Below are 56840 nucleotides of genomic sequence, written 5' to 3' on the forward strand. Positions count from 1 at the left end.
TATCGATGGCATGGTTTGTCTAACAAGCTTGAAGGATGTCAGAAAAGTTGATGAATCTTGTACATCGATTCGTTTTTTATGCCTGATTTTTTTAGTTTTGTGTCCAATTTTTGTTGACAAGTGCACTCCCTGCTATGGTGTACAGACCCTATTATAGCAAAAAAAGGGGGGTGTGAAAAAATGAAGAATCATTTTTTCACACCCCCTGGTCTCAGGCCGTTGACCCTTGACCTTGTTTACTTCAACAGCCCGCTTTCTTTCCAGGCCCGGGTGACCTTTTCTCTTTCTTCGTCGGTCATGGGGCACAGGGGCAGACGGTAGGGCCCCGGGTTGAAGGGTGTCATCAGTCCTACGGCTTCTTTGATGGGGATGGGGTTGCTCACCAGGAACATGCTCCGGGACTGGAGGACCATGGTCTTGTTCAAGTCCCGGGCCTTCTGGACTTTACCCTGTTCGAAGCTCTGCATCATCTCCTGGATCAGTTCTCCGTTCACATTGCTCAGGACGGAAATCAGCCCTACGGCGCCTACGCTCATAAAAGGCAGGATCAGGGCATCGTCCCCGCTGTAAATGGAGAAATCTTCCGGCACCAGACGGTACAGGTCTTCCACCTGGCTTACATTGCCGGCAGCTTCTTTAATGGCCACAATGTTTTTGCATTCATGGGCCAGACGGGCAACGGTGGCAGGCAAAATATTGCTGCCGGTCCGTCCGGGCACGTTGTAGATCACAATGGGCAGGCTGGTATTGTCTGCAATGGTCTTGAAATGACGGTAGAAACCTTCCTGGGAGGGCTTGTTGTAATAGGGCCCCACCACCAGGACTCCATCGGCGCCCACTTTTTCTGCCAGTTTGTTCATTTCCAGTACATCCGCCGTGTTGTTGGAGCCGGTGCCTACGATCACCTGGCCTTTGCCTTTGGCTCTTACCTTGGCGATGACTTTGGTAAACAGTTCTTCTTTTTCTGCATAGGTCATGGTGGGGGCTTCCCCGCTGGTGCCGCTGACCAGGATGGAATCAGAGCCGTGGTCCAGCAGCCAGGAGGCGAATTCCGCCGTCCCGTCCGCGTTCAGGGAGCCGTCTTCGTTGAAGAAGGTCACCATTGCTGTAATCAGTCTTCCGAAATAAGGTTTCTTGTTCATGCTAACCACCTTTTATTGTTGGAAAGCAGCGTGCAGGGCATTGACTGCTTCTTTTACCTGGGATTCCCGTACAATGGCGGAAATCAGGTTGTCAGAATCTGTAGTTTGAAGGATCTCGATGCCGGCTTTGGCCAGAGCGTTGATGAACCGGGCCATGATGCCAGGCACACCGCCCATATGGGAGCCCACCACGGTCACTTTGGCGCAGTCTTCCACTTTGGTGTACTTGCAGTTTTCCGCTTTCAGCACTTTTTCCGCATCAGCGGCAGCAGCACTGTACACGGCGAACATCAGGGAATGGGGCTGGAGGCTCATGGTACCGATGCTCACTCCGTTTTTGGCCAGGGTGTCGAACAGTTCAGCCCCGTCATTGGTTTCCAGGTTCACGGAGAAGAAGGCGATGTTGTTCTTGCTGGCCACCCCGCAGGCATGTTTTTCTTCCAGGGAATCGGTTTCTTCCATTTCCTTGGGCTGGTCTTCCTTGCTGATCAGGGTACCAGGGGCTTCGGAGAAGGTGCTCTTTACCACCATGGGGACCCCGTAACGCATAACGATTTCCACCGCCCGGGGATGGATGACCTTGGCGCCCTGGTGGGCCATTTCACGGATTTCATCATAAGAGATCTGTTTGATGATGTGGGCATCCTTTACAATCCGGGGATCGGCGGTCATGACCCCGTCCACGTCGGTGTAGATTTCCACCTTGTCCGCATGGACGGCTACCCCGAAGGCGGCGGCAGAGGTATCGCTGCCCCCACGGCCCAGGGTGGTCACGTTCTTGTGATCGGCGGTTACCCCCTGGAACCCGCAGATTACAGGGATGATCCCCTGTTCCACCAGTTCCAGCAGGTTGTCCGGTTCCACCGTGCGGATTTTGGCATTGCCGTATTCATCATCGGTGATCATGCCGGCCTGGCCCCCGGTAAGGGCTTTAGCCTTCAGGCCTTTTTCCTGGAGGGTGGCGGCCATTACCGTGGAGGAGATGATTTCTCCGCAGGCCATCAGAAGATCCAGTTCATGAGGAGCCGGGTTGGGGTTCACACTTTTCAGCATATCGATCATGGTATCCGTAGCAAAGGGATCTCCCCGGCGTCCCATGGCGGACACCACCACAATGGGAGAATATCCCTGGGCAATGGCTTCCTGGACTTTGCCCACCACTTTTTCACGGGTGGCAGGCGTAGCAACGGACGTTCCACCGAATTTTTGTACAATGATTTTCATTTTAAACTCAGGCTCCCCTCGAATATCTCGTTTGGTTTTCTCTTACAGCCAGCCGTTCTTCACCATGGTTTCCGCAATCTGCAGGGTGTTCAGGGCAGCCCCTTTGCGGATCTGGTCCCCTACGCACCAGAAGTTGAAGCTGTTGGCCGCGGATTCATCCCGTCTCAGACGGCCCACATACACATCGTTCTTGCCGGAGGTGTACAGAGGCATGGGATAGATCTGCTGGGAAGGATCGTCCTGGAGCACCACGCCGGGGAAGCCGGCCAGAGCCTTGCGGATGTCTTCCAGTTCCACGTCATGTTCCAGTTCCACGTTGACGGATTCGCTGTGGCTCCGGTATACGGGAACACGGACGGTGGTGGCAGTAATGCGCATTTCCGGATCGGAGAAGATTTTCTTGGTTTCGTTGACCATCTTCATTTCTTCCTTGGTGTACAGGTTGTCCAGGAAGATATCGATCTGGGGCACCAGGTTCAGAGCCAGCGGGAAATGTTTCTTGGCGCTGGCGCTGGGGAAGATCTTGGCGGTCATTTCTTCGCCCCGGGCAGCCTGTTTGATCTGGTTTTCCAGTTCGTCCAGCCCGTCTTTGCCGGCGCCGGAAGCAGCCTGGTAAGTGGAGACGATGATCCGTTTGATCCGGGCCAGATCGTAGATGGGTTTCAGGGCCATGACCATGATGATGGTGGAACAGTTGGGGTTGGCAATGATCCCGTGATGTTTGGTAATGTCCTGAGGGTTCACTTCAGGGACGATCAGAGGCACATCCGGATCCATCCGGTAGGTGCTGGAGTTGTCGATCACCACGGCACCGGCCTTTACGGCAATGGGAGCAAAGGTCTTGGAGATGCTGCCGCCGGCGAACAGGGCCACATCCACCCCATTAAAGGAGTCGGCTTTGGCTTCTTCCACTTTATATGTCTTGCCCCGGACGGTGAGTTCCTTGCCGGCGCTGCGGGCAGAAGCCAGCAGTTTCAGGTTTTTGAAGGGGAAGTCCCGTTCGTTCAGCAGATTGATGAATTCCTGTCCAACGGCGCCCGTAGCACCCAGAATTGCCAAGTTGTATTCTTTCATGATTTTCGTCTCCTCTTATCCTTAATCCAGAATCTGATCCAGTCCGTACACCAGGCCCTTGCGGTTTACCATGGTCCGGCAGCCCAGCATCACACCGGGCATGTAGCATTCCCGGCTCACCGGGTCGTTGCGCACCGTAAGGGTTTCGCCCATGCTGCCGAAGATGATTTCCTGGCTGGCCACGAACCCGGGCAGCCGTACGCTGTGGATCCGCATCCCTTCATATTCGCTGCCTCTGGCATGGGGCAGTTTCTCCACTTCATCGGGATTCCCCTGCTGGACAAAGCCGCCCCGGACTTCCGCCAGTTTCTGGGCGGTAAGGATGGCCGTGCCGCTGGGAGCGTCCAGCTTTTTGTCATGATGCATTTCGATGATCTCCACCTGGGGGAAGTATTTGGCCACTTCTGCGGCGATTTTCATCATCAGCACCGCCCCCATGGCAAAGTTGGGACAAACCAGGATGCCCACGTTGTTCTTTTCCGCCAGGCCCTTCAGTTCACCCAGGTTTTCCTGGGTGAAGCCGGTGGTGCCTACTACGGCGTTGACCCCGGCGTTCAGGATGATCCGCAGGTTCCCCATGACCACATCCGGCCGGGTGAAGTCCACCACCACATCGGGCTTATGGGCTTCCAGGGCCTGTACCAGGTCCGTATCCACCGGGCAGCCTTCCACGGTTTTGTCCTTGCCGAACACGTCCACGGCGCCCACCAGTTCCATATCCTTCTGCTGCAGGACCGTTTGTACCACTGTATGCCCCATTCTGCCCAGGGCACCGTTTACCATCACTTTGATCATTCTGTGCATCTCTCCTTTGTTGATCCTTTGGGAGACAAAAAAGCAGGTCATCGAGGCGAGCCCAATGACCTGCAAGAAAAGAAGCCGCTCCTGCCGTGGCAGGGGACTTGGTTCCGTTCCCATTGATAGCTCTCCACCCAAAGGCGACAGTCTGCAGATTGTTCACCTGCATCCCAGCATAAGCGCGCACCCGCAGCTTTGCTTCGGCGGTTCCCCTTTCATTCCCCTCAACGGTGTCCCTCAGAGAATTACTGATGTTTTCCGCGCCTCTATCTTTTGTTTAGTTATGGTAACAGTATAGGAGTTTATCTTCAACTTGTCAACCTTTATTCACTACCGAAGACAACTTTTTTCAGTCCCGGAGCCCTTTCCGCAGTTCCGCCTGGGTCCGGCTGAAGAAATTTGTTAAATCTTTTACAAACTGCTGGGAATATACCGTGCTGTCAATGGTGCTCCGTTTGGCAAAGATGGCTTTCTGCTGGGCCAGGTTCTGGCCTTCGTAGCCCCGGAGAGCTTCCACCAGCCCATCATAGGTGGCTCCGTAGCTGTAATCCGGAGTGGCTTCCATCTGTTTGCCCAGGGCCAGGTAGAATTCATTCCATTCTTCTTTGGAAAGGTCCTTTTTCAGGGCCGTCAGGCAGCCCCGGATCAGGTGAGCCTTCAAATAAATATATTCCCGGAGGGCCGTTTCCCGCTGTTCCGGGAACAGTTTGAACCATTCATACAGCTGGTAGCCGCCCCAGTCTCCCATGGTGTCCACCAGGCCGATCATTTTCTTCCATTTATTGTCCGTCATGGTCATCCCTCATTTCGTGGTGCTGCCGAAGCCGCCGCTCCGCTCCTGTTTGGGAGCCCTGGCGTCATCATCGGCCAGCAGATACGTATAGAAAATCCCCTGGGCCACCCGTTCCCCTTTTTCCAGGGTCACGTCCTGGCTGCTGTCATTGGCCAGGGCCAGCAGCAAATGGCCTTCGTTGTCTGGATTGTTGTAGTAATCCGCATCCACAATGCCTTCGTTGTTCACCAGGCGCAGGTGGCGTTTCACCGCCATGCTGGACCGGATGTGGATGCCCAGGTATTCGTTGTCCTGCATGTAGGCCTTTACTCCGGTGGGGACCATTTTCTGGCTGTGGGCCGGAATGGTCACGGTTTCCGGCAGATAAATGTCGTACCCGGCACTCCGGGCGGTCTGCCGGCTGGGCAGGGGGAAATCCACCTCTTTATAGGAAGAGATTTTTTCAAATCCGCGGATTTTCATGTTTCACAGGCTCCTTTTTGTTCTCCAGATTCCAGGCCTGGATCTCTTTTTCCAGGGCGGCCACAAAGGTCCGCTGAGGAATGGGGAGAAATTCTTCTTTGATCTTTTTCTTTTCCAGGCTCTTCCCTTTCCGGGTCAGCACCTGGATCTGGTTGATCCGGTAGGTGTGGTCAGCTTGGTTGATTTCCACATCCATAATGCATTCTTTGGCCGAATCATCCTCTTTCAGATCCTTGGCATACAGGTGATCCAGCAGCCGGATGAACGAGGGATTCTTCAGCACTGCCCGGGCTGTGGCCTGGGTCAGGGACGGGGTCCTGGATTCCTGGCGGAACGAGGCAAGGTCCGTATAGTAGGCTCCGGAAGTATTTTCTCCCAGAAGGCTCCAATCAGTGGGTTTGGCCGCCAGGGCATCCCCGCTGCCCCAAAGGACAAAGCAGGAAAACGCCAGGGCCAGCAGTTGTTTTTTCATAGGCCCACTCCTTCACAGTTGGTTTTATTCCTTCATATTATAGGATACCAGGTTGCAAGTCAAGGGGTTGGACTGGCAACAGTTCCCCACCACCCCATCATCACCGCCCCGGCGGCTCCGGCTTCTTTCAGTTCCGGGACCTTTTCCGGGGTGATGCCTCCCAGGGCGTAGACGGGGATGGGGCTTTGGGCGCACACCTGCCGGAGCTGTTCAAGGCCCCGGGGCGCCAGACCCGGCTTGCACCGGGTGGGATAAATATGGCTGAAGGTGCAGCAGTCCGCCCCCAGCCAGGCTGCCTCCAGCACCTCTTCCAGACTGTGGCAGGAGGCCCCCACTTGCCCTGGGAATTTCTGCCGCCACCTGTGAGGCAAGGCCCGGAGCACCGGCATGGGCAGCTGGATTCCCTCCGGCTCCAGTTCCAGCGCCGCTTCCACAAAAGTATGGAACCAGCAGGGAACCCCCGCCCGGCGGCATTTTTCCAGCACCTGCCGGCCCAGGGAAACATATTCCTCCAAAGAAAGGTCCTTTTCCCGCAAAATCACTCCCGCCGGACGAAGGGTCAGGATCCGGTCCAGCTGGTCCAGAAAGGGCATGGAGTACAAATGCCGGTTGGTGATGCAGAAAAGGGGAAACGACATGGGAAAGGCCTCCTTGACAGGGATTTTATGTTGATTATAGCATAAAAAAGGGCCTGCCGGATGTTCGGCAGGTCCTTTTTATCCATTCAAAGCCAGCTGTGCTGGCATCCAACGGCCATTGACTATTAACCGTTAACAACCAAATTCACTTTTTCCACAGCCCATGGAGGTTGCAGTAAGCGTAAGCGGATTCCACTTCATCCCCATCCACCAGGGCGAACACGGCCTTGGGAGCATCCCCCGGCTTCAGTTCTTTTCTCTGGTTCCCCTGTTTGGTGTGCAGGGAGATCCATTCAATGTAATGTTCCGGCTGCATGGGATGGAGCACGGAACCAACGGTCACCGTTACGATATTGCCGGAAACTTCCACTACCGGCACATGTTTTTCCTGAGCGGCGTCCGTGGTATTGGGCACCAGTTCATCCATCTTCTGGCCGCAGCACATTACCGGCACGCCGGTTTCTTTCACAACAGCGATGATCTTCCCACAATGAGCGCATTTGTAGAATTTCTGTTCCATAAAAAATTCCTCCTCACAAGCAAATGGTATGGTTGTCAGCCTTCGTCGACAATCTTTTCTGACAAGTCCATGATACCATAAAAACAGGAGGAAAGAAAGGGGATAATGTGATATAATAGTAAATAAATAATAATTCTTTGCTTAAAATATTATCTGCTATTTGAAAGGAGGCCCCTTATGGGATTTTTCACCAAAAAGATCACTGTTTATAAGGAAAAAGGCTGCAAAGCCCACTGGCAAACTGCCAAAGAAGCCCTGAAAAACGCCGGCATTTCCTTTTCCTCCACCTCCCTTCCCAGCGAAGCCCCCGCCTGCGGCTGCGGTGCCAAGCTGGATATCCGGGATTTTGGCCCTAAAGGAAAAATCGACCGGGATATGTACTACATCGATGTGGAAGAAAAAGATGTGGACCGGGCCCGGGAAATCCTGGCCTCCCTTGACGGAGCCACATGGGCATGATAAAATACAATGTACACACTATACCTGGGGATGTACCGGTTTCGACGGGGGTAGATGGTGTGCGATAAGCGAGCTGGGATTCCGCCAACCCCATTAAACGGTGGAAACGCGTTATAAACGCAGACGATTCTTACGCTTTAGCAGCTTAAATTGCTAACGTCTTTCCTCTTCATTCCTGCTGAAGAAGAATAGACGACACTTGCAGGATACCTGCCATCCAATTCTCGGAGGATGACAGGGAAACCCATCGAGATAGCAGGTCGACTGGCCCGTCTGCAGGCAAGCCGGCTGCGAAACAAAATATGCAGTCTGCGCTCGGAGAAGTTCGCATGGCAATGCTTTCGGACAGGGGTTCGACTCCCCTCATCTCCACCAATGCTTATTACGGGAACGGGTTAGCGTCACATACTGTTAAAAACCTTGTAAACATGCGGGTTTTGGGGTTTTTAAACCAGTTTGGACGTTTCACACCGTTCCTTTTTTCATGCCTGTTTTGCCAACTTTTTGCCAACTTTTCAAAAATCAGCAGAGCAAAATTTGCGCACTTTTTCAAAGTCTGGAAAGCCGCGTTCCACACCGGCTGCCAGAGCCAGGGCCATAGTTTTCACATTCTTCATCTTGCATCTCTCCTTTTTGTGCATAAAAATAGGGCAGCCGGTTTCCCGGTGCCCTTGTATAACACTATGAAATTCAGGCAGAAGAAAAGCCCGCTGCCGGAGCAGGGGGATTTTCTTCGATAAAAATCAGTTTGGATTTGCCCATTTTTTTGCTTCGTCAAAAGCTTTTTTTAACGTACCATTTTCATCATCTTCAACAATTTCAAACTTACCAGATACCTCACTATCCAGCAAACGAGGTTCGTTAATCAAATAAACATAGTCTTCTCCCGAATCATCTATGATTTTTATCCAAGGAACCTTGACCCCAACAACTGCATAAATTTTATTACTTGTAAACGCATCTACCCCTTGATTGGGGCCAATATACCTAACTTTCATCTTATTTTCTCCTCTCAACAGGCCATCCTTTTACTTTAAAGTCAATACTTTTTATCGTTTTTACATTAGCCAGGCATTGCCGTTTTTCTCAACCTGGCATGATGCGTTTGGCCACATACCGGCTTTTCTCCTGTATGGCGTTCTGGAGGGCTCTCTGGGCGGTTTTTTCTCTGCCGCCGCTCCATCATTCGTCCGTGCATACGGGATGACCGGGCGGGATTGCTTCGCAGCCCTTGGTCATCCCCCTACGGATTTCTACCGGCCAATCGGTTAGGCTCCGCAGGGCCGGTCGCAGCGGTTCGGTCTCGAGTCTCGAGACAAAAAAGGGATGTTGCCCGTGCAACATCCCTTTTTCTTTTACATCCCCTGCTTCTTGATGAAGGCCCGGATGGGTCCGAACCCTTCGATTTTGTTCAGGGTGTCTCCCTGGGTTACCAGCAGGGTGGGTGCGCTCTGCACCTGGTATTTTTCCGCCAGTTCCGGATGTTCTTCGGCGAAGATCTCTGTAAAGGCGGCTCCGTGTTTTTCCAGTTCTTTCACAGCCATTTTGCAGTTGGGGCAGGTGTGGGTCCCGAACAGGATCCAGCCTTTGTCCCTGCCGGCGCTGACCACCTGTTTGGCTTCAGTGGGAGCCGGTTTCACCACCGGTTTGCGGAACTGGGGCCGCTGGCCTTTGGCTTCTTCTTTGTTCAGATGGGATTGGCCCAGGTCATAGACTTTCCGGTCCTTGAATTCCTGGATCTTCCCGTCGTTCCAGTTCTGCACCGGCCGATAATATCCGGTGATCCGGCTGTAGACTTCGGTCTTCTTGCCGCAGTAGGGGCAGGTGTACTGTTCCCCGTTCAGATACCCGTGTTCCCGGCAGATGCTGTAGGTGGGAGACAAGGTAAAATAGGGCAGCTTGTAGTTGTTGGCAATCTTCCGCACCAGACCGGCGGCAGAGTTCCAATCCGGCAGTTTTTCGCCCAGGAAGGCATGGAATACGGTACCGGAGGTGTACAGGGTCTGGAGATCATCTTCCATATCCAGGGCGGTGAACAGGTCTTCCGTATACCCCACCGGCAGATGGGAGGAGTTGGTGTAATACGGGGTTCCGTGTTCGTTGGCGGTGATGATGTCCGGATACTGTTCCTTGTCGTGCTTGGCCAGCCGGTAGGTGGTGGATTCCGCCGGAGTGGCTTCCAGGTTGTACAGGTCTCCGTACTGTTCCTGGTAATCCTTCAGCCGTTCCCGCATATGGGTCAGCACTTCCTTGGTGAATTCCAGGGTTTCCGGATGGGTCAGGTCCTTCTGGAGCCAGTTGGCGTTGAGCCCCACTTCGTTCATGCCAATGAGCCCGATGGTACTGAAGTGGTTCTTGAAGGTGCCCAGGTACCGTTTGGTGTAGGGATAGAGCCCGGCATCCAGCAGCTTAGTGATTACGGTCCGTTTGGTCTTCAGGCTCCGGGCGGCAATGTCCATCATATGGTCCAGTCGGCGGTAAAAATCATCTTTGTCCTTGGCCAGGTAGGCAATCCGGGGCATGTTGATGGTGACCACCCCTACGGACCCGGTGGATTCCCCGGACCCGAAGAAGCCCCCGGATTTCTTCCGCAGCTCCCGGAGATCCAGCCGCAGCCGGCAGCACATGCTCCGGACATCGCTGGGTTTCATGTCGGAATTGATGTAGTTGGAGAAGTAAGGAGTGCCATATTTGGCGGTCATTTCAAAGAGCAGCCGGTTGTTTTCCGTATCGCTCCAGTCGAAATCCTTGGTAATGGAATAGGTGGGAATGGGATACTGGAAGCCTCTCCCGTTGGCGTCCCCTTCGATCATGTTTTCGATGAAGGCCTTGTTCACCATATCCATTTCCTTCTTGCAGTCCCCATAGGTGAAGTCCTGTTCCTTACCCCCCACAATGGCAGGCACGTCTTTCAGGTCGTCGGGGACGGTCCAGTCCAGGGTGATGTTGGAAAACGGTGCCTGGGTACCCCACCGGCTGGGAGTGTTCACCCCGTAGATGAAGGACTGGACGCACTGCTTCACTTCCTTATAGCTCAGGTTGTCCTTTTTCACAAAAGGCGCCAGATAGGTATCAAAAGAAGAGAAAGCCTGGGCTCCGGCCCATTCGTTCTGCATGATGCCCAGGAAGTTCACCATCTGGTTGCACAGGGTGGACAGGTGGCTCGCGGGAGAAGAAGTGATCTTCCCGGGGATGCCACCCAGTCCTTCCTGGATCAGCTGTTTCAGGCTCCAGCCGGCGCAGTAGCCGGTGAGCATGCTCAGATCGTGGATATGCATGGCAGCGCTTTTGTGGGCGTCAGCCACTTCCTTGTCGTAGATTTCATTCAGCCAGTAGTTAGCGGTAATGGCTCCGCTGTTGGACAGGATCAGGCCCCCTACGGAATAGGTGACCGTGGAATTTTCCTTTACCCGCCAGTCGTTGACATGGAGGTAGTTGTCCACCAGTTCCTTGTAGTTCAGCAGGGAGGAATTCACGTTCCGGATCTGCTCCCGCTGTTTCCGGTACAGGATATAGGCCTTTGCCACATCGGCATAGCCGGAATCGGACAGTACCTTTTCCACACTGTCCTGGATGCTTTCCACGCTGATCAGATTGTCCTTAATCTTGGGATCGAAGTCGGCAGTGACTTGCAGAGCCAGCATGTTGATGATGCTGGGATGGTAGTTTTTGTGAAGTGCTTCGAATGCTTTGGTAATGGCACTGCTGATCTTGGTCACGTCAAAATCAACGATCTGGCCATCGCGTTTTACCACTGAATACATGGCTCCATTCCCTCTTTCTCTTGATTGCTCTTCCAAAATGCTCTTTCATTGTAGCCCGTATTGGAACGCTTGTCAATATATGGTGGTAATATACAACGTTGTATACTAGATGTTGTGTCATACGCCCCGCAGTCCAACCTTGTCCGCCAGGGGCTCCAGCAAGGCTGCATACCGTTCCAGGGATTTTTTATCCGGAGCAGTGAAGCCGGCAAAGGGGACGGTGTCCCGGTCCTTGAAAGCCTGGAGATAAAAAGCCGGGATCTTTTTCCCTTTTTTGGCAAGGAGCGGCTCCAGGTAATCCCGGATTTTTTCAAACGAACGTTCGGTGTGGAGCTGTTCCACAACGGTTGTACGAAGCTCGAAGGGGACGGATCCGGAAAGGAGCTTATCCAGGCTCCCGGTCACCTGTTCCAGAGGGGATACCTCCCGGCCCACAGTAAGGGCGTAGTCTTCCGGAGCGTTTTTCCAGTCCATGGCCACGTAATCCACCAGGTGCCGGTTCAGGATCTCTCCCAGAAGGTCCGGATAACACCCGTTGGTATCCAGCTTCACCAAAAGATCTTTTTCCTTCAGCCGTGCCAGGAAGGCTGCCAGATCAGGCTGGAGACAGGGCTCTCCTCCGCTGACCACCACACCGTCCAGGATGCCTTTCCGGGCGTCCAGATAAGCCAGGACTTCCTGGATATCCTGGGCAGGCAGCGGGCCTTCCAGAAGCTCGCTGTTGTGGCAGTAGGGGCACCGGAGATTGCATCCCCCGGTAAACAAAGTGCAGGCCACTTTCCCCGGATAATCCACCAGAGAAACTTTCTGCCAGCCGGCAATGTGCATGGTTCTCCCTCCCCTCTTTGGCAAATCGGTATCATTATATCACGGAAGAAAAAATAATAAAGACTTGACAAAAACGTGTGTTCATGGGAAGCAAGGCAGGATGCGGCTGGGGAAATTTTCTCAAATACGGGAAAAGAGGACCCCTGGAGCAGGATCCTCTTTTGGATGGAATGGATATTCTGTTGCCAATCTTTTGCTTACAGCCCCATGGCCATCTGCATGGTATGTGCAATGTCCAGGAACTTACTGATGATAATGGCGTTGGTGATGTTGCTCAGGAACCCGCCGATCACCGGTACCACGAAGAAGGCCAGTTTGGAGTACCGGTACTTCTTGCAGACGGCGGTCATGGTCACCATGGAAACGGGCACAGCCCCCAGGCCGAACCCGGTGTGGCCAACGGCAATCACAGCGGCGTCGTAGTTCTTGCCCATTCCAAAGAAGTCCACGAAGTAAGCATAGAAGATGATGAACACGGCCTGTACCATGCACAGGATGAACAGCTGGAGCCCCATGCCGGCCAGGGTCCACAGTTTCATGGAAATGATGGACATAGATACGAACAGCCCCAGGGAGAAATCCCCAACGGTGTCGATGCCTTCATACAGGGCGGTATGATCTTCCCCTTTCTTGGCGTCAAAGAACAGACGGATCAGGATGCCGGCAAACATGCAGCATACGTGGATGGGGAAGGAAATGTGCAGGGCTTTCAGTACGGTGAAGAACGCACCGCCGACCCCCAGTGCGAAGCACATCAGGTACATGGCCTGGACAATATCCCCTTTGTGCATCAGATTGCCCATGGTGGATTTTCCGGATTCTTCTTCCATTTCACCTTTTCCATCCAGGGCAGGATCTTCCAGGTGATGTCTCCGGACAATGAACCGGCCAAAAGGCCCGCCGATGATGGCCCCGGAAATCAGACCGAAGGTAGCAGCTGCAATGGCCGCTTCCAGAGCATTGCTCTGACCGAACTGTACGGCAATGGGTGCAAAGGCGGCAGCGTTGCCGTGGCCCCCGGTCATGGGAATGGAACCGGTCATCATGGACAGCAGAGGCGGAACCTTCAGCACCGTGCCCAGGCCCAGAGCGATGGCATTCTGGATGGCTGCCAGGACGGCAGCGGAAATGCAGAACAGCACCACATATTTGCCCCCGGTCTTCAGCAGGCTCAGGCTGGCGGCAGCACCGCTGGCAGCAAAGAAGATGCAGTAGAACAGGCTGTTGGCCACTTTGTAATCAAACTGCAGCTCGCAGATCCCGGCGTTGTAAAGGCACAAACTGATAATGGCAAAAATCGTACCGCCGACAACTGCACCAGGCAGACAGTACTTTTTCAGGAACGGGAATTTGGCTCTCAGCCAGTCGCCGAACCAGATAGAAAGTACTCCCAATGCCAGTGTGTGGAACATGGATAATTTGATAATCATCCTCTCCATAATGAACCCCCCTTAAAGATATAAAGTATGATTCCAGATTGGCTGTCCCGCTCCAGAAGGGACAGCCGGTTTACATGTTCAATTTTAGCAAAGAAACTGTGAAATCTCAAGGATATTTTCCGAATATTGTTAACTGTAACTGTATTTTTATTATTTCCAATAGTCGTTTGTGTGTATTCTGTATACATATAAAAAAGGGGTGTTGCACCTTCCGTGCAGCATCCCCTTTTCTGTCAGCGGTCTTTTCATATACAAAAAAGCGGTCCCCTGGAGTGGGACCACTTTTTGTTTCGCTGGATTTCCTGCTTCGATCAGAGAACGAAGTTGGAGAAAATGGACAGGAAAATCGGGTTGTAGATATCGTCGCAGATAACGGACCAGGACGGATACAGAACCCAGGCAACGGTGTGCCAGCCGTATTCTTCCATAACGGCTTTTTCGTTGGCCACAGCGTTGGGGCCGGAGCCGCAGCCCCAGCCGCAGTTCCCTGCGGTCATAACAGCAGCACCGTAATCCCGGCCGAACACGTTGTAGGAAACCAGGATGCCGAACAGAGCCATGAAGATGGCCTGTGCCAGGAGAACCACACCCATCTGGCCGGCTACAGGAGCCAGGGCGGTGATGTCGATGGTCATCAGCACCAGAGCCAGGTACAGTTCCAGGAACATATCCTGGATGGCGTTGAATTCAGGCACATAGGTGTCTTTGCCCATGGCTTCCAGGATGTTCCGGCAGATGGCGCCGGCAAACAGGCACCCAATGAATTTCGGCATGGAAATCATGGGGATGTTGTCCAGCAGGCAGTAGATGGGCATACCGATGGCAGCGAACAGCAGGGAGTAAGCAAAAGCAACTACCATTCTCTGGTTGTCCAGTTTGTTGATGGTTTCCTTGGTTTCTGCCTGAGGCTGATCGTTGGGGTCAGCTTTCAGGTGATGCCGGTGGATCAGGAAGGCAGCTACAGGGCCGCCGATCAGGGAGCCCATGATGTTGCCCATGGTCCCGGCTGCCACCCCTACGGTCGTGGCATCAGCTGCGCCTCTGGCTTCAAAGATCGGCCCGAAAGCGGAAGCGGTACCAACACCGCCGGACATGGAAGCGGAAGAGCACTGGAGAGCCAGCAGCGGATGCAGGCCAACCAGATTGCCCACCACAACCCCAAGGATATCCTGGAGCGTGATCAGCAGGCAGGCAGCCACAGCAATGGCGACCACCAGCTTGCCACCGGCTTTCTTGATCAGCTGAGTGCTGAACCCGTAGCCCACACACAGGAAGAACAGGTTCTGGCACAGGTCTTTCATGATTTTGGTATCAAATTTAAAAGCAATGATACCGGATCCTTTGATGATGGCAATAATAATGGAAATGATAATACCGGAAACAACAGGTGCCGGGATGGCATATTTTCTCAGTACCTTGCTGTGGGCCACCAGGAACCGGCCCAGGAAAATCACGATGGCCGCAATGCCCAAGGTAGTCAGATACTCGAACTTGAACGTTGCGACGCTCCCTGCTTTGGTTGTCAAAGTACCGAAGTACTTCATAATTGCAGGCGACATACAAAAGACCCCCTCTGAAATAATAAAAAATTATGAAACCTTTCGCAACAATGCTGTCCCCTCCAGAAGGACAACCCCTCGTTACGGCTATCATTGTAGCATACTTCCGATTAAATAACAAGAGAATAATCAGAATATTACCAACTATAATTTTGACCTTATTCGTCGTTTAACGAAATCGTGTGTGCACTGGATATACAGTATACAGTATTTTCCTATAAATAAAAGTGATTGGCCTGCAAGTATGATGACAAAAAAAATTGGGGCTGCTGCTTCGGCAGCAGCCCCAATTTTAGACCACCGGATCGATCAATCCCCGGTTCCTCATTTCATTGGCTTCTTCCCGCAGCCGCTCAATCCGCTTTTCTGTAGGCGGATGGGTGCTGAAAATGGCCTGGGCATCTTTGGCGGAAAACGGGGAAATGATGAACATGTGGGCAGTGGCTTCCGTGGCCCTGGGCATGGTCCGGGTACGGGCGTACCCTTCGATCTTTTCCAGAGCGTCCGCCAGGGCATCCGGGTCCCCGCTGAGCTGTCCCCCGGTAAAGTCAGCCATGTATTCCCGGGTACGGGAAATGGCCAGCTGGATAATGGCCGCCGCCAGAGGGGTCAGCACCAGCATCAGCACCCCGGCAATGGGGTTGTTCCGCCGGTCATCCCGGTCTCCCCCGAACCAGAAGGCAAACCGGGCCATGACGGAAATGATCCCGGCCATGCCGGCGGCAATGGTGCTGATCAAAATGTCATTGTGCTTCACATGGCTCATTTCGTGTCCCAGGACCCCGGCCACTTCCCGGGGGGTAAGCATTTCCATGAGCCCTGTAGTAACGCACACCGCCGCATGTTCCGGATTCCGTCCGGTAGCAAAGGCATTGGGCAGCATGGTATCCACCACATACACCCGGGGCATGGGCAGCTGGGCCCGACGGGCCAGGCTTTCCACAATGCCGTACAGCTGGGGAGCGCTCTGAGCGTCCACCGGCTGGGCCCCGTACTGGGCAATGACCAGTTTGTCACTGTACCAGTACAGCAGCACATTGGAAATCAAAGAAAAGGCCAGCATCACGGTCATGCCGCTGCTGCCGCCGATATAGTCGCCGATCAGCAGCAGGAGACCGGTCATCAGGCCCATTAAGAGTGTGGTTTTCATCATGTTTTTTCACCTCGTTACGCTCTGGGATGGGTTTTGTCGAAGACTTTTTTCAACCGGTTGTTGGTAAGATGGGTATAGATCTGGGTGGTGGAAATGTCCGCATGGCCCAGAAGCTCCTGGACCGTCCGGAGGTCTGCCCCGTTGTCCAGCATGTGGGTGGCGAAAGAATGCCGGAGGATGTGGGGTGTAAGAGGCTTCTGGATCCCCGCCTTCACTCCGTAGGCCCGGATGATCTGCCAGAACCGCTGACGGGTCATGCCAGTGCCCCGGATGGTCAGGAACAGGCTGTCATCGTCCTTCCCGTTCTTCACAAAAAGAGGCCGCACTTCCGCCAGGTACTTTTTCAGGAACTGGATGGCGTACTGTCCCAGAGGGATCAGCCGCTCCTTGGATCCTTTCCCGTAGGCGATCACATACCGGGTCTCCAGGTTCACACTGGCCCGTTTCAGGTTCAGCAGTTCGGAAACCCGCATGCCCGTAGCGTACATCACTTCCAGCATGGTCCGGTCCCGGAACCCTTCCGGCTGGGTCAGGTCGGGAGCGGAAAACAGCTGCTTCACTTCCTCCAGGCTCATGACCTTGGGAAGCACCACTCCCCGGCTCCCTGCTTCCACCACTTCCGAAGGATCCTCTTCCAGGAACCCTTCAGCGGTCATAAAGCGGAAAAAGGCCTTGAGGGCCGCCAGCTTCCGGGAAGCAGAGGTGGGGGCGTACTGGTGCTGCTTCAGCATCCGCATGTACCCCAGGATATCTTCCCGCTGGACTTCTTCCAGGGGCTTTTTGATCCAGCCTGCAAACAGACGGAGATCCCGGCCATAGGATTCCCGGGTGTTGTAGGCCAGCCCCAGTTCCACTGTCAGATATTCCAAAAACAGATTGATTTCTTTTTCCAGTTTATTCCTTAGTGACACCCTGATCATTCCCTTTTTTCAGCACTAGAATTGCCTCGTTTTCCAAGGGAGCGATGGTGGAGATGGCATGTTTGTAGATCAGCTGCTGCTTCCCTTCACTTTCCATGATGACAGTGAAGTTGTCGAAGCCCCAGACCCTGCCACGGACCTGGAAGCCATTAAGGAGATACACCACAATGGTCTTTTTTTCGCTGCGTACTTTGTTCAGAAAGCTGTCCTGTAAATTCAATGGTTTATTGTTACCTGTTGTCATAGGTATTCCTTCTCTCTTGTTGGGATTTGGCACGGAGTCTGCCTGGGCAGCATCCGCCTTGAGCTTCAGTGGCCGAAGGGCCGCTTAACGCCTCAGGGTTCCTGTTGCGGAATAAACTTCTGTTCTGCCAGGGCTGCCAGCATGGCTGCGACACATTTCCCGTAATCGGGAGGATCGTCCAGCTGGAACCACTGGATGTAGGGCATTTTCTTGTACCAGGTGATCTGGCGCTTGGCAAAGTTCCGGGTGGCCTGTTTCAGTTTGGCGATGACTTCTTCTTTTGTCCATTCACCATGGAAATACTGAAGCACCTGCCGGTACCCGATGCTCTTCATGGACTGGGCCGTTTCCGGCACCCCCATGGCCACCAGCTTCCTGGTTTCTTCAAAAAGGCCCTGTTCCACCATAAGATCAACCCGCCGGTTGATCCGCTCATACAAAGAATCGCGAGGCATTGTCAACCCGAATACGACCGCCTGGTAGGGACTTTCAGTGGCCTTGGCCGTGGACACCCGGTCCCCGCCCCGGATCGTTTCGATTGCCCTTATTATACGCCTTCTGTCGTTAATCTTCAATTCATTGGCCTTTACCGGGTCTAATACTTTCAGCTTGTCATGAAGGGCCTCATTCCCTTCCCGGTCGGCGAATTCCTCCAGCTGCCGGCGCAGGGCAGAAGACTCGTCCACCCGGGAAAAATCGTAGGCTTCCAGCAGGGCCTTAATGTACAGACCGGTGCCTCCCACCAGGATGGGCACTTTCCCCCGGGCATTGCAGTCCCGGATCAGCCGGTCCGCCTGCTGCTGAAAATCCACCACGGAAAATTTGCCGTCCGGCTCCAGGATGTCCACCAGATGGTGGGGCACCAGGGCCAGTTCTTCCGCCGTAGGTTTGGCGGTGGCAATGTCCATGTGTTTGAACACCAGCATGGAATCTCCGGAAATGATCTCTCCCCCCAGTTTTTGGGCCAGGGCGATGCCGCAGTGGCTTTTGCCGGTGGCAGTGGGGCCGATGATGGCAATGACTCTGGGTTTATTTTCCATCCTGGTCCCCTTCCTCCCGGAGGATGATTCCGTACCGGAGCTTGCTGTATTTGCCTCCCTGGATCTCCCGGGCTCCCAGGCTCCGGAGCAGGTCTTCATCCCGCTCCTTCACCACCACCCGGGGGGCCAGCCGCAGGGCGTCCCGGATCATCCCGGCATCCAGGGGCTTGTGGTAGGAGGCGGGCCGGAGAGGCTGCATGCTGGCAGAATTCCCCACCGGTTTCCGGAACATGGGGTCGAAATAGACCACATCAAAGGAATCGGCAGGAAAAGCAGGCAAAAGGTCCTCCGCCTTCCCCAGCCGGGGTTCAATCCGCCGGAGGCTGGCGGTAATGTCCGGGTCCTCGATCTCGTAGTGCTGCAGTCCCTGGGCCACAGCCCAGTACAGCACCGGGGAGGCTTCCAGCCCCACCACTTTCCCGGCAGGGCCCACCAGGAAGGAGGCCACCACTGCATCTGCCGCCAGGCCCAGGGTGCAGTCCAGTACCCGCATGCCGGGCCGGAAGCCGCAGGCCTGGGCCAGATGGTCCGACCCGCCCCGCTTCAGGTTCCGGATCCGGGGCACCCCCATGGAGGGATGGTATTTCAGGATCCCTTCTTCCGTATACACCTGGGGTCCCTGATGGGTGGCCACCAGCACCGCCTTCAGCCCCCTGTCCCGAAGCAGCTGGTCCAGGGTACCGTGGATGGGCCGGGGAATATAGGGCAGATCCAGGGTGCGGGCCCAGCTTTGGGCTTCGTTGTACAGTTCGGTGCCGCATTTCCGGATGGCCGTCACCGCATAGATGGACATGAATGGATCGCTCCTTCCTCAGGTTCGTTTGAACATATGGTACAGTTCGTCGCTGGTCAGCTGGATCATGCAGGGCCGGCCATGGGGACAGGTAAAGGGATGCTCCGTGTTGAGAAGCTCCAGGATCAGCTGACGCATCTGCCGGATGTTCAGCACTTCCCCGGCCCGGATGGCGCTGTGGCAGGCGGCGTAATGGAGCACGCTTTCCCGCAGGTCGCTGGCCTTGATTTTTTTGTTTTCCGACAGCAGCTTCAGGATGTCTTCAATGAACCCTTCCGCCTGGCTGCTTTCCACATCCGCCGGCAGGGCGGACACCCGGAGGGAGGTTTCTCCCGCCGGTTCCACATCCACCCCCAGCTTCAAAAATTCATCCCGATATTCCTCGATCAGGTCCACATCGGGCCGGGTCACATTGAGGAAGAGAGGGAGCAGCAGCTGCTGGGAGGGGATTTCCTGCTGCTGGCGGATGAATTTGTCGTACATGATCCGCTCGTGGGCGGCATGCTGGTCGATAAGATACAGGGCAGTTTCCGACTGGGCGATGATGAACACCCGGTCCACCTGGCCCAGAGGCCAGATCAGGTCCACACCGCTGGCCAAAGCGCCGTCCCGGGCTTCTTCCGTAAGGGTCTCATCGCTGGGAGAAGCCTCTTCTCCCGGTCGGGATGCCGGCAGGGCCTCCCCTTCAGGAGCCGGATTCCCGGCACCGGCCGTTTCCCCGGAGGCTCCCAGGTCGTCCCGGCGCTGGGCTGCAAAGAATTTCGCCGTGGTGTCTTCGGAAATGGCATCTGGGACCTTCCACACCGGCTGTCCGTAGCTGCCGGAAGGACTGGAGGCATAGCTCCGTCCGAAGGCGCTGGTCCGGGGCTGGTACCCTTTGTCGCCCCCCTGGAACAGGGGCTTCTGTTCCGGTTCAGGGGCTCTCCCGGCCGGAACTCCCGCCAGCGGCGGTTCCATTTTCCGGAACCCGGGCTGGGCCAGGGCCACGGACCCGTCCCCTTCCCTCTTCCCGGCCATGGGCTGGGTAAGAGCCTGGCACAGGCCATGGTACACCGCCCGGTACACGGCACTTTCATCCCCGAATTTGATCTCGCTTTTCTGGGGATGGACGTTGATGTCGATGAGGTGGGTATCGATGCCGATGTTCAGCACCGCAAAGGGGAACCCGGCCTTGGGAATCTGGGACTGGTAGGCATGGTCGATGGCCTTGCTCACCATACGGTTGTTGATGCACCGGCCGTTCACGAACAGGGTCTGCCACTGGCGGGTGCCCTTCAGCAAAGTGGGACGGCTGATGAACCCTTTCAGGGTGATCCCGTCCTGGGCATAATCCACCGTCAAGAGTTCCTTGGTCACTTCTTTCCCGTACAGGGATTCAATGGTATCCACCAGGTCCCCGCTGCCCGGCGTGTTGATGACTTCCTTGTCGTCCCGGGTAAGGACAATGTGCACATCGGGCCGGGACAGGGCGATCTTGGACAGGATGTCGCTGATGTAGCGGCCTTCGGTATTCACCGTCCGGAGAAACTTCCGCCGGGCAGGCACATTGTAGAACAGGTCCTTTACCGTAATGGTGGTGCCCACGTCGCCCCCCATGGTTTCCACGTCCAGGTCCTCTCCTCCGTCAAGGGTGATCCGGGTGGCGAATTCCGCCCCGGTCTCCCGGGTGAGCAGGGTGAAGTGGGATACAGAGGCGATGCTGGGCAGGGCCTCTCCCCGGAATCCCAGGGTATGGAGGGTCAGCAGGTCGTCCGCTTTCACGATCTTGCTGGTGGCATGGCGCAGGATGGCCATCCGGGCGTTGGCTTCGTCCATGCCGGACCCGTTGTCCCGGACCCGGATGAATTCCGTCCCCCCGGCGAAAATGCTCACTTCTATGGTATCGGCGCCGGCATCCAGAGAATTCTCCACCAGTTCCTTCACCACGGAAGCGGGTTTTTCCACCACTTCCCCGGCTGCGATCTGGTTGGAGGTGTTCTGGTCCAGCAGCTGCACTTTGACACTCATCAGCTGCGGCCTCCTTCCCGTTTGGCTTCTTCCTGGAGCTTGTACAGGGTGTTCAGGGCTTCCAGGGGCGTCATGGTCATCACATCCAAGTTCCGGAGGGTGTCTCCGATCACGTCTCCGAAGAGACTGGGCTGGAGATTCTCTTCTTTGGGTGCAGGGGTTTTGGCCGGAGCCGGTGCCGCCGGTTTCACGGCCGTTCCCTGGGCGGTGTATTCTTCCAGCAGTTCATCCGCCCGTTTCACCACTTTTTCCGGCAGCCCTGCCAGCCGGGCCACATGGATCCCGTAACTTTTATCGGTGCCCCCGGGGACGATCCGCCGGAGGAACACCACTTCCTTCCCTTTTTCCTTTACGGCCACGGAATAGTTTTTGATCCCCGGATCCAGCTGTTCCAGTTCGATCAGTTCGTGATAATGGGTGGCAAAAAGGGTCTTGGCCTTGATTCTGTCGTTGATGTACTCCACCACCGCCCGGGCAATGCTCATGCCGTCGTAGGTGCTGGTGCCCCGGCCCACTTCATCCAGGATGATCAGGCTGCGGCTGGTGGCGTATTTCAGGATGTTGGCCACTTCGTTCATTTCCACCATGAATGTGCTCTGGCCGGTGGCCAGGTCGTCGCTGGCCCCCACCCGGGTAAAGATCCGGTCCACCGGGCACACGTCCGCTTCCCGGGCCGGGATGAAGCTGCCCATCTGAGTCATGAGGGTCAAAAGGGCCACCTGGCGCATGTAGGTGGATTTCCCGGCCATGTTGGGGCCGGTAAGGATGATCAGCCGTTCATCGGTGTTGTTCAGATGCACATCGTTGGGCACGAACAGTTCCCGTTCCAGGAGCTTTTCCACCACCGGGTGCCGGCCGTCTTTGATGGTGATTTCCTGCCGGTCATTGAGCCGGGGGCACACATAGTTCCCCTTGAAGGCAGCCATGGCAAGGGAATAGAGCACATCCAGCACCCCCAGGGCCCGGGCGGTTTCCTGGACTTCCACCAGATGGCCCCGGATATCCTGGCGGATCTCGTTGAACAGGTAGTATTCCAGCTGCTGGATCTTTTCCTTGGCGCTGAGGATTTTGTTTTCGAATTCCTTCAGTTCCGGCACAATGTACCGTTCCCCGTTCACCAGGGTCTGCTTCCGGATAAAGGTATCCGGCACCTGGGACACCTGGCCTTTGGACACTTCGATGTAGTAGCCGAAGACCTTGTTGTACCCCACCTTCAGATTCTTGATGCCGGTCTGATCCTTGATTTTCTGTTCGAAGTTCAGCATCCACTGGTTGTTGTTTTCCGCAATATCATGGACTTCGTCCAGTTCGGCGTTGAAGCCTTTCCGGATCATGCCCCCTTCCCGGACGGTAAAGGGCGGGTCGTCCACAATGCCCCGTTCCAGTTCATCCAGCAGGTCCTCATGGAGGCTGATCCGGCTGTCCAGGGTATGGAGCAGACCCTGGGGCACCTGGTCCAGCAGATTTTTCACCTGGGGCAGGGCCCGGAGAGCGGTCCGCAGGGAAGCCAGGTCACGGGCGTTGGCGGAACCCACTTCGATCCGGGACAGGATCCGTTCCAGGTCGGTGATTTCCCCCAGGGCATCCCCCAGGTCCGTCCGGAGCCGGGCATTGTCCACCAGGGTACCGATGGCCTGCTGCCGGAGCCGGATCCGGGCGGTGTCCAGAAGGGGTGCTTCCACCCACTGGCGGAGCTGCCGGGCCCCCATGGCGGTGCGGGTGTAGTCCAGTACATCCAGCAGGGTGCCGTGGCGGGTGCCGTCCTTCATGTTCTTCACCAGTTCCAGGTTCCGGATGGCGGTGGCGTCCAGGTTCATCACCGCATCGGTGGTGATTTCCCGGAGCCGGTTGATCTGGGCCAGGTCACTTTTCACATTTTCGTGGATGTACTGGAGCATGTGCTCCACAGTGCCCCGGACCAGAGGGATTTTTGCCCCCGGGCTGTCACTGCCGAAATGGCGGGTGAAGTAATCCAGTTCCGGGATGGGGTCCCAGTGGTTGATCATGCAGTCCGGCAGCTTCTGGACCATTTTGTCCAGGAGGGTACCGAAAGCTTCGTTGGGTTCGGTAAGCACCAGTTCCGCCGGCTGGATCCGGTACAGCTGGTCCAGCACTGCTTCTTCCCGGTCTTTGCCCCGGGCGGTGTACCAGGCACATTCCCCGGTGGATACGTCGGCGTAGGAAAGGCACAGGGTGTCCTGATTCTGTTCCAGACAGGCCAGGTACTGGTTGTGGCTTTCTTCCAGCACCGCATCGCTGAGCACCGTGCCCGGAGTAAGGATCTTGGTCACCTGCCGCTTTACGATGCCCACGGCCTTTTTGGGGTCTTCCATCTGGTCGCAGATGGCGATTTTGTACCCCTTCCGGATCAGCTTGGCCAGGTACCCGTCCACCGAATGGAAGGGCACCCCGCACATGGGCATGGAACTGGAAGCCCCGGCTTTTCCCCCGGCCCTCTTGGTCAGGGTCAGGTTCAGTTCCCGGGAGGCGGTAAGGGCATCTTCATTGAACAGTTCGTAGAAATCTCCCAGACGGAAGAACAGCAGCTCATCCTTGTGCTGTTCCTTGATTTCCAGATACTGCTGAAGCATGGGAGTCAGGGCGGTCATAAGGCAGCACGACCTTTAAGGAGCCAGGTCTGGGCGGTTTCGATGGTCACCGGGACCACATCTCCCGGGTTGAAGAACCGCTCTCCCACCGGCCACAGCACCAGTTTGTTCCCATCGGTGCGGCCGCTCCACATTTTGCTGTTGTTGTGGCTGAGCCCTTCCACCATCACAGGCAGGGTGCGTCCCACCAGTTTCTGATTGTGTTTCAGGCTGTGCCGGTTCTGAAGTTCCATAAGCCGGTTCAGCCGTTCCTTCTTCACCTTGTCCGGCACCTGATCTGCCATGGTGGCAGCCGGGGTCCCGGACCGTCTGGAATAGATGAAGGTATAGGCGGCGTCGTAGCTGACGGTATCGAACAGGCTCAGGGTCTCTGCAAAATCTTCTTCCGTTTCCCCGGGGAAGCCTACGATGATGTCAGTGGTAAGCACTGCCTCCGGCACATATTTCCGGATGGTGTCCACCAGTTGCAGGTAGGATTCCCGGGTGTAGCCCCGGTTCATGGCCTGCATGATCCGGGTGCTCCCGCTTTGGACAGGGATGTGGAAATGCTTGCACACATGTTTGCTTTCCGCCACAGTGCGGATCAGTTCCTCGCTCATGTCACGGGGATGGCTGGTCATGTACCGAACCCGTTCCACCCCGGGGATGGCGTCCACCTGGCGGAGGAGAGCGGCAAAGGCATCCTTTTCTCCCCGGTCCTTGCCGTAGGAGTTCACGTTCTGGCCCAGAAGGGTGAATTCCCGGTAGCCCTGGTCCACGGCATGCTTGATTTCTTCACAGATGGCATCGGCGCTCCGGCTCCGTTCCCGGCCCCGGACATAGGGGACGATGCAGTAGGTGCAGAAATTGTTGCAGCCGTACATGATGGGTACCCAGGCGGCATAGCTGCTTTTCCGGACGAAATGCCCCTCGAATTCCCTGGGCATTACCGTCAGATCGTTGTACATCCCCGCCTTCCGGTCGTTCTGCTGGAGATAATCCTGCAAAATGGCGCTGAAGTTGTTTACATGGGCAGTGCCGATAAGCAGGTCCACCTGGGGATACTTTTTCAAAAAGTCCTCCCCGTCTTTTTGGGCCATGCAGCCGGTAACGCACAGGACCTTGGAAGGATCTTCCCGTTTGATCTGCTTCATCTCCCCGATTTTTCCCAGGATCTTCTTTTCCGCGCTTTCCCGGACGCAGCAGGTGTTGATGAGGATCACATCCGCATCGTGATAGTCTTCCGTATAATGGTACCCCAGGTCGGACAGCTGCCCGGCATAATGTTCCGAATCACTCTCGTTCATCTGACAGCCGTAATTCAGAATGGTGTAACTTTTGGTCATTGGTTTTCTGTTTCCCTTCTATATAGAGTAACTAATCGGTAGTAAAAAGTCTCAATAGTTTATTATATGATGAAATGAAAAAAAAAGGAAGGGGTGGTTCCCCTTCCCTCTGCACTCTTCACTCTCCACTCACATCAAGGCATCCCCGGGAAACTGGTCACGTACTTGATCCGGATGTCCGGAAAACTGGTGACGAACTGGATGGTAAAGTCTTCGCCGTATTCCACGAACTGCCATTCCCCGATGGCGGACGGAAAATGATCCACCACTTTCACCTTCAGATCCGGAAAACTGGTGACCACTTGGACTTTGATGTCCGGATTGTATTCCACCACCCGTACTTTGCCGGCCATGCGGATACCGTTAAAGGTTCCGTCAGCACTGATGGGAGAAGAAGCCAGGGCTGCAGAAGCCCACAGCAGGCTCAGGAGCACCGTCAGGAGACCCACCAGGTTCCGTGTCATTTTTTTCATCCCAATCCCTCCTCTGGCTGAATATTCTGTATCCATTATACCATAAGAAGGGGCTGTTGCCCATGCAACAGCCCCTTTGTCAACGGTCAGCTTTGCTGCCCCCTATTTCTCCGGCCCCTCCTGGTGCACGTGGGCTATGGGGATCCATTGCTTTTGGGGGAAGAACACGGACCAGACGGCCACCAGGGACAGGAAGATGCAGAAAAAGCCTCCGGTGAGGATGCCGGGCAGCATCCGTTTCACCGGCAGGTCCCCGGCCTTGATGGCGCAGGTGCCCATCACCAGGCTCAGCCCATAGAGCATGGTCCACCACAGCACGTCCTTCAGGGCAAACAGGGGTCTGCCTTCCACCGCATGGTACCCCACCCACAGTACATTGGACAGGAAATAGAAGCCGAACACCACGCACATGAGCATAGGGACGAAATTGTCGATGAGCCGGGCATCGGGCCGGGCCCGGAAATGGGCCAGCCACTCCTTCCGGTACTCCCGGGCAATCTGATAGTTGCCGGTCATCCACCGGCGGAGCTGGCTCACCATCCCCTTCCAGGTCACCGGCTGCTCGTCATAGAACCGGGCATCGTCCTGGTAAACGGAAAACACGCCCTTGAAGTTCTGCTGCATGGAAAATTCCATGTCCTCCACAATGGTCCGGGTATGCCAGCCTTCCGGATCCAGCAGGGAAGCATCGAAGCCGAACCCGGTGCCGGAGATGATCCCCGGCAGGTCCACATTGGCCCGGGGCTTGCTGAACAGGTCCACACTGAGCCAGTACATGCTGTACCATTGGGAAATCAGGTTGTCGAAGGGATTCAGGGGCAGCCGGTTTCCCATCACCAGCCGGGCTCCCCGTCGGAAGCTGCCGTCCAGGGCCGCCAGGAACCCCCGGTCCGCCATATTGTCCGCATCGAAGATCACAATATGGCTGAAGGTCCCGCCATACCGCTGGCGGATGAGAGGGATGCCCCAACTGAGCACCGCCCCTTTTCCGGTACGGGGGCCTTCCTTCCGTTCCAGCACCGTCACATGGGGATACCGCCGGCCCACCTCCGGGGTTCCGTCCTCACAGTGGTCCGCCAGCAGGAACACCCGGTACAGGTCCCCGGGATAGTCCTGGTCTTCCAGGCTCTGGAACAGTTTCCCCACCACATTGGCTTCATTGTGGGCGCAGACCAGGATGGCGAACCGGCTGGGTTCTCCCGTCACCGGTTTCTCTTTCCGCCGGGTCAGAAGGCCCATGAATACCGTGCTGCAGGTCCAGAGAAAGGTCACCACCAGCAGCAGCTGGACGATGAAGGTCAGTCGATACATCATGGAAGGTCCCTCATACAGCGGTCAGGATGAACAGCAGGGCCGCAAAGATCCCCATTACATATTCCACAATGATCAGTTCGAATTCATTGGGGAAGATAAAAGCCAGGCCCAGGCCCAGGAAGCCCCCGGTCAAAGCGATCCGGAGCATGGCCACCGCCATGCTACGGGTGGTTCCCTTGTTGTCCCGGATCCGGTTCCACAGGGCTTCTCCCGCACCCCGGAACATCCGGGGCGCCGCCTGGCTGTACACCAGGAAGCCCCCCACTACGGTGCACACCAGGGAAGCCAGGAAAATCCGGGGATAGGAAGCCGGGAACGGCACCACCTGGTACAGGTCGCCCCCCACTGCCGGGAACACCGCCATGGGTACGGCCCCGATCACACTCAGGACAAAGAACATGGTGGCCGTCCGCTGGTCTTCCACGCACAGATAGGGTTCCCGGGGGCTGCGCATCCCCTGCCAGATCCGGAAGGGCAGATAGGCGGAGAGCAGGGCTCCCAGGAATTCAATGGGGATGAAATTGGAACTGCCGCCGGTGAGGGCCATCCCCGCCGCTGCTCCCAGGGCCGCCGCAATGGCACCCAGACGGCCGAAGATCAGCCCGTAGGGTACGGACAGCATGGCCTGGATCCGCAGCCCGCTAAGGCCGGGCACCACCTGATACAATTGAGAAACCGCAAATAATACCGTATACAGAAGAAACAGGACCACGCCTGTCTTCACTCGTTCACCCATGACTCATTCCTGCTTTCTGGTTTGTTTTTTCTGAAGATCCTGCCACAGTTCCCCGATGGTCCGGTGGAATACCGGATGGACTGCCTGGGGAGCAATGGCGGCCAGGGGCTCCAGCACGAAGCTCCGGTTGGCCATATCCGGATGGGGCAGCACCAGGTCTTCACTGTGGATGCACTGGTCCCCGAAAAGAAGCAGGTCCAGGTCGATGTTCCGCTCTCCCCAGTGCCGCTTCCGCTGCCGGCCCATTTCCTGCTCGATGGCCAGGAGGGTATGGAGCAGGCTTTCCGGATCCCCCGTCCATTCCACTTCCGCCGCCCCGTTGAGGAATTCAGGCTGGTCCGTCACCCCATAGGGCTCCGTGGCCAAAAGAGGCGAAACCTGCCGCACCCGGATGCCGTGTTTCTCCATCAGCTCCAGGGCCCGGCGGATGTTTTCTTCTTTATTCCCCAGGTTGCTGCCCAGGGCCACATAGGCTACTGGCATCTCCGGATCGCCTCCAGCATCCGGATCAGCCGGACATTTTCCTTCACATCATGGACCCGCACCATCTGGGCCCCGGCGTACAGAGCCGCCGCCGACAGGGCCATGGTCCCTTCCAGCCGCTCTTCCGCGGGCAGATCCCCCAGCACCTTGCCAATGAACCCTTTCCGGGAGCCGGCCAGGAGCACCGGGATGCCGTGGCCGGTCATTTCCCCCAGCCCATGGCACAGGGCCAGGTTCCCTTCCAGATCCTTGGCAAAGCCCAGGCCCGGATCCAGGATCACCTTGTCCTTTCCCAGTCCCGCCCGGGCACAGGCTGCCGCCCGTTCCAGCAGGTACTGGGACACTTCTCCCACCACATTGTGGTAGGTCTTCATTTCGTCCCCCATCATGGTCTTGGGCGTCCCCCGCATGTGCATCAGCACCAGGGGTGCCTTGGCCCGGGCGGCCACGTCCAGCATCCGTCCGTCCCCGGTGGCGGCGGTCACGTCGTTGATGATGTCCGCCCCGGCGGCCAGGGCCGCTTCGGCCGTTTCCGCATGATAGGTATCCACACTGAGGATGGCCTCCGGAAACTGCTTCCGCAGGGCGGAAAGGGCCCCGGTGACCCGGCGTTTTTCCTCTTCCGGGGTCACGGGATCCGCCCCCGGCCGGGTGGATTCTCCCCCGATATCCAGCAGATCCGCCCCATCCCGGAGCATGGTTTCCGCCTTTTTCAGCAGGGCTTCCTCCCCGCTGATCCGGGATCCGGCATAGAAGGAATCCGGGGTCACGTTCAGGATCCCCATCACCCGCATTTTTTCATAGGTCAGCTTCCGGCCGTCCGCCAGAAGGGTCACCACAGGTCCCGGTTCCAGGAATTCCCACAGGTCGTCCATAATGGACTGGATGCCGAACCAGTTGGCCATGGTCCCCAGCTTGGTCAAAAGCTTCCGGTACTGCCGCCGGTTCCCCAGGAGAATCACATCCACCCGGTCCAGGCTGCAGTTGATGGTGCCCTTGGGGTTCACACATTCCCCGCCCAGGGCCAGCATTTCCTGTTTCAGGATGTTGGCAGCCGGGGTGCGGATCTGGAGCAGCTTCAGGGGCTCCACCGAAGCTTTGGGAGCCATCAGTTCCATCCCCATGGGATGGACTTCGATTTTTTCCATTTCATAGCGGATCCGTTCAGACGGAATGGTCAGGAACATGTCACACCTCTTTCTCCACCGTGGCAAAGGCATTGTGGTTGTGGATGCTTTCTTCGCTTTCCACCGTTACCGTATACCAGTCGATCCGGGGATCCCCATTGAGCTGGAGGGCGATTTCCCGGACCGCGTCTTCCACGAACCGGGGATTCTCATAAGCCATTTCCGTGACGCATTTTTCGTCCGGCCGCTTCAGCAGGGAATACAGAGGGGTGGACGCCCCTTTTTCCGCCATCTCCACCAGTTCCTCGATCCATACCGGCTGGGTGGAACGGATCCGGATTTTTGCCCAGGCCCGCTGGTTGTGGGCGCCGTATTTGCTGATTTCCTTGGAGCAGGGGCACAGGGTATGGATGGGCACATCCACGCCCACTTCCAGGGAGAAGGTCTCCCCTTTTTCCGCCCGGAAATGGCAGTCCACGTCCAGGTAGCTTTCAATGCCGCTGACCGGGGCCTTCTTGGTGATGAAATAGGGACAGGAAAATTCCAGCAGGGCCTTCCGGGCTTCCAGTTTCTGCCGGAGATGGTCCAGCACTTCTTCCAGTTCGTGGGGACGGATGGCCCCCACCTGTTTCAGACATTCCACAAAACGGCTCATGTGGGTCCCCCGCTGTTCCTGGGGCAGATCCACCGCCAGGGCCACTTCCGCCACCGTGTGCTGGGTTCCCTTTTCCCGGTCCGCCAGGAGGATGGGCCACCGGAGGTTCCGGATTCCCACGTGTTTCAGGGCAATGTGACGCAGATCCTGCTGCGCCTGGACATCTTTCAGCATGATTCACCTCGGTACACAATGCCGCTGGTCCTGGTTTCCCACACCTGGACTTCGTACAGGGTGTAGTTGGCCCCGGTCAGCGGTTCCTTCAGCTTGTTCCAGACCCAGACGGCGATGTTTTCCGCCGAAGGCTGGGGCAGGATGTCGTTGAGGCAGTGGTGGTCCAGCTGGTCCACCACCAGGTCCTTCACCGTATGCTTGAACTGGACAAAATCCAGTACCATCCCCTCCTGGTCCGGATGGCCTTCCACCTTCACCACCAGCTTGTAGGTGTGGCCGTGGAGATGCTCGCATTTGCCGTGGTAGTTGGGCAGATAGTGGGCTGCGTCAAACTCGAATTCCTTGATACAGATCATATGGTTCCCTCCTGGAGATCAAAATCGTTTTGCCGCAAAGCTTCATAAAGCACAATGGAAACCGAATTGGCCAGGTTCAGGGACCGGGCTTCGGAAACCATGGGAATCCGCACACACTCCTCTTCGTGGGCCTGCCGGAAGGCTTCCGGGAGACCGGCACTTTCCTTACCGAAGATCAGCAGGGAATCCGGGCCGTAGTGGACCCGGCTGTAGGATTTGTGGGCATGGGTGGTCAAAAGGAACCGGGGGCTGTCCGGATAGGCAGCCAGTACCTCCTCCACCGAATCATAGTAGTGGATGTCCACCAGGTGCCAGTAATCCAGCCCGGCCCGCTTCAGGTATTTGTCATCCACCGAGAACCCCAGGGGCCGCACCAGATGCAGGCTGGCTCCTGTGGCAGCGCAGAGCCGGGCGATGTTCCCGGTATTCCCGGGGATTTCCGGCTCCACCAGTACAATGTGCATCATTTCAATACGCCTCCATCCCAGTCATTGCCGGAAATGGCGATGATTTTTTTCATTTGTTCGTGGAGATTCAGGATCTTCTCCGCATAATAGCTGCCGGTGGCCCATTTGCCGTTGAGCTGGGACCAGCGGGTGTAGAAGCCGTTCTGGACCTTGCCCTTGTACACCAGATAGTACCGGGGGTCGATCACCGGGGTGGCCGGCAGCCGGTCGGTGGTATAGGCCATAAGATGCTGGACATGGGCCCGGACCCCGTCCCTGGGAGTGGGGAACCAGGCGCCCTGGACCGTAGCGCTGGTGGTCCCCAGACCGCAGAAGTTGTTCTGGGCCGGGACCACCGTGCCCCCGAACCGGAAGAATCCGGTTTCCAGCAGGGCCTGGCAGAACACGATGTCCCACCGGAGCCCTTCCCGGCTGGCTTCCTGGTAGTACAGATCCACGATCTGTTCCGGGGTGGCCTTGATGGGCAGTTTGGGATTGTACCGGCGGAGCAGCACCACCGCCTGGTCCCGGGTGGCTTCGCCGGGTCCGGCAATGGTCACTTCCTGGTAGTTGTCCGGCAGTTCCCAGATCTTCGCCCTGGTGGTCAGATGGTTGATGATGATCTGCAGGCTGGGATCCGTGATCACACGGTCCTGGTTTTCCAGCTTCAGCAGTTTGTCCGGGTCCGGCCACCGGGGCAGGGTAAGCTTTTCTCCCACTACAGCGATCATACCCTTCCGGATCACCAGGCTGTCCTGGTCCGCCGGCCCCAGATCCCGGATCACCGGAGTCCTGGGACGTTCATTTTCTCTGTCCCGGCGTTTTTCCTTTTTGGGAGGTTCCGCCGTATGAGTCTTTTCTTCCCGGGCCGGTTTCTTCTCCTGCAGGTCCCGGGCTTTTTTCTGTTTCCGGTCCTTTTTGTCCTCTTCTTTCCGGTGCCGCCGGATCCGTTCCCGGAAGCTCAGGGGCTTTTTCTCCTGCTCCTCATCTGTTTTCCGGACTTCTTCTTTTCTCTGTACTTTTTCTTTCTTGTCCTGTTTCTTTTTCTGGACATGGGACAGCGGTCCATCAGTTTCGTCCAAAAGAACGGTTTCCGCCGGCTTCACACCCTGTTCCAGGGGAGAGGCCCAGGCGGTGCCGGTCCCCAAAAGGCCGGCCAGTACAAGGCCCAGGGCCAGCCGTTTCTGTTTCTTGTTCAATGGGTCATACCTCGTTACTCAATAGATTTTTGGGAGCCAGGCTCCCCTTCCCCACTGTCTTCCTTATTTTTCCCCAGTTTTTTGCCGGGGGAACACCCACAGGCTCACCAGCATCACCACAGCAGCCACAATGATCCCCAGGCTGGTGGAATTCAGGATGCCGATGCCCTTGCCTCCATTGAAAAACTTCAGCCCCAGCACCACAGCCACCCCCAGCACGGCGGAACAGAAGGCCCCCCGGGTGGAGGCTTTTTCCGTAAACAGGCCGAACAGGAAGGGAGCTGCCAGAGATACGGTCATCAGGGAATAGAAAATGGCCAAAGCGGTAATGATGTTGGCCATGTAGCAGGCAATGAAGATCCCGGCGATGCCGCAGAGCACCGTCAGTTTCCGGCTGACCTTCAGCAGTTCCTCATCGGAAATATCCGGACGGAAGAAGGTTTTGTACAAATCCTTGGATAAAGAAGTGGCCAGCATATACAGCACCGTATCACAGGTGCTCACTTCTGCGGCAAAAATAGCAGAAAGAGCCAGTGCGGATACCCCGAAAGGCATCATTTCCTTCATGGCCTTGGGCAGGGCCAGTTCCTGGTTCCCCAGATCCGGAAAGGCCGCATAGGCGCACATGCCGATAAGCATGGGCAGGAAAGCGAACGCCAGTTGGACGATGCCGTTCCACAGGGTCCCCACCCGGACGGCTTTTTCATCTTTGGCCGCATAGACTTTCCCGATGAGCCCCGGAGAGATGCAGAAAGCCGGGGTCAGCATGAGGAAATACCCCACAATGGCGGTGGTGCCCATGCCATCCCAGGCAAAATACTTCGCCGTCAGGGCCGGATCGGCCATATGGCTGGCCACAGCGGCCTGGAGTCCGCTCCATCCTCCCACATACTGGAGGGCAAAGGGTGTGGCAATGCAGAATCCCAAGAGGATCACGATCAGTTCGATGATATTCACAATGGCGGCACTTTTGATGCCCCCAGCGGAAAAGTACAGAGTCACAACCACCGCGGCGATGATGATGCCGTAGAGTTTTTCAATCCCCGCCACCACATTCAGGATCCAGGCAATGCCCAGCAGCTGGCCGGAAAAAAGAGCCAGGGTGCCGATGGCCATCATGGTGGAGGTGACTCCCCGGAAAGCGTGGGAATAGCGGAAATCCAGATAATCCCCCATGGTGTACAGATTGTACTTCCGGGCCACTTTCCACACAGCCGGCCCTACAATGTAGGCCAGAATCAGAGACCCCAGGCCGCTGCAGCCGATCCACCACCAGCTGGAAACCCCGAATTTGTACGCCAGTCCCGTTACCCCCACTGTGGAACCTGCTCCGATGTTGGCTGCAATCAGGGTTGTGAACAAAAGCCCCGCATTGAAGGAGCGTCCGCCCACAAAGAAGTCCGCTGCACCTTTCACATGTTTCCCCACCAGATGACCCAGGAGGATCAGCAAAAGCGCATAACCTACAATGACCCCAAGATACAAATTCATGAAAATCACTCCAAGCAGTTTATAGTAAGGTGCGACTGGAACTCAACAATCATCATTGTACTTTACTTGAGGCGTATTGTAAAGGAGGGGGTGACGCAATGCGTCACCCCCTCTGGTTGTCACTGGTCACTGGCCGAGAGACCAGTGACCGAGGGTGTGAACCTTTTCACACCCCCTTTTTTTTACAATTCCACCGTCTTCCCCGGTTCCACCACCAGCACTTTGCTTTGGGTGGTGGTTTCCACTTCCTTCTTAAAAGCTGCAGGATCCTGGGCGATGAGAGGCCAGGTGTTGTAGTGGATGGGGATCACCAGGGGCACATTCAGCAGTTCCGCCGCCAGACGGGCGTCTTTGGGGCCCATGGTGAAGTTGTCCCCAATGGGCAGAAGAGCCACATCGATGGTTTCCAGTCGGGGCAGCAGGGCCATATCCCCGAAGACACTGGTGTCCCCGGCAAAATACACGGTCTTTCCCCCGAATTCCACCATGAACCCGCAGGCGTGGCCGCCTGCAATACCGCTGCCGTGGAAGGCGGGGGTCACCCGCACCCGGCCGAAGGGGAACTGATGGGTGCCCCCCAGGTGCATGGCATGGGACCGGAGCCCGTGTTGGGCTGCATCATTGGCGATTTCTGCCGTGGAAATGATCAGGGCATCCTGTTTTTTGGCGATTTCATAGGCAGAACCCAGATGGTCCCCGTGATAATGGGAAATGAAGATCACGTCCGCTGCCACATCCCCCGGCTTCAGGCCTTCCGGATTCCCCTCCAGATAGGGGTCGAACAGCAGGGTGGTCTTCCCGTCAGACAGAGTGAAACAGGCATGATAGATATAATGGAACTGCAGCATGGTGATTCCTCCTTATTGGATATCGATGACTCTGGCTCCCTCCGGATCAATGTCCAGCACATGGAGAGCCGTTTCGATGTTCCGTTTCCGGAAGGGCGCCGCCATGGCTTCTCCCACCTTCCGGGCATCTCCCTCCGCCGGCACATAAGCCAACAGGGTGGAACCGGCGCCGGAAATGATTCCATTGTAGGCTCCCGCCTGCCGGGCCCCTTCCAGGGCTTCTTCCGCTCCCGGGATCAGGGGCAGCCGGTAGGGCTGGTGGAGCCGGTCTTCCAGGGCCGTCCGCAGGAAGTGATAGTCCCCGGTCAAAAGAGACCCTACCAGGAGAGCCGCCCGGCTTACATTGTACACCGCATCTTTGTGGGACACTTCCTGGGGCAGAGCCGCCCGGGCCTTGGAAGTGGGCAGGGGGATGGAGGGCACCAGCACCACCAGCTGAAGGGGTCTGGCCAGGGCAAGCTTCAGGCTTTCCACCTTCCCCTCTTCCATGACATTCACAGTAATGCCCCCCAGAATGGCCGGAGCCACATTGTCCGGGTGGCCTTCGATCCGGGTGGCTTCCGTCACCAGCTCCTCTTTGGAAAGAGGGCTGCCCGCCAGGGCATTGGCCGCTGTAAGCCCGGCCACAATGGCAGTGGAACTGCTGCCCAGGCCCCGGGATACGGGAACTTCGATCCGGGTGGAGATCCGCAGGCCGGTGGCCGGTTTCCCCAGTTTTTCCCAAAGGATGCAGAAAGCTTCCGCCGCCAGGTTGTTCCGGCCCTGGGGCAGGGATTCCCCTCCCTGGCCCTCCGCTTCCACCTGGATGCCTTCTGCTTCCGGCACCCGTTCATAGGTGAACCGGTTGTACAGGGTACAGGCCAGCCCCAGGCAGTCAAACCCGGGTCCGCAGTTGGCGGAGGTGGCAGGGACCTGTACCGTCACTTTTTTCAACATATCTGCCATGGTCAGCGCCTCTTTCCTCAGTCCAGGGTGCTGTCTTCCACCCGGATGATGTTGCAGATCCGGGCTACCACAGCCAGTTTGGACAGGGCGTCGGCGGCTTTCCGCAGGGCGAACTCAGAGACCCCGTAGGTGATCACCACGATTTCCGCCAGGGTGCCCAGGGACCGTTTCTGGACAACGGTCTTCAGGCTGACCTTGTTTTCCCCGAAGGCGGAGGCAATGGTGGCCCAGACACCGGGCTGGTCTTCCACCAGCATCCGGATGTAGCAGGGAGAGATGATTTCTTCCAGGGGCAGCATGGGTTTGGCTTCGTAGCAGGTGCAGCCTACCCGGCCGGTGCAGCCGGCCAGGATGTTCCGGGTGCTTTCGATGATATCCCCGCATACGGCACTGGCCGTAGGCATCCGTCCGGCGCCCCGGCCGAAGAACATGGCTTCCCCTACGGGCTGGCCTTCCACATACACCGCGTTGAACACATCGTTCACCGTAGCCAGGGGATGGTCCTTCCGGAGCATGGTGGGATGGACCCGGGCGCTGACCCCTTTGCCTTCCTTCTGCTTGGCGATCCCCAGGAGCTTGATTACATAGCCCAGTTCGTCAGCGTATTCAATGTCCCGGGAAGAGATCTTGTCGATGCCTTCCACATACACATCGTCCAGGCTCACCCGGCTGTTGAAGGCAATGGAGGCCAGGATGGCAATCTTCCGGGCTGCGTCGAAGCCCCCCACGTCGGCGGTAGGGTCGCTTTCCGCATAGCCCTTGTCCTGGGCTTCCTTCAGCACTTCCGCAAAATCCATATGATCCTGGGTCATTTTGGTAAGCATGTAGTTGGTGGTACCGTTGATGATCCCCATGATCTTGCTGATTTTGTTGGCTGCCAGGCTTTCCTTCAAAGGACGGATAATGGGGATCCCCCCGGCCACCGCCGCTTCGAACAGGAAGTCCACATGGTTGGCCGCCGCCAGTTCGAACAGTTCCTTTCCATGGACGGCCACTACGTCCTTGTTGGCGGTGACCACGTTCTTGCCGGCTTTCAGCGCCGCCTCCATGTATTCCAGGGCCGGGTGTTCCCGTCCCATCAGTTCCACCACAATGTCAATGTCCGGATCGTTGACAATGTCTTCGATTTTGTCTGTGGTGGCCAGGGAGGCATCCAGGGCCCGGACCTTTTCCGGATGACGGGCCAGGACCTTTTTGATGCAGATTTCCGCCCCCACCCGTTCGGTGATCAGCGGCCGGTTCTGGTTCAGCACCAGGATCACACCGCCCCCCACGGTGCCGGCTCCCAGCAGTCCGATGTTGATTTTCTTCTGTTCGTTCTTAGCCAATTCCCCTCATCCTCCTGTTGTAAAGGGGCTGCCGAAAACGACAGCCCTCTGAAAATCCTGCAGATATCCTGTTTTACCCCTTCCGGGAAGCCGGTTCCTCTGTTTTTCTTTCCCGGGTCAGTCCACCTGGCCCAGCACGTCCAGCCGCTTCACTCCGTCAATGAGCCGGAGTTTGTCCATCAGGGCTTCCATATCGATGTTCAGGTACTTGGTCTCCACCGAAATGGTGGTATTGGCCACACCCTGGAGAGGCACACCCTGGTTGATGGTGATGACGCTCCCCCCATCGGCAGCAATCGTGTTCAGCACACTGGAAAGTACCCCAGGCTTGTGTTCCAGCAGCAGAGAAATGGTAATGACCTTTTCCTTGCTGGCATCGTAAAACGGGAAGACATAATCCTTGTATTTGTAGTAAGCACTGCGGCTGAGCCCCACTTTGCTTACGGCCTCGTTGACAGTCTTCATTTTACCCCGCTTCAGGATTTCTTTGACCAGGATGGTCTTTTTGATTGCTTCTGGAAGAATTTCTTCTCTTACCAAATAAAATTCTGATTTCTTCTCGTTGTTCATGTGTTATCTATCCTTTCCATAAGAATGTTAATCCTTCCTAGGAAGACATTATATCATAGTGCGTGGAATAATGCTACTCTTTCTTGGCAGTTCTTTTCATCAAATCCCCGATGGCCTGGCGCACATCCTTTCCCTGGAACAGCACCTGGTACAGCTGTTCGATGATGGGCATTTCCACCTGATGGGCCCGGGCCAGTTCCCGGACCACCGGCGTGGCGTTGATCCCTTCGATGACCATATGGGTGCCGCCGGTGATCTCCTCCAGGGTCTTGCCCTGAGCCAGGGCATAGCCGGCGGACCGGTTCCGGCTGAGAGGGCTGGTGCAGGTGGCAATCAGGTCCCCCACCCCGGCCAGACCAAAGAAAGTGGCCCGCCGGGCTCCCATCTTCACCCCCAGCCGGGTCAGTTCCGCCAGTCCCCGGGTGATCAGTCCCGCCTGGGCATTTTCTCCCAGCCCCAGGCCGGACAGCATCCCTCCCACCAGGGCAATGCAGTTCTTCACACAGCCGCACAGTTCCACCCCCACAAGATCCGTGGAGGTATAGGGACGGAAGTAGGGAGTCAGGAAGCACTGCTGGAGGAACCGGGCCTCTTTCATCTCCCGGCAGGCAATCACCGTGGCAGCCGGCTGCTGCTGGGCGATTTCCCGGGCCAGGTTGGGACCGCTGAGGGCAGCAATGGCCCGGGCCCGGGGGAAAGTTTCCTCCAGGATATCCGTCATCAGTTTATGGGTGGCAAGATCAAATCCCTTGGTGCAGGTAAGGATCACCTGGCTGCGGCAGTCCGTGATGGCCGCCACCTGCCGGGCAATGGACCCCATCCCTTTGGAAGGCACCACGAACACCAGGACTTCCGCTCCCGTGACAGCTTCCTTTAAATCCGCCGTCACCTGGATGGAGGGGGAAAGCCGGAAATCCGGCAGGTAATCCCCGTTGCAGCGGGTTTCCCGGATCTTTGCCGCCTTCTCCGGGTTCCGGGCCCACAGGCACACGTCCCGGCCGTTGTCCGAAAGGATCTGGGCCAGTACCGTTCCCCAGCTCCCGGCCCCAATCACAGCTGCTTTCATGGTTTCAACTCCTTTGCAAATAGAAAGGGCTGTTGCAGGTGCAACAGCCCTTTGGTCGCGGGTCTCGAGTCGCGGGCTTGTTGGTGCAAACCGAAGACCCGTTTTTTGATTCCAACCGATGTTACCTTATCATTCTATAGAAAAAGAACAACCGGATTCAGCGTCCAGGCTCGCGGCCCATGGCCCGCGACCCGTGACCGGGGTGTAAATCCTTTCACACCCCTATCATTTTTTCCAATGTCCCTGCCGGATCTTGCTTTCTGTGCCATTTTTCAGGCGGATCATGTTCTGGTAGTGACGGGCCACCACAACGATGGCACACAGGCCTGCAAAGGCCACCAGTTTCCAGTCATACCCCAGGTACCAGGCGGAAAAAGGAGCCGCCAGAGCCGCCAGGATGGACCCCAGGGACACATAACGGGTAACGAATACCGTTGCCAGCCAGATGGTCAGAGAAAACACCGCCACTTCCGGCATGAAGTACAGCAGGATCCCCAGACCGGTGGCCACCCCTTTGCCTCCCTTGAATCCACACATCCAGGAAAAGCTGTGGCCCAGTATGGCACAGGCGGCGCATACCAGCTGTACCGTCAGATCCGGAGAAACAAACCGGTTCACCAGGTACAGGGCCAGCACCCCTTTCAGCAGATCCCCCAGAAGCACAAAGGATGCCATCCGGGCCCCTACGGTCCGGAACACATTGGTGGCACCGATGTTGTGGCTGCCATAATCCCGGATATCGATGCCGCATACCAGCTTCACCAGCAGCAGCCCGCAGGAAATGGACCCCAGGAGATACCCGATCAGTGCACTGAGAAAGTAATCCATAATCATCAACCGTCCTTATGCCTCGTCCTCGTTCTTGCCCCGGACGATGATGTTGATGGGCGTGCCCTTGAACCCGAAGGCTTCCCGCAGCTGATTTTCCAGATACCGCTGGTAGGAGAAGTGCATGATCTCCGGTTCGTTGCAGAAAATCACGAAAGTGGGCGGTTTTACCTTCACCTGAGTGGTGTAGAGGATCTTCAGCCGTTTGCCTTTTTCCATAGGCGGCTGGTTCATGGCCACCGCATCGGTGACCACCTGGTTCAGCACGCTGGTGGAAATCCGCATGGCGTTGGCTTCCGCCGCATCCTTGATCATTTCCGGCAGCCGGCTGATCCGCTGCTGGGTCAGAGCGGATACGTACACCACATTGGCGTAGGGCATGAAGATCAGTTCGTGGCGGATGTTCTTGGTGAATTCTTCCGTGGACATCACCGTCTTGTTGGGATACAGATCCCATTTGTTCACCACGATTACGATGCCCTTCCCTGCCTCATGGGCATAGCCGGCGATTTTCTTGTCCTGTTCCGTAATTCCTTCCTCGGCGTTGAGTACCAGGAGCACCACGTCGCTCCGGTCCACAGCCCGGAGAGTCCGGATGATGCTGTATTTTTCGATGGGTTCGTCGATTTTCCCTTTCCGGCGCATGCCGGCAGTATCGATGAACAGGTAAGTCTGGCCGTCTTTTTCCACCGGCACGTCGATGGCGTCCCGGGTGGTGCCCGCCACGTCGCTGACAATGGAACGGGTCTGGCCGATAATATCGTTGAAGATGGAGGATTTGCCCACATTGGGCCGGCCGATGATGGCCACCTTGATCACGTCTTCATTGTCCTCGTCATCGTCGGATTCCGGAGGGAATTTCTCCACCACGGCATCCAGCAGGTCCCCCAGATTCAGCCGGTTGGAGGCGGAAATCAGGTAGGGTTCCCCGATGCCCAGGTTGTAGAATTCGTAGGCTTCTGCCTCCTGTTTGGGAGTATCTGCCTTATTCACGGCCAGCACCACCGGTTTTTTGGACTGGCGGAGCATTTTGGCCACTTCCATATCGTCGTTGGTAATCCCGGTACGGGCATCACACACAAACAGGATCACATCCGCTTCCCGCACGGCAATTTCCGCCTGCTGGCGGATGGAAACCGCAATGGAATCAGTATTCTGCATTTCAATGCCCCCGGTATCCACCATGGTGAATTTCCGGTCCAGCCATTCCGCGTCAGCATAGAGACGGTCCCGGGTCACACCGGGGGTATCTTCCACAATGGAGATCCGGCTGTCGGCAAATATGTTAAATAGTGTTGATTTGCCGACATTGGGTCTGCCGACAATGGCAACTATGGGTTTGCTCATGGAAAGAACCTCTTTCAGTTAAATTCATTTTTCCCCGTAGGGAAGAGCGCGGACCGCTGCGGCCAGGTCCCCGGTAACATAATACCGCACCTGCCGCAGGTCCTCCACTCTGGTACACCCGGTGAGGGTGTAAAAATCTTTCACAGCTTCCAGCAGCTGCCGGATCCAGTCTATGGCTCTTTGGGGTCCCCCGCCGTTCCGGACAAAACGGAGGATATTTCCAGCCATCCCCACAGCATTGGCTCCCAGCATCTGGGCCTTGAACACGTCCAGGGCCGTCCGGATGCCTCCCGAAGCGATAATGCCCTTTTGCCAGCCTTTGGCTTCCACCACTTCCAGAAGGGACAGGGCCGAAGGAATGCCCCACTCGATCAGTTCTTTGTTCCCTTCCCGGTTGCGGCAGCATTCAATGGCCGGGAAATTGGTGCCGCCGGCCCCGCCGGTATCCAGGATGGATACCCCGCAGTCCAGCAGCCGTCTGGCGTCTTCCCGTTCCATACCGCAGCCTGTTTCCTTCACGATTACAGGGACTTCCGACTGTTCACAGATAGCGGCGATCTGTTCCAGCCAGCGGGAAAAATCCCGGTCCCCTTCTTCCATGGCCAATTCCTGGGCACTGTTGAGATGGATCTCCAGGGCCTGGGCTTCCACCATGTCCACAGCCCGGCGGGCTTCCTCCGGAGTGGCCAGTGCACTGACGTTGGCAAAGATCACCCCGTCGGGATTCTCCTCCCGGACCACTTTGTAGGTGTCTGCATACTCTCCGGACCGGACGGCTCCGTACTGAGACCCTACGGCCATGGGACACCCGGTTTCCCGGGCGATCAGGGCCAGTTTCCGGTTCAGATGGGTGACTTTCTCCGCCCCTCCCGTTATGGCGTCGATCACCAGAGGGTGGGGCAGAATGCCCACCCCGGGCAGGCTGGTGGAAAGGTCCACTTTCCTCCGGTCCACCTGGGGCAGGCAGCGATGCATCACCTGCACATCAGAAAAGCCGGTGGCCCTTGGACCATCCTCAAGGTGCACGGCATACTTGATGTGATCGATTTTACGGCTCTCCCGGCTTTTCATCTGTATAAACCCCGCTTATTCCGACAGCTTATTTGTGAGCTTCTGCTTCGGCTTCCGCTTCAGCCAGTTTTTCACCCAGGCCCTGGGACAGAGTGCTCTTCTTGCCCAGATACTGACGCATTTCAGCCTTTTCGGCATCTTCCTTGGCTTTGGTGATGCTCAGGGCAATCTTCTTGTGTTCGGTATCCACACGCAGGACTTTCACTTTCACTTCCTGGCCGATTTCCAGAACATCTTCCGGTTTTTCAATCCGCTGTTCAGCGATTTCGGAAATGTGGATCATGCCTTCGTTCTTGTCGTTCAGTTTCACAATGGCACCGAAGGGCAGGAACCGTACCACAGTACCGGTCACTACATCGCCCACATGGAATTCCTTGGCAGCAGCCACCCAGGGATCTTCCTGGAGAGCTTTGATGGACAGGCTGATCCGGCCTTTTTCTTCATCCAGGCCTTTGATGTACACATTGATCTTTTCGCCCACTTTGTACAGGTCAGCCGGTTTCACGCTGCGGTCCCAGGACACTTCAGAGATGTGCACCAGGCCCTGGACCATGGGAGCGATTTCCACGAACATACCGAAATCAACGATGCTCTTGATGGTCCCTTCCACAGTTTCGCCTTCATGGAAGGTCTGGAAAGCCTTTTCCAGGGCTTCTTTCCGTTCTTCTTCCCGTTTGGCTCTTTCTTCTTTATAGGCAGCGTTCTTGGCAGCCCGTTCTTCACGCAGGACGTTTCTCCGGGAGAATACCAGACGTTTCTTTTCCGGGTTGATTTCCAGCAGGGAAACTTCCAGGTCTTTGCCTTCATATTCCTTCACATCATCCACATGCTTCAGATCCAGATGAGAAGCAGGGATGAAGCCAGTCAGTCCATCATAGGAAACAGTCAGGCCGCCTTTTACAGCCCGCAGGCCTTTTACCTGAACAGTCTTCTTGTCAGCCAGTTCTTCCGGCAGTTTCAGCCAAGCCTGGTCAGCTTCAGCCTTGATTTTGCTCAGAACAACCAGACCATCCTGGTTTTCGCTGGCAATAACCTTCAGGGTCACTTTGTCGCCCGGTTTCACAGTGGGGGCTACGGTGTCCTTGGTCCCACCCAAAGTCCATTGGTCGAAGGCCACAGAACCTTCACTCTGATACCCGAAGTCTACCACGACCTCATCATCGGTCACCTCTACCACGGTAGCCTCCACAATCATGCCAATGTGCAATTTCATGCATTCCTGTTCGCCCAACAAACTTTCCATCGTTTCCATAGTTCCAATAGCCTCCTCAATAATTTCCTGCGGCGTCGATGCGCCAGCAGTGATGCCAATTTTTTGTGCTCCGGCCAGCATCGGTCCAGTGATCTCGCTGGCGTCCTGCAAAAGATAGGAACGGGGGTTGATTTCCCTGGCCAGTTCCCACAGGTGTCTCGTGTTGGCACTGTTCTTGCCGCCAAACACGAAGAAAGCATCTGTTTTCCCTGCCAGCTGCCGTGCGGCAGCCTGTCGTTCTGCGGTGGCAGTGCAAATGGTTCGCACGACTTTATAGTCGCCCGGACGTTTCTCCTGAGCCATTCGAAGCAGAAGGTTAAACTTCTCAGCTTCAAAAGTCGTCTGACTGACTACCCCAAACTTATCTTTTTCAGGAAGAGATCCAAGATCATCGGGTGTTTCGATGATCACAGAATCGCTGCCTGCCCAAGCCTTGATACTTTGCACCTCAGGATGACGCTTCTCCCCAATAATGATGACAAAACGGCCTTCGTCCGCCAGTTCGGCAGCCGTTTTCTGTGCTTTCCGCACATGAGGACAAGTGGCATCGATGACTTTCAGTTCCCGCTGGCGGGCCTCCTCATAAAGAGCAGGGCCCACACCGTGGGATCGGAATATGACTGTATCGCCAGCCGCGAATTGCGCCAGCTTCTCCTTGCATTCTACACCTTGCTGTTTCAGTTTTTCGACAACACGGGGATTATGAACCAATTCACCCAGAGTGGCAATACTATCATTATACCCTTTTGCTTGCAGTTCTGCAACGTGTATTGCTCTTTTTACTCCATAACAGAATCCGCAGGGGTCTGCAACATAGATTTTCATCCGTCAATTATCGCTGTGCGCGTCCATAAGAGCCTGGATTTCCTTCATCAGCTCTTCGCTCAGCTCCTCCACTTTCAGTTTGTTTCCCTGTTCGTTTTCCAGCTTCATGGGCTTGCCGAACACCACGGTGATCCTGGGCCAGAAGCTTTTCCGGCGTTTCAGGTCGCTGCCCAGGATGCAGGTGGGCACCACTTCCGCCTTCCCCTTCAGGGCAATGGCCAGAGCCCCGGGCTGGGCTTTGCCCAGTTTCCCGTCCCGGCTCCGGTGGCCTTCCGGGAAGATCCCCAGCACCTCTTTGTGCTTCAGGATGGTAAGAGCTGTCCGGATGGCATGGGCATCCCCTGCTCCCCGGTGGACCGGAAAGGCTCCCAGGCTTTTGTACAGGGTTCCCAGCACCGGTACGAACAGCTCACTTTTGGCCATGAAATGGACTGGCCGGGAAGAGGCCGTGCCCACCATGGGCGGGTCCAGCAGGCTTACGTGGTTGCAGGCGATCACTACCGGTCCCTCTTTGGGGATGTTGTCCCGTCCAATGACCCGGAGCCGGTAAATGATCCGGAACAGGATGGAAAAAATCAGCTGGACAAAGCGGTACCACATGTTACAGCACCTCTCTGGCCATGGCGGCAATCTGTTCCGTCACCTGATCGATGGAAAGATGGGTGGAATCCAGATACCGGGCGTCTTCCGCACACCGGAGGGGAGAAATCTCCCGGTTTTCATCCAGGGCATCCCGCTGGGCGATCCGTTTTTCCAGGTCTTCCAGGGATACCTCCGTACCCTTTTCCTTCAGTTCCAGATACCGGCGCCGGGCCCGTTCCTCCACAGAAGCTGTCAGGAACACCTTCAGCTGGGCCTGAGGGAATACCACGGTGCCGATGTCCCGGCCGTCCATGACCACGCCGCCCTCACAGCCGATCTTCCGCTGGGCCGCCACCATGGCTGTGCGCACCCCGCCTACAGCTGCCACTTTGGACACGTTCCGGGACACTTCCAGGCTGCGGATGGCATCGGTGACTTCCTCCCCGTCCGCAAAGACCCGGTTCACTCCATCAGCGTACCGGAAGGTAATGGCAATCTGGTCCGCGATAGAAGTGACCGTCTCGTCGCTGAAAGGCTTCCCGCTTTCCAAAAACCGCAGGGTCACCGTCCGGTACATGGCTCCCGTATCGATGTAGGCATAGCCCAGAAGGGCCGCCACCTTTTTGGCGATGGTGCTTTTGCCGGCTCCCGCCGGGCCATCAATGGCAATGATGATTTTTTTCACACAGATTCCTCTTTTCCATCCAAAGCGGCGTGAGTCCCTGCCACACAGCCTGACGAAAAGGCTGCCTGGAGGTTGTAGCCGCCGGTATATCCATCCACATCCATCAGTTCTCCGGCAAAGTACAGGTTGGGCACTTTTTTGGAGGCAAAGGTGGAGGGATTGATTTCTTTGGTGCTTACGCCCCCGGCGGTGACAATGGCTTCCGCCAGGGGACGGGTGCCGGTCAGGGGCACCATGAAGTTTTTCAGGGTCTCCACCAGACGCTGCCGCTCCTTCCGGGTGATCTGGTTCACTTCCTGCTCCGGTTTCAGGCAGGCGGCGTCGATGATCACCGGGATCAGGCTCTGGGGCAGCAGATCATGGAGTCCGCTTTTCAGCTGCTTCCGGCTGTATTTGGCAAAATCCCGCTGGACCCGGGCGTCCAGCTGTTCCGGAGCAAGGGCCGGCTTCAGGTCGATGGACAGGTCCAGGAGAGCCTGGGGATCCTTCTTCCAGGCGGTGGAAGCCGCCCGGGACAGGGTCAGCACAATGGGCCCGCTGACCCCGAAATGGGTGAAGAGCATTTCCCCGAATTCCTGGCCCAGCACCTTGTTTCCCTTCAGCAGGGTGGCCCGCACGTTCCGCAGGCTCAGGCCCTGGAGGGACCGGATCTCCGGGTCGTCGCTTTCCAGGGGCACCAGGGCCGGCCGGGGAGGCACAATGGTGTGCCCGGCTTCCCGGGCCAGGGCATACCCGTCCCCGGTGGAACCGGTCCGGGGATAGGAAGCCCCGCCGGTGGTCAGGACCACCGCATCCGCCGGGATCATCTTGCCGTCCCCGCAGACCACCCCTGTGACCCGTCCCTGTTCCAGCACCAGTTCCCGGACCCGGGTGTTGGTCCGCAGTTCCACCTTCTTTTTCCGGAGGATCTTCTCCAGGGTTTCCACCACATCCAGGGCCCGGTCGCTCTGGGGAAACACCCGGCCTCCCCGTTCCACCTTCACCGGCAGTCCGTTTTCTTCCAACAGCTCCATTATATCCCGATTGGTGAAGGTATGAAAAGCCCCAAATAAAAATTTTCCGTTTCCCGGCAGCATGGGGATCATGTCCCTCATGTCACAGGCGTTGGTGATGTTGCACCGTCCCTTGCCCGTGATCATCAGTTTCCGGCCGGGCATGGCCATTTTTTCCAGGAGCAGCACCCGGGCTCCGTTTTCCGCCGCCTTGATGGCCGCCAGGATCCCGGCTGCTCCGGCTCCCACAATCACAACCCGCTTCATTTGTTATCCTGTCCTTCCAGGGAGGCTACTTCTTCGGGAGTCAGTTCCCGGAACTCTCCTTTTTTCATCCCCTCCAGGGTCAGGTCTCCCACCTGGATCCGTTTCAGGGATTTCACCGGGAATCCAATGAAGTCGCACATCCGCCGGACCTGCCGGTTCCGTCCCTCATGGATGGTCACTGTGAACCGGGTCAGGTTTTTGTCCGGATTCCATTCCTTCACATATACCACCGCAGGAGAAGTGAGCCCGTCTTCCAGGGGCACCCCCAGCCGGAGCACGTCCAGTTTTTCTTCCGGCACCCGGCCGTGGACTTCCACTTCGTAGGTCTTGTCCACATGGTGGCTGGGATGGGTAAGATGCTGGGCCAGCTCCCCGTCGTTGGTCATGAGCAGCAGCCCTTCTGTGAGATAATCCAGCCGTCCCACCGGGTACAGCCGCTGGTGGAGCCCCGCCATCAGATCCGCCACCGTCCGCCGGCCCTGGGGATCCTTCATGGTGGTCACCACCCCTTTGGGTTTGTACAGCAGGTAGGTGTGCCGGGCGCTTTTCCGGTGGATGGCCTTCCCGTCCAGGGTGATTCGGTCCGCCTTCCCCACCCGGGTGCCCAGTTCCGTCACCGTTTTTCCGTTCACCTGCACCCGTCCGGCCAGGATGATCTTTTCACATTCCCGGCGTGAAGCCACACCGGCGGCTGCCATGACTTTCTGGAGCCGTTCTTTGGTTTGTTCCATATGGTTGTCTAATCCTTTCACTCAGTCAAATAAAGGTTCCGGTTCTTCCAGCCGGCCTTCCAGCACTTCTTCCGGCAGTTGGGGCAGATCCTCCAGGGAATTGAGGCCGAAGGCCTTGAGGAATTCCTCCGTAGTGCCGTAAAGGATGGGCCGGCCGATTACTTCCTTCCGGCCCACTTCCCCCACCAGGTCCAGTTCCACCAGGGTGCTCAGCACCCCGTCCACCTTCACCCCCCGGATGGCTTCCATTTCGCTTTTGGTCACCGGCTGCTTGAAGGCCACAATGGCCAGGGTCTCCATGGCTGCATTGGACAGCTTCACTTCCTGTTTTTCCTGGAGCCGGCGCACCAGGCCCGCCGCTTCCTTCTTGGTTACCAGCTGCCAGCCTCCCGCCGCCTGGCGCAGTTCGATGCCCCGGCCGGCCTGCTGGTATTCCTGCTGGAGGGTTTCCAGCAGCTGGGCCACTTCTTCGGTGGAACAGAACAGGGCCCCTGCCGCCCGCTCCAGGGTCAGGGGATCCCCGCTGGCAAAGAGCAGGGCTTCCAGCTCAGCGGTTTTCTTCAGTTTCATGGGCCTCCTCCTTCCGGGGTTCCAGGACCATGGGCCCGAAAGGCTCTTCCTGGATCAGATCGATTTCCTTCAGCCGCAGCAGTTCCAGCACGGCCAGGAAGGTGGCGATCACCTCGCTGTGGTTTTTCCGGTCCTGGAGCAGCTGGCGGAAATCCATTTTTTCCTTTCTTTTGCCCAGCGTCTCCCGGATGGCCTCCATCCGTTCCTGGACGGGGAATTCCTGCCGGGGAATCACCGTTTCCTCGTCCTCCTGCCGGGGCATGAGCCCGGCCAGGGCCCGGAGCAGGTCCGCCAGGCCGTACCGCTTCACCTTCTGGAGCACCTTTCCCTGGGGTTCCGGAGACCGGGCGGTCTGGAGGCTGGCCCGCTGGAGACATTCCCGGAGAGCCTGGGCCAGCTTTTTGGTTTTCCGGTATTCCACCAGCATGTCCACCAGCATCTGCCGGGGATCCGGTTCTTCCTCCCCCTCTTCCTCCGGGTCCCGGGGCAGCAGCATCCGGGATTTGATCTGGAGCAGGATGGCCGCCATCAGCAAAAATTCGCTGGCCACGTCCAGGTTGTATTCCTGCATGGCATTGATGTAGGCAATGTACTGCTCCGTAACGGAAACAATGGGAATATCATAAATATCGATTTTGTCTTTTTCAATCAGGTGGATCAGCAGGTCCAACGGGCCCTGGAAATCCGCCAGTTTCACTTGGTACACAGGCCGCCTTCTTCCCGGTCAGAACAGAAACAGGGCCAGGATTCCCCGGCACAGCTGGAGATACAGAGTGGACAGCGGATTGATCACCAGGCCCACGATTCCGGTAAAGCACAGGATGATCAGGATCAGGTTGGTATAGGGCCCCACCATCCGCTCATAGGCCAGGGCCTTGTCCAGAGGCAGCGCCGTCTGGAGCACCTTGTATCCGTCCATGGGGGGAATGGGGATCAGGTTGAAGAAGGCAAACCATACATTGTACAGCATGAGCCAGTTCAAAAACAGCAGCACGCCCCGGCCGGCGTTGAAGTACCGGGCCAGGAACAGCTGGAGGAACATGGCCAGAAAGGTGACGAACAGATTGCTGGCCGGGCCTGCAAAAGCCACTTTCAGCATCCCTTCCCGGGGGTTGGGATAATACCGGGGGTCCACCCGCACCGGTTTGGCCCAGCCAAACCCCACCAGTACCAGCATCAGGGACCCGATCAGGTCCAGATGGGCCAGGGGATTCATGGTAAGCCGTCCGTCCGATTCGGGAGTAGGGTCCCCCAGGCTGGCGGACATGGCCCCGTGGGCATATTCATGGACCGTAATGGTAAACAGCAGCGCCGGGATCCGGTAGATCAGAGACGCATCCAGATTGAGCATAGGGAAAATTTCCTTTCCATTAGGTAGAATTCAAATCAGAGCCGGCGCAGCCGGCCTCCTGCGGCCGCTGACCGTTGACAGCTGACGGGGCAGCAGCCCCATATCCCTATCATACTACCATAAAGCCGAAAAAGGGTCAAACTGCATCCTGCAGCCTGACCCTTTTCCCCATTTCCTTATTTTTTGTGTTCTTTCAGCCCATCCCGCAGGTATTCGTTGAGAATCCGTACATAGGTCCCTTTCATTCCCAGGGATTCGGTTTCCAGCACCCCGGCGCTTTCGAATTTCCGCAGGGCGTTGACGATCACGCTCCGGGTGATCCCGGCCTGGTCGGCGATCTTGCTGGCCACCAGCAGTCCTTCGTCCCCGGGCAGTGCCTTGAGGATTTCAGAAATGGCTTCCAGTTCGCTGTAGCTCAGGTTGGAGAAGGCGATCTGGACCATGGCCTTCTTCCGGCTGGCTTCTTCAATATGCATGGCTTTGTCGTGGAGCAGCTGCATGCCGATGACCGTAGCGGCATATTCGCTGAGCAGCAGGTCGCTGTCCACGAATTCTTTCTTGAATTTCCCCAGGATCAGGGTCCCCAGACGGACACCGTTCCCGAAAATGGGCACCACCGTGGTGTATTTGCTTTCAAACAGGCATTTGGTCCCTTCGCTGAAAGCGCACATGTTCTTCACCAGACGGTAGTTGGAAGACGTTTCCCGGATTCCTTCCAGCCATTTCACATAGTCGGCAGGGAAACGGCCCACATCCAGCACTTTTTTGATCATCAGCTCGCATTCAAAGCCGTCCAGGATGGAGTAGCCCAGCAGCTCTCCGTCGCTGGAGACGATGTAGATGTTCGCCTTGATGACGTCCTTCAGCACTTCCGCCATCTTTTTGTAGCTGACGGTTTCCGTGTTCTGAAGCAGTTTGTTGATCATACGCGTTTTTTCCAGTAAAGCTAACATAGTAAGTCCCTCCTAGGCCCTTGGATGATGTTTCTCATAGACTGCGGTGAGACGTTCCGCCGTCACATGAGTATAAATTTGTGTTGTGGATAAGCTCACATGTCCCAGTAATTCCTGTACAGCCCGCAGATCCGCCCCGTGATCCAGCAGATGGGTGGCAAAGGTGTGCCGTATGGTGTGGGGGCTCACATGTTTCTGCAGGGCACACATGTCCACGTATTTGTCCAGGATCCTCCGTACGCTCCGGCTGCTGAGAGGTGTCCCCCGGCTGTTCACGAACACAGCCTGATGAGGAGCTGCCTGGTACCGGACCATCAGCTGCCTTCGGCTGCGGCGGAGATAGTCTTCCATGGCCGCCACACAGGGATGCCCCAAAGGCACCAGCCGTTCCTTCCGGCCCTTCCCCATCAGGATGGCATACCGGTTGCCCAGATCCACCCGGGTCAGCGTAAGTCCCACCAATTCGGAAACCCGGCAGCCTGTAGAATAGAGGAATTCCAGGATGGCCCTGTCCCGGCGGCCCAGGACAGTGGTACAGTCCGGCATCCGCAGCAGGAGATTAATTTCAAATTCTTCCAAAAATACAGGCAGCTTCTTTTCCAGTTTGGGAGTCCGCACCTGGGTAAAGGGATTGGTCTTCACCCGGTCTTCCCGCCGGAGATACCGGTAGAAAGAACGAAGAGAAGAAATCCTTCGGGCGATGGTCCGCCGGGCCAGTTTATCATCGTGCATCAGCGCCAGATAGGAACGGATGTCCAGGACAGTGACCTGGGGCCAGCTGAAAGATTCCTTCCGCCGGACCATAAAGTCTCTGAAATGCCGGATATCCGCCAGATAATTCTCAATGGTCAGGGGGGAGGCGTCCTTTTCCACCTCCAGATAGGTGGCAAAGTCCTCCGCCCATTTCCCAAGTTTTTCTGAGGAACCCGGAGTATGTGTCAGTTCCATGGCAAGCCTCAAATTGTACGAATTTTATTGAATTCCCGACAATTCATACTACCATATTCAGACTAATCATGCAAGTTATTTTTTACATTTTCGAGAAAGTTTAGACTTCTGGCAGCTATAGCCGCATTTTTCTCTTTTTTCCCCCGGATCCTGGGGCCATCCCAGGGGGCGATCAGCCCGAAATTAATGTTCATAGGCTGGAAATGCTTTACCTCCGGGTTGCTGATGTAGTGGCTCAGGGCTCCCATGGCAGTCTCTTTGGGGAACAGCACCTGTTTTTTCCCGGCTATGGCCCGGGCAGCATAGATTCCCACCGCCAGACCGGAGGCGGCGCTTTCCACATACCCTTCCACCCCGGTCATCTGACCGGCAAAATAGAAATGAGGCCGGTTCCGGAGGGAATAATCCGGGTTCAGCAGCAGTGGACTGTTCAGGTAGGAGTTTTTGTGCATCACCCCGTACCGGACGAATTCCGCATTTTCCAGTCCCGGGATCATCCGGAACACCCGTTTCTGTTCCGGCCATTTCAGATGGGTCTGGAACCCTACGATGTTGTACAGGGTCCCGGCCCCATTGTCCTGGCGGAGCTGGACCACTGCATAGGGGTCCTCCCCGGTCCTGGGATCCGGAAGTCCCACCGGCTTCAGAGGTCCGAACCGCATGGTGTCTTCTCCCCGGAGGGCCATTTCTTCAATGGGCATGCAGGCTTCGAACACATTGTGCTCGAAATCCTTCACCGGAGCCGTTTCTGCATGGCACAGTTCCTGCCAGAACCGGAGGTATTCCTCTTTGGTGAAAGGGCAGTTGTAATAAGCCGCTTCCCCTTTGTCGTACCGGGAAGCCTTGTACACCTTGTCCTGGTCCAGGGAATCCACGGTGACAATGGGGGCCGCCGCATCGAAGAAATGGAAGTAATCCTTTTCCACCAGCTGCTGGATGGCTTCGGAAAGGGCCCCGCTGGTGAGAGGTCCGGAGGCGGTGATTACATAGTCCTCCGGAGCGAACCGGCTGTAATCAGTGACCTCTTCTTCCACCAGGGTCACCAGGGGATTTTCCCGGATGGCGTCAGTGACGGCCTGGGCAAACCCTTCCCGGTCCACTGCCAGGGCTCCCCCGGCAGGCACCTGGTGGGCATCGGCGCAGGCGATGATCAGGGAATCCAGCCGGCGCATTTCCTCCTTCAGCAGGCCCACGGCGTTTTCAATGTTGTTGGCCCGAAGGGAATTGCTGCATACCAGCTCACTGAACAGGGCCGTATGGTGGGCCGGGTCGCTTTTTTTCGGGCGCATTTCGTGGAGCATCACCGGGATCCCCCGGCGGGTCAGCTGCCAGGCCGCTTCACAGCCTGCCAGCCCGGCTCCGATAATATGGACGGTCATGGAAATTTTCCTTTCATTTCTTCTTCAGGGAAGCGTTGGGGCACTTCTCTTTGCTGCAGTGGAGCACGGTCTTTCCGCTGCGCTCCTTGTGTTCCACCATCATGCTGCCGCACTGGGGGCATTTTTCGTTGGTGGGTTTGTCCCAGGAGGTGAACCGGCAGGTGGGATAGTTGGCGCAGCCATAGAACAGCCGTCCCGTCTTGCTGTGCCGTTCGATCAGATCCCCGCCGCACTGGGGGCACTTCACCCCCACTTTCACCAGGATGGGCTTGGTGTTCCGGCATTCCGGGAATCCGGGGCAGGCCAGGAACTTGCCGTGGCGGCCTTCCTTCACCACCATGAACCGGCCGCATTTCTCACATTTCACATCGCTGACGATCACGGGCTTTTCCACCACCGGGATGTTTTCATCCGCCACCTTCAGAGCCTTTTCAAAAGGACCGTAGAATTCCTGGAGCACCGTTTCCTTATCGGTCTTGTGCTCGCTGATGGCATCCAGTTCGCTTTCCATATGGGCGCTGAAGGGCACGTCGATGAAGGGGGAGAAATACTGGGTCAGCATGTCGATGGTGAGTTTCCCCAGTTCCGTAGGCAGCAGCTTCTTCCCTTCCTTGGCCACATAGCCCCGGGCCAGGATGGTCTGGATAATGGGCGAATAGGTGCTGGGCCGGCCGATGCCCTTTTCTTCCAGTTCCTTGACCAGGGTGGCTTCGGTGAAGTTGGCAGGGGGTTCCGTAAAGTGCTGGACCGCCTCGTTCACCCGGATCAGGTTCATGGCCGTGCCTTTTTCCAGAGCCGGAACCTTCTTGTCCTTTTCCTCGTCCTTCCGGTCCGCCAGCTTCAGGAACCCGTCGAACTTTACCACGGAACCGGTGGCCCGGAGTTCGTAATTGTCCCCGGCAATGGTCAGGGTGGTGAGGGTGCTGACGCTGCTGGCCATCTGGCTGGCCACCGTCCGCTTCCAGATCAGGGTGTAGAGCCGCAGCTGATCCCGGTCCAGATAGGGCGCCACATCTTCCGGAGTCCGGCTCACACTGGTGGGACGGATGGCTTCATGGGCTTCCTGGGCATTCTTCCGGCTGCTGTACACATTGGGTTTCTTGGGCAGGTAACTGGGACCGTAATTGGCATCCACATAGCCCCGGATCTCGCTGACCGCCGCATCCGCCAGGTGCACCGAGTCGGTACGCATATAGGTAATGAGCCCTACAGAGCCTTTCCGGCCCAGGGTGACCCCTTCGTACAGCTGCTGGGCCAGCATCATGACCTTTTTGGTGGAAAAGTTCATCTTTTTGTTGGCTTCCTGCTGGAGACTGCTGGTAGTGAAGGGAGGCGCCGGTTTCCGCAGCCGGTCCCGGACAGAGCAGTCCGTCACCTGGTAGCTGGCCTTCTTCAGGTCTTCCGTCACCTGGTCCGCTTCTTCCCGGTTGTGGATTTCCAGTTTCTTCCCATCCCGTTTCACCACATCCGCCGTGATCTTGGGAGTCTTGCCGGGAGCCAGCACCACGGAAGAAGTCCAGTATTCCTCCGGTTCGAAGTCGTCGATGAGCTTCTGCCGGTCGCAGATGATCTTCACCGCCACGCTCTGGACACGGCCGGCGCTGAGGCCCTTCCGGATCTTCCGCCACAGGAGAGGGCTCAATTGGTACCCTACGATCCGGTCCAGGATCCGCCGGGTCTGCTGGGCGTCCACTTTGTCCATGTCGATGGACTGGGGATCCTTCAGAGCCCCTTTGATGGCGGTCTGGGTGATTTCATGGAAGGAAATCCGGCAGGGAGCCGCCGGATCCACCCCCAGGATGTAGCTCAGGTGCCAGGCAATGGCTTCCCCTTCCCGGTCCGGGTCCGTTGCCAGATAGATTTTGTCGGCTTTTTTGGCCAGGGTCTTCAGTTCCTTGATTAAAGGTCCTTTCCCCCGGATATTGATGTATTTGGGAGTGAAATGATGCTCTACGTCAACACCGAACTGACTTTTGGGCAGATCCCGGAGATGGCCCATGGAGGCCCGTACCGTAAAGGTCTTGCCCAGAAATTTTTCGATGGTCTTGGCTTTCGTAGGGGATTCCACAATGACCAGTTTATTCGTCACGATTTTCTCCTCCTAAACTGCATGATAGCGATTGCGGCTGTTCCGCTGGACCCGGCCGGACAGTTCCAGCTCCAGGAGCAGGGTACTGAGCACGGCCAGGGGCCAGGGGAATGCATCGGCCAGTTGTTCCAGGGAACTGCCCTGGTGTTTCTGGAGCCAGCGGCACAGGGCCCCGGCTTTTTCTTTTTCATCGGGAGCGAAATCCCGGAACAGGTCCGGTTCTTCTCCGGCCTGGGGCAGAGTTCCCTCTTCCGGCCCCAGCAGGCTGGTGAGTACTTCCTGGGGATCATCCCCCACCCGGGCTCCCTGCTTCAGGAGATGGTGGGTGCCCTGGCTGGTTTCGGAAAAGATGGGCCCGGGGACGGCGAACAGTTCCCGGTTTTCGTCCAGAGCGGCATGGGCGGTGCTCATGGCCCCGCTGCGGATGGCAGCTTCCACCACCACCACTGCCCGGCAAAAGCCCACGATGATCCGGTTTCGCAGAGGGAAGTTCTGGGGCAGGGGCGGAGTCCAGGGGGCATATTCCGTCACCAGGGCTCCCTGCTGGGCGATCCGGTCAAAAAGCCGGAGATGGCGCCGGGGATACAATTCCCCCAGTCCGCCGCCCAGTACGGCCACTGTGGGGCCGCCTGCATCCAGGGCCGCCTTGTGGGCCGCCGCATCGATGCCGTAGGCGCCCCCGCTGATCACCGGCACCTGCCGGAGGGCCGCCGCCCGGGCAAACCGGGCGGCCACGGCCAGACCGTAATCCGTGGCCTTCCGGGACCCTACCACCGCCACACAGGCCGGCTGGTCCGGCAGGGTGCCCTTTACATAGAGCACTGGTGGAGGAGCGGCCAGCTGGTCCACCAAAACCGGGTAGTCCGGATTCCACCGGCTGATCACCCGGGCCTGGTGATGCTCACACCAGTCCCAGATCCTTTCCGGCAGATTTCTCCGGTGGGGCGACTGCCAGACCTTGTCCAGAGCCGGGCTCCAAAGCCCCGCCTCCTTCAGTTCCCCTGTCCCCGCCTTCCAGGCTTTTTCCAGAGACCCGAAGGCCTCCCGGAGCAAAGGTACCCCCTGAGGGGCCTCGTAGCTCAGCAGATCTGCCAAGGCTGCACAATACACATCTTCCATAGGCTCACATCCCTTGCTGCATATAATAGAAGTTTTCTACGCCTGCAAACGAGTATTAGTATACATGGAAACTGTCTGAAAAATCAAGAGGGGTTGTTGCACGTTGTATGAACAACCCCTGTCACCGGTCTCCTGTTACCGGCCGCTGGCCGCTGGAAAGGACCCGTAACTGACGGGTCCTTTTGAAGAGAAACGCAGCCCTTGCACCTTCCCCCCTTTTATTGTATGATATTCACAAACAATTTATGTTTTCTGTTTGACCAATGTTCGGCAAATTTCAATTCCTGAAGGAGGAACTTTCCATGCCCGCATCTCTTAACGCCACCCCGTCCGGGGAACGTGTCCATATTGGTCTGTTCGGCTGCCGGAACGCCGGCAAATCTTCTCTGATCAACGCCATTACCGGCCAGGACCTGGCCATTGTGTCCGACTACAAGGGCACCACCACCGACCCGGTTTCCAAAGCCATGGAAATCCTGCCTCTGGGGCCGGTACTCCTCACCGACACCCCGGGGATGGACGACGACACGGACCTGGGCCAGTCCCGGATCGAAAAGGCCCGGCTGGTACTCCGGAGCACGGACATCGCCCTGTTGGTGGTGGATGCGTCCACAGGCATGAATGCTTTCGACCGGAAGCTGCTCCAGGAAATCCGGGACCGGAAGATCCCCTACCTGGTAGTGTTCAACAAATGCGACCTGGTGCCCAGCTTCACCCTGCCGGAAGACCTGAAGGATCACAGCATGCTGGTCAGTGCCCAGGCGGGTACCCAGATCTGGGAACTGAAGGAACGGATCTCCCAGGCCCTGGGAAAAGATGGGGTGAAAAAGCCCCTGCTCCTGGACCTGCTGGAACCCAACGCCCTGATGGTGCTGGTGGTGCCCTGCGATGAAAGCGCTCCCAAGGGACGGCTGATCCTGCCCCAGCAGCAGACCATCCGGGAACTCTTGGACGGCCACTGCAGTGCCGTTGTGGTCCAGCCCCAGGAACTGACCGGGATCATCAGCCTGTTGGGCAAAAAGATCAGCCTGGTGATTACCGACAGCCAGGCCTTCCATACGGTGAACCAGATGGTGCCTCCGGAGATCCGGCTCACCAGCTTCTCCATCCTGTTTGCCCGGTACAAAGGCCAGCTCACCGCCTTCCTGGATGGAGCCCTGAAGCTGAAAGACCTGAAGGACGGGGATCCGGTGCTGATTTCCGAAGGGTGCACCCATCACCGGCAGTGCAACGACATCGGTACCGTAAAGCTGCCCAACTGGATCCGGAAGTATTCCGGGGCACAGCCTGACTTCCATTACAGCAGCGGCAAGGGATTCCCTGACGACCTGAGCCCCTTCAAGCTCATCGTCCACTGCGGGGCCTGTATGCTGAATC

At 56.9% G+C, this 56840-nt stretch carries 55 protein-coding genes, 1 other RNA gene and 1 riboswitch (1 of these 57 running past the window's edge); of the genes, 3 read left to right on the top strand and 53 right to left on the bottom strand.

The features are described from left to right. Positions 1-236 precede the first annotated feature (236 nt). The 9 genes from dapA to FX155_RS09335 all read right to left on the bottom strand — a co-directional run bounded on the left by dapA (position 237) and on the right by FX155_RS09335 (position 7123). Positions 237-1142: a 4-hydroxy-tetrahydrodipicolinate synthase gene (gene dapA, locus FX155_RS09295; RefSeq protein WP_022488301.1), complete on the bottom strand. Its 906-nt coding sequence runs from the start codon at positions 1140-1142 to the stop codon at positions 237-239. 12 nt (positions 1143-1154) lie between these two features. Beyond that, entirely contained in the window at positions 1155-2366 is a 1212-nt protein-coding gene (gene dapG, locus FX155_RS09300) for an aspartate kinase (RefSeq protein WP_022488302.1), read from the bottom strand. Positions 2367-2408: 42 nt separating this feature from the next. Then, the gene (locus tag FX155_RS09305; RefSeq protein WP_022488303.1) at positions 2409-3440 is read right to left on the bottom strand and encodes an aspartate-semialdehyde dehydrogenase; all 1032 of its coding nucleotides are present in this window, start codon (positions 3438-3440) and stop codon (positions 2409-2411) included. A 21-nt stretch (positions 3441-3461) separates the two neighbouring features. Next, positions 3462-4235: a 4-hydroxy-tetrahydrodipicolinate reductase gene (gene dapB / locus FX155_RS09310; RefSeq protein WP_022488304.1), complete on the bottom strand. Its 774-nt coding sequence runs from the start codon at positions 4233-4235 to the stop codon at positions 3462-3464. A gap of 118 nt (positions 4236-4353) precedes the next feature. Further along, positions 4354-4515: riboswitch (Lysine riboswitch) on the bottom strand. Between the two features lie 72 nt (positions 4516-4587). Beyond that, positions 4588-5031: a hypothetical protein gene (locus FX155_RS09315; protein ID WP_022488305.1), complete on the bottom strand. Its 444-nt coding sequence runs from the start codon at positions 5029-5031 to the stop codon at positions 4588-4590. Positions 5032-5040: 9 nt separating this feature from the next. Then, positions 5041-5493 carry a deoxyUTP pyrophosphatase gene (locus tag FX155_RS09320; RefSeq protein WP_022488306.1) on the bottom strand — a complete coding sequence of 151 codons (453 nt, stop codon included), beginning with the start codon at positions 5491-5493 and terminating at the stop codon, positions 5041-5043. Continuing rightward, positions 5474-5965: a hypothetical protein gene (locus FX155_RS09325; RefSeq protein WP_022488307.1), complete on the bottom strand. Its 492-nt coding sequence runs from the start codon at positions 5963-5965 to the stop codon at positions 5474-5476. The genes FX155_RS09320 and FX155_RS09325 overlap by 20 nt, the downstream gene beginning before the upstream one ends. 59 nt (positions 5966-6024) lie before the next feature. Beyond that, complete coding sequence (locus FX155_RS09330; RefSeq protein ID WP_022488308.1) at positions 6025-6603, bottom strand: thiamine phosphate synthase; 579 nt, start codon at positions 6601-6603, stop codon at positions 6025-6027. A gap of 145 nt (positions 6604-6748) precedes the next feature. Continuing rightward, positions 6749-7123, bottom strand: a complete 375-nt coding sequence (locus FX155_RS09335; protein ID WP_022488309.1) for a desulfoferrodoxin family protein — start codon at positions 7121-7123, stop codon at positions 6749-6751. Positions 7124-7300: 177 nt separating this feature from the next. On the opposite strand from FX155_RS09335, the gene FX155_RS09340 reads away from it, so the two are divergent. After that, positions 7301-7582 (top strand): hypothetical protein, encoded by a 282-nt coding sequence (locus FX155_RS09340; RefSeq protein ID WP_022488310.1) that lies wholly within the window; start codon positions 7301-7303, stop codon positions 7580-7582. Between the two features lie 26 nt (positions 7583-7608). After that, positions 7609-7957: a transfer-messenger RNA gene (ssrA, locus tag FX155_RS09345) on the top strand. Positions 7958-8325: 368 nt separating this feature from the next. On the opposite strand, the gene FX155_RS09350 is transcribed toward ssrA, so the two are convergent. The 44 genes from FX155_RS09350 to dprA all read right to left on the bottom strand — a co-directional run bounded on the left by FX155_RS09350 (position 8326) and on the right by dprA (position 55463). Next, positions 8326-8580 (bottom strand): hypothetical protein, encoded by a 255-nt coding sequence (locus tag FX155_RS09350; RefSeq protein ID WP_022488312.1) that lies wholly within the window; start codon positions 8578-8580, stop codon positions 8326-8328. Positions 8581-8937: 357 nt separating this feature from the next. After that, positions 8938-11346: a ribonucleoside triphosphate reductase gene (locus FX155_RS09355; protein ID WP_154488508.1), complete on the bottom strand. Its 2409-nt coding sequence runs from the start codon at positions 11344-11346 to the stop codon at positions 8938-8940. A 117-nt stretch (positions 11347-11463) separates the two neighbouring features. After that, positions 11464-12174: an anaerobic ribonucleoside-triphosphate reductase activating protein gene (locus tag FX155_RS09360; RefSeq protein ID WP_154488509.1), complete on the bottom strand. Its 711-nt coding sequence runs from the start codon at positions 12172-12174 to the stop codon at positions 11464-11466. Between the two features lie 197 nt (positions 12175-12371). Next, positions 12372-13613, bottom strand: a complete 1242-nt coding sequence (locus FX155_RS09365) for a sodium/glutamate symporter (RefSeq protein ID WP_154488510.1) — start codon at positions 13611-13613, stop codon at positions 12372-12374. Between the two features lie 311 nt (positions 13614-13924). After that, on the bottom strand, positions 13925-15172 hold the full coding sequence (locus FX155_RS09370) for a sodium/glutamate symporter (protein WP_154488511.1): 1248 nt from the start codon (positions 15170-15172) through the stop codon (positions 13925-13927). Positions 15173-15464: 292 nt separating this feature from the next. Next, the gene (htpX, locus tag FX155_RS09375; RefSeq protein WP_154488512.1) at positions 15465-16325 is read right to left on the bottom strand and encodes a zinc metalloprotease HtpX; all 861 of its coding nucleotides are present in this window, start codon (positions 16323-16325) and stop codon (positions 15465-15467) included. A 14-nt stretch (positions 16326-16339) separates the two neighbouring features. Continuing rightward, positions 16340-17245 carry a site-specific tyrosine recombinase XerD gene (gene xerD, locus FX155_RS09380; RefSeq protein WP_022488316.1) on the bottom strand — a complete coding sequence of 302 codons (906 nt, stop codon included), beginning with the start codon at positions 17243-17245 and terminating at the stop codon, positions 16340-16342. After that, positions 17220-17489 (bottom strand): RNA chaperone Hfq, encoded by a 270-nt coding sequence (gene hfq / locus FX155_RS09385; protein WP_022488317.1) that lies wholly within the window; start codon positions 17487-17489, stop codon positions 17220-17222. The genes xerD and hfq overlap by 26 nt, the downstream gene beginning before the upstream one ends. 92 nt (positions 17490-17581) lie before the next feature. Beyond that, positions 17582-18529 carry a tRNA (adenosine(37)-N6)-dimethylallyltransferase MiaA gene (gene miaA, locus FX155_RS09390; protein WP_154488513.1) on the bottom strand — a complete coding sequence of 316 codons (948 nt, stop codon included), beginning with the start codon at positions 18527-18529 and terminating at the stop codon, positions 17582-17584. Then, a complete protein-coding gene (locus tag FX155_RS09395; protein ID WP_154488514.1) occupies positions 18519-19322 on the bottom strand; it encodes a class I SAM-dependent methyltransferase in 804 nt (267 codons plus the stop codon). The genes miaA and FX155_RS09395 overlap by 11 nt, the downstream gene beginning before the upstream one ends. 18 nt (positions 19323-19340) lie before the next feature. Then, a complete protein-coding gene (mutL, locus tag FX155_RS09400; protein WP_022488320.1) occupies positions 19341-21329 on the bottom strand; it encodes a DNA mismatch repair endonuclease MutL in 1989 nt (662 codons plus the stop codon). Beyond that, on the bottom strand, positions 21329-23938 hold the full coding sequence (gene mutS / locus FX155_RS09405; RefSeq protein ID WP_154488515.1) for a DNA mismatch repair protein MutS: 2610 nt from the start codon (positions 23936-23938) through the stop codon (positions 21329-21331). Before mutS ends, mutL begins: the two co-directional genes overlap by 1 nt. Beyond that, on the bottom strand, positions 23935-25263 hold the full coding sequence (miaB, locus tag FX155_RS09410) for a tRNA (N6-isopentenyl adenosine(37)-C2)-methylthiotransferase MiaB (RefSeq protein WP_022488322.1): 1329 nt from the start codon (positions 25261-25263) through the stop codon (positions 23935-23937). Before miaB ends, mutS begins: the two co-directional genes overlap by 4 nt. Positions 25264-25397: 134 nt before the next feature. Further along, positions 25398-25727: a hypothetical protein gene (locus FX155_RS09415; RefSeq protein ID WP_154488537.1), complete on the bottom strand. Its 330-nt coding sequence runs from the start codon at positions 25725-25727 to the stop codon at positions 25398-25400. A gap of 111 nt (positions 25728-25838) precedes the next feature. Next, positions 25839-27050: a glycosyltransferase family 2 protein gene (locus FX155_RS09420; RefSeq protein WP_195839648.1), complete on the bottom strand. Its 1212-nt coding sequence runs from the start codon at positions 27048-27050 to the stop codon at positions 25839-25841. Between the two features lie 10 nt (positions 27051-27060). Then, positions 27061-27786 carry a hypothetical protein gene (locus tag FX155_RS09425; protein ID WP_074738618.1) on the bottom strand — a complete coding sequence of 242 codons (726 nt, stop codon included), beginning with the start codon at positions 27784-27786 and terminating at the stop codon, positions 27061-27063. Between the two features lie 3 nt (positions 27787-27789). Beyond that, the gene (folK, locus tag FX155_RS09430; RefSeq protein WP_106787565.1) at positions 27790-28269 is read right to left on the bottom strand and encodes a 2-amino-4-hydroxy-6-hydroxymethyldihydropteridine diphosphokinase; all 480 of its coding nucleotides are present in this window, start codon (positions 28267-28269) and stop codon (positions 27790-27792) included. Continuing rightward, complete coding sequence (folP, locus tag FX155_RS09435) at positions 28260-29456, bottom strand: dihydropteroate synthase (protein ID WP_154488516.1); 1197 nt, start codon at positions 29454-29456, stop codon at positions 28260-28262. The genes folK and folP overlap by 10 nt, the downstream gene beginning before the upstream one ends. Position 29457: 1 nt before the next feature. Continuing rightward, positions 29458-30222 carry a GTP cyclohydrolase FolE2 gene (gene folE2, locus FX155_RS09440; RefSeq protein WP_195839650.1) on the bottom strand — a complete coding sequence of 255 codons (765 nt, stop codon included), beginning with the start codon at positions 30220-30222 and terminating at the stop codon, positions 29458-29460. After that, on the bottom strand, positions 30219-30581 hold the full coding sequence (queD, locus tag FX155_RS09445) for a 6-carboxytetrahydropterin synthase QueD (protein ID WP_012938575.1): 363 nt from the start codon (positions 30579-30581) through the stop codon (positions 30219-30221). Before queD ends, folE2 begins: the two co-directional genes overlap by 4 nt. After that, a complete protein-coding gene (locus FX155_RS09450; protein WP_041666608.1) occupies positions 30578-31045 on the bottom strand; it encodes a tRNA (cytidine(34)-2'-O)-methyltransferase in 468 nt (155 codons plus the stop codon). Before FX155_RS09450 ends, queD begins: the two co-directional genes overlap by 4 nt. Continuing rightward, the gene (locus FX155_RS09455; protein WP_154488518.1) at positions 31045-32226 is read right to left on the bottom strand and encodes a glucosaminidase domain-containing protein; all 1182 of its coding nucleotides are present in this window, start codon (positions 32224-32226) and stop codon (positions 31045-31047) included. Before FX155_RS09455 ends, FX155_RS09450 begins: the two co-directional genes overlap by 1 nt. A 63-nt stretch (positions 32227-32289) precedes the next feature. After that, the gene (locus FX155_RS09460; protein ID WP_154488519.1) at positions 32290-33717 is read right to left on the bottom strand and encodes a sodium:solute symporter family protein; all 1428 of its coding nucleotides are present in this window, start codon (positions 33715-33717) and stop codon (positions 32290-32292) included. A gap of 182 nt (positions 33718-33899) precedes the next feature. After that, on the bottom strand, positions 33900-34565 hold the full coding sequence (locus FX155_RS09465; protein ID WP_154488520.1) for a metal-dependent hydrolase: 666 nt from the start codon (positions 34563-34565) through the stop codon (positions 33900-33902). Between the two features lie 12 nt (positions 34566-34577). Continuing rightward, positions 34578-35510 carry a homoserine kinase gene (thrB, locus tag FX155_RS09470; protein WP_022488332.1) on the bottom strand — a complete coding sequence of 311 codons (933 nt, stop codon included), beginning with the start codon at positions 35508-35510 and terminating at the stop codon, positions 34578-34580. A 17-nt stretch (positions 35511-35527) separates the two neighbouring features. Further along, complete coding sequence (locus FX155_RS09475) at positions 35528-36838, bottom strand: homoserine dehydrogenase (protein WP_154488521.1); 1311 nt, start codon at positions 36836-36838, stop codon at positions 35528-35530. Positions 36839-36955: 117 nt separating this feature from the next. After that, positions 36956-37408 carry an ACT domain-containing protein gene (locus FX155_RS09480; protein WP_022488334.1) on the bottom strand — a complete coding sequence of 151 codons (453 nt, stop codon included), beginning with the start codon at positions 37406-37408 and terminating at the stop codon, positions 36956-36958. Between the two features lie 73 nt (positions 37409-37481). Next, a complete protein-coding gene (locus FX155_RS09485; protein WP_022488335.1) occupies positions 37482-38474 on the bottom strand; it encodes an NAD(P)H-dependent glycerol-3-phosphate dehydrogenase in 993 nt (330 codons plus the stop codon). Between the two features lie 225 nt (positions 38475-38699). After that, the gene (gene plsY / locus FX155_RS09490) at positions 38700-39302 is read right to left on the bottom strand and encodes a glycerol-3-phosphate 1-O-acyltransferase PlsY (RefSeq protein WP_154488522.1); all 603 of its coding nucleotides are present in this window, start codon (positions 39300-39302) and stop codon (positions 38700-38702) included. 15 nt (positions 39303-39317) lie between these two features. Continuing rightward, positions 39318-40649: a ribosome biogenesis GTPase Der gene (der, locus tag FX155_RS09495; protein ID WP_022488336.1), complete on the bottom strand. Its 1332-nt coding sequence runs from the start codon at positions 40647-40649 to the stop codon at positions 39318-39320. A 24-nt stretch (positions 40650-40673) separates the two neighbouring features. Then, positions 40674-41720: a type 2 isopentenyl-diphosphate Delta-isomerase gene (gene fni, locus FX155_RS09500; RefSeq protein ID WP_154488523.1), complete on the bottom strand. Its 1047-nt coding sequence runs from the start codon at positions 41718-41720 to the stop codon at positions 40674-40676. Between the two features lie 28 nt (positions 41721-41748). After that, positions 41749-43797, bottom strand: coding sequence for a bifunctional 4-hydroxy-3-methylbut-2-enyl diphosphate reductase/30S ribosomal protein S1 (locus FX155_RS09505; protein WP_022488338.1), 2049 nt, complete (start codon positions 43795-43797; stop codon positions 41749-41751). Between the two features lie 3 nt (positions 43798-43800). Next, positions 43801-44397, bottom strand: coding sequence for a lysophospholipid acyltransferase family protein (locus tag FX155_RS09510; RefSeq protein WP_022488339.1), 597 nt, complete (start codon positions 44395-44397; stop codon positions 43801-43803). Between the two features lies 1 nt (position 44398). Further along, positions 44399-45064 carry a (d)CMP kinase gene (cmk, locus tag FX155_RS09515; protein WP_022488340.1) on the bottom strand — a complete coding sequence of 222 codons (666 nt, stop codon included), beginning with the start codon at positions 45062-45064 and terminating at the stop codon, positions 44399-44401. Next, complete coding sequence (locus tag FX155_RS09520; protein WP_154488525.1) at positions 45061-46323, bottom strand: NAD(P)/FAD-dependent oxidoreductase; 1263 nt, start codon at positions 46321-46323, stop codon at positions 45061-45063. Before FX155_RS09520 ends, cmk begins: the two co-directional genes overlap by 4 nt. Next, positions 46320-47054, bottom strand: a complete 735-nt coding sequence (locus tag FX155_RS09525) for a pseudouridine synthase (RefSeq protein ID WP_154488526.1) — start codon at positions 47052-47054, stop codon at positions 46320-46322. Before FX155_RS09525 ends, FX155_RS09520 begins: the two co-directional genes overlap by 4 nt. A gap of 21 nt (positions 47055-47075) precedes the next feature. Beyond that, positions 47076-47624: an SMC-Scp complex subunit ScpB gene (scpB, locus tag FX155_RS09530; RefSeq protein ID WP_022488343.1), complete on the bottom strand. Its 549-nt coding sequence runs from the start codon at positions 47622-47624 to the stop codon at positions 47076-47078. Continuing rightward, a complete protein-coding gene (locus FX155_RS09535; RefSeq protein WP_022488344.1) occupies positions 47602-48330 on the bottom strand; it encodes a segregation and condensation protein A in 729 nt (242 codons plus the stop codon). The genes scpB and FX155_RS09535 overlap by 23 nt, the downstream gene beginning before the upstream one ends. 18 nt (positions 48331-48348) lie before the next feature. Then, entirely contained in the window at positions 48349-48975 is a 627-nt protein-coding gene (locus FX155_RS09540; protein ID WP_022488345.1) for a site-2 protease family protein, read from the bottom strand. 176 nt (positions 48976-49151) lie between these two features. Further along, entirely contained in the window at positions 49152-49928 is a 777-nt protein-coding gene (gene codY, locus FX155_RS09545; RefSeq protein ID WP_022488346.1) for a GTP-sensing pleiotropic transcriptional regulator CodY, read from the bottom strand. A 12-nt stretch (positions 49929-49940) separates the two neighbouring features. Continuing rightward, entirely contained in the window at positions 49941-50876 is a 936-nt protein-coding gene (xerC, locus tag FX155_RS09550; RefSeq protein ID WP_022488347.1) for a tyrosine recombinase XerC, read from the bottom strand. A 62-nt stretch (positions 50877-50938) separates the two neighbouring features. Then, positions 50939-52255: a methylenetetrahydrofolate--tRNA-(uracil(54)-C(5))-methyltransferase (FADH(2)-oxidizing) TrmFO gene (gene trmFO, locus FX155_RS09555; protein ID WP_022488348.1), complete on the bottom strand. Its 1317-nt coding sequence runs from the start codon at positions 52253-52255 to the stop codon at positions 50939-50941. A gap of 13 nt (positions 52256-52268) precedes the next feature. Next, on the bottom strand, positions 52269-54344 hold the full coding sequence (gene topA, locus FX155_RS09560) for a type I DNA topoisomerase (RefSeq protein ID WP_308664225.1): 2076 nt from the start codon (positions 54342-54344) through the stop codon (positions 52269-52271). Positions 54345-54356: 12 nt separating this feature from the next. Beyond that, positions 54357-55463, bottom strand: a complete 1107-nt coding sequence (gene dprA, locus FX155_RS09565) for a DNA-processing protein DprA (RefSeq protein ID WP_154488527.1) — start codon at positions 55461-55463, stop codon at positions 54357-54359. Between the two features lie 302 nt (positions 55464-55765). On the opposite strand from dprA, the gene hydF reads away from it, so the two are divergent. Next, positions 55766-56840, top strand: partial view of a [FeFe] hydrogenase H-cluster maturation GTPase HydF gene (hydF, locus tag FX155_RS09570; protein WP_154488528.1) — the 5' portion only. The gene runs 143 nt beyond the window's last position; only the first 1075 of its 1218 coding nucleotides appear in the window; its start codon is at positions 55766-55768; its stop codon lies beyond the right edge, outside the window.

This window comes from Acidaminococcus fermentans (genome assembly GCF_009696675.1).
In the GTDB taxonomy this organism is placed as follows: domain Bacteria; phylum Bacillota; class Negativicutes; order Acidaminococcales; family Acidaminococcaceae; genus Acidaminococcus.

What these genes read in the sequence shown, in the direction of transcription:
- FX155_RS09365 (WP_154488510.1), bottom strand. Translation starts at nt 13,613, where the DNA reads ATGGAGAGGATGATTATCAAATTATCCATGTTCCACACACTGGCATTG.
- FX155_RS09355 (WP_154488508.1), bottom strand. Translation starts at nt 11,346, where the DNA reads ATGTATTCAGTGGTAAAACGCGATGGCCAGATCGTTGATTTTGACGTG.
- FX155_RS09540 (WP_022488345.1), bottom strand. Translation starts at nt 48,975, where the DNA reads ATGCTCAATCTGGATGCGTCTCTGATCTACCGGATCCCGGCGCTGCTG.
- plsY (WP_154488522.1), bottom strand. Translation starts at nt 39,302, where the DNA reads ATGGATTACTTTCTCAGTGCACTGATCGGGTATCTCCTGGGGTCCATT.
- FX155_RS09485 (WP_022488335.1), bottom strand. Translation starts at nt 38,474, where the DNA reads ATGAAAGCAGCTGTGATTGGGGCCGGGAGCTGGGGAACGGTACTGGCC.
- dapA (WP_022488301.1), bottom strand. Translation starts at nt 1,142, where the DNA reads ATGAACAAGAAACCTTATTTCGGAAGACTGATTACAGCAATGGTGACC.
- FX155_RS09480 (WP_022488334.1), bottom strand. Translation starts at nt 37,408, where the DNA reads ATGAACAACGAGAAGAAATCAGAATTTTATTTGGTAAGAGAAGAAATT.
- FX155_RS09325 (WP_022488307.1), bottom strand. Translation starts at nt 5,965, where the DNA reads ATGAAAAAACAACTGCTGGCCCTGGCGTTTTCCTGCTTTGTCCTTTGG.
- queD (WP_012938575.1), bottom strand. Translation starts at nt 30,581, where the DNA reads ATGATCTGTATCAAGGAATTCGAGTTTGACGCAGCCCACTATCTGCCC.
- FX155_RS09525 (WP_154488526.1), bottom strand. Translation starts at nt 47,054, where the DNA reads ATGGAACAAACCAAAGAACGGCTCCAGAAAGTCATGGCAGCCGCCGGT.
- FX155_RS09395 (WP_154488514.1), bottom strand. Translation starts at nt 19,322, where the DNA reads ATGTCCATCTATGCGGTGACGGCCATCCGGAAATGCGGCACCGAACTG.
- FX155_RS09350 (WP_022488312.1), bottom strand. Translation starts at nt 8,580, where the DNA reads ATGAAAGTTAGGTATATTGGCCCCAATCAAGGGGTAGATGCGTTTACA.
- mutL (WP_022488320.1), bottom strand. Translation starts at nt 21,329, where the DNA reads ATGAGTGTCAAAGTGCAGCTGCTGGACCAGAACACCTCCAACCAGATC.
- mutS (WP_154488515.1), bottom strand. Translation starts at nt 23,938, where the DNA reads ATGACCGCCCTGACTCCCATGCTTCAGCAGTATCTGGAAATCAAGGAA.
- FX155_RS09320 (WP_022488306.1), bottom strand. Translation starts at nt 5,493, where the DNA reads ATGAAAATCCGCGGATTTGAAAAAATCTCTTCCTATAAAGAGGTGGAT.
- codY (WP_022488346.1), bottom strand. Translation starts at nt 49,928, where the DNA reads ATGTTAGCTTTACTGGAAAAAACGCGTATGATCAACAAACTGCTTCAG.
- FX155_RS09425 (WP_074738618.1), bottom strand. Translation starts at nt 27,786, where the DNA reads ATGGGTGAACGAGTGAAGACAGGCGTGGTCCTGTTTCTTCTGTATACG.
- dapB (WP_022488304.1), bottom strand. Translation starts at nt 4,235, where the DNA reads ATGATCAAAGTGATGGTAAACGGTGCCCTGGGCAGAATGGGGCATACA.
- der (WP_022488336.1), bottom strand. Translation starts at nt 40,649, where the DNA reads ATGAGCAAACCCATAGTTGCCATTGTCGGCAGACCCAATGTCGGCAAA.
- FX155_RS09370 (WP_154488511.1), bottom strand. Translation starts at nt 15,172, where the DNA reads ATGTCGCCTGCAATTATGAAGTACTTCGGTACTTTGACAACCAAAGCA.
- hfq (WP_022488317.1), bottom strand. Translation starts at nt 17,489, where the DNA reads ATGACAACAGGTAACAATAAACCATTGAATTTACAGGACAGCTTTCTG.
- dprA (WP_154488527.1), bottom strand. Translation starts at nt 55,463, where the DNA reads ATGGAAGATGTGTATTGTGCAGCCTTGGCAGATCTGCTGAGCTACGAG.
- htpX (WP_154488512.1), bottom strand. Translation starts at nt 16,325, where the DNA reads ATGATGAAAACCACACTCTTAATGGGCCTGATGACCGGTCTCCTGCTG.
- folK (WP_106787565.1), bottom strand. Translation starts at nt 28,269, where the DNA reads ATGCCAGTAGCCTATGTGGCCCTGGGCAGCAACCTGGGGAATAAAGAA.
- fni (WP_154488523.1), bottom strand. Translation starts at nt 41,720, where the DNA reads ATGAAAAGCCGGGAGAGCCGTAAAATCGATCACATCAAGTATGCCGTG.
- xerD (WP_022488316.1), bottom strand. Translation starts at nt 17,245, where the DNA reads ATGATCAGGGTGTCACTAAGGAATAAACTGGAAAAAGAAATCAATCTG.
- FX155_RS09505 (WP_022488338.1), bottom strand. Translation starts at nt 43,797, where the DNA reads ATGAAAATCTATGTTGCAGACCCCTGCGGATTCTGTTATGGAGTAAAA.
- FX155_RS09360 (WP_154488509.1), bottom strand. Translation starts at nt 12,174, where the DNA reads ATGCACATTGCCGGCTGGCAGAAAGTTTCTCTGGTGGATTATCCGGGG.
- FX155_RS09450 (WP_041666608.1), bottom strand. Translation starts at nt 31,045, where the DNA reads ATGCACATTGTACTGGTGGAGCCGGAAATCCCCGGGAATACCGGGAAC.
- miaB (WP_022488322.1), bottom strand. Translation starts at nt 25,263, where the DNA reads ATGACCAAAAGTTACACCATTCTGAATTACGGCTGTCAGATGAACGAG.
- thrB (WP_022488332.1), bottom strand. Translation starts at nt 35,510, where the DNA reads ATGGCAGATATGTTGAAAAAAGTGACGGTACAGGTCCCTGCCACCTCC.
- FX155_RS09305 (WP_022488303.1), bottom strand. Translation starts at nt 3,440, where the DNA reads ATGAAAGAATACAACTTGGCAATTCTGGGTGCTACGGGCGCCGTTGGA.
- FX155_RS09335 (WP_022488309.1), bottom strand. Translation starts at nt 7,123, where the DNA reads ATGGAACAGAAATTCTACAAATGCGCTCATTGTGGGAAGATCATCGCT.
- FX155_RS09460 (WP_154488519.1), bottom strand. Translation starts at nt 33,717, where the DNA reads ATGAATTTGTATCTTGGGGTCATTGTAGGTTATGCGCTTTTGCTGATC.
- dapG (WP_022488302.1), bottom strand. Translation starts at nt 2,366, where the DNA reads ATGAAAATCATTGTACAAAAATTCGGTGGAACGTCCGTTGCTACGCCT.
- FX155_RS09465 (WP_154488520.1), bottom strand. Translation starts at nt 34,565, where the DNA reads ATGCTGCAGTTCCATTATATCTATCATGCCTGTTTCACTCTGTCTGAC.
- FX155_RS09315 (WP_022488305.1), bottom strand. Translation starts at nt 5,031, where the DNA reads ATGACGGACAATAAATGGAAGAAAATGATCGGCCTGGTGGACACCATG.
- scpB (WP_022488343.1), bottom strand. Translation starts at nt 47,624, where the DNA reads ATGAAACTGAAGAAAACCGCTGAGCTGGAAGCCCTGCTCTTTGCCAGC.
- FX155_RS09330 (WP_022488308.1), bottom strand. Translation starts at nt 6,603, where the DNA reads ATGTCGTTTCCCCTTTTCTGCATCACCAACCGGCATTTGTACTCCATG.
- folP (WP_154488516.1), bottom strand. Translation starts at nt 29,456, where the DNA reads ATGTTCCTGACCATTCCGTCTGAACGGATCCGCTATGAAATGGAAAAA.
- FX155_RS09415 (WP_154488537.1), bottom strand. Translation starts at nt 25,727, where the DNA reads ATGACACGGAACCTGGTGGGTCTCCTGACGGTGCTCCTGAGCCTGCTG.
- miaA (WP_154488513.1), bottom strand. Translation starts at nt 18,529, where the DNA reads ATGGAAAATAAACCCAGAGTCATTGCCATCATCGGCCCCACTGCCACC.
- FX155_RS09340 (WP_022488310.1), top strand. Translation starts at nt 7,301, where the DNA reads ATGGGATTTTTCACCAAAAAGATCACTGTTTATAAGGAAAAAGGCTGC.
- FX155_RS09510 (WP_022488339.1), bottom strand. Translation starts at nt 44,397, where the DNA reads ATGTGGTACCGCTTTGTCCAGCTGATTTTTTCCATCCTGTTCCGGATC.
- xerC (WP_022488347.1), bottom strand. Translation starts at nt 50,876, where the DNA reads ATGGAACTGACACATACTCCGGGTTCCTCAGAAAAACTTGGGAAATGG.
- FX155_RS09420 (WP_195839648.1), bottom strand. Translation starts at nt 27,050, where the DNA reads ATGATGTATCGACTGACCTTCATCGTCCAGCTGCTGCTGGTGGTGACC.
- trmFO (WP_022488348.1), bottom strand. Translation starts at nt 52,255, where the DNA reads ATGACCGTCCATATTATCGGAGCCGGGCTGGCAGGCTGTGAAGCGGCC.
- FX155_RS09520 (WP_154488525.1), bottom strand. Translation starts at nt 46,323, where the DNA reads ATGAAGCGGGTTGTGATTGTGGGAGCCGGAGCAGCCGGGATCCTGGCG.